At 66.6% G+C, this 53691-nt stretch carries 57 protein-coding genes and 2 pseudogenes; 27 read left to right on the forward strand and 32 right to left on the reverse strand.

Annotated elements, in window-relative coordinates; genetic code table 11:
* Positions 1 to 93, reverse strand: a pseudogene (locus tag ACQKLX_RS16765) (carboxyl transferase domain-containing protein); the annotation flags it as partial.
* Between the two features lie 117 nt (positions 94 to 210).
* Positions 211 to 1590, reverse strand: coding sequence for an aminotransferase-like domain-containing protein (locus tag ACQKLX_RS16770; RefSeq protein WP_427362713.1), 1380 nt, complete (start codon positions 1588 to 1590; stop codon positions 211 to 213).
* 98 nt (positions 1591 to 1688) lie between these two features.
* Here ACQKLX_RS16770 and ACQKLX_RS16775 point away from each other — a divergent pair, with 98 nt between their 5' ends.
* The 4 genes from ACQKLX_RS16775 to ACQKLX_RS16790 are packed head-to-tail and all read left to right on the forward strand — an operon-like array spanning position 1689 to position 3649.
* The gene (locus tag ACQKLX_RS16775) at positions 1689 to 2285 is read left to right on the forward strand and encodes a LysE family translocator (RefSeq protein ID WP_427362714.1); all 597 of its coding nucleotides are present in this window, start codon (positions 1689 to 1691) and stop codon (positions 2283 to 2285) included.
* Positions 2286 to 2341: 56 nt separating this feature from the next.
* A complete protein-coding gene (locus ACQKLX_RS16780) occupies positions 2342 to 2653 on the forward strand; it encodes an ArsR/SmtB family transcription factor (RefSeq protein ID WP_427362878.1) in 312 nt (103 codons plus the stop codon).
* Complete coding sequence (locus ACQKLX_RS16785) at positions 2650 to 2991, forward strand: SRPBCC family protein (RefSeq protein ID WP_427362715.1); 342 nt, start codon at positions 2650 to 2652, stop codon at positions 2989 to 2991. The genes ACQKLX_RS16780 and ACQKLX_RS16785 overlap by 4 nt, the downstream gene beginning before the upstream one ends.
* A gap of 52 nt (positions 2992 to 3043) precedes the next feature.
* On the forward strand, positions 3044 to 3649 hold the full coding sequence (locus ACQKLX_RS16790; RefSeq protein ID WP_427362716.1) for an ATP-dependent Clp protease proteolytic subunit: 606 nt from the start codon (positions 3044 to 3046) through the stop codon (positions 3647 to 3649).
* Here ACQKLX_RS16790 and ACQKLX_RS16795 read toward each other — a convergent pair whose 3' ends face one another.
* Positions 3650 to 4039: a DUF1801 domain-containing protein gene (locus ACQKLX_RS16795; protein WP_427362717.1), complete on the reverse strand. Its 390-nt coding sequence runs from the start codon at positions 4037 to 4039 to the stop codon at positions 3650 to 3652.
* Between the two features lie 5 nt (positions 4040 to 4044).
* Entirely contained in the window at positions 4045 to 4833 is a 789-nt protein-coding gene (locus ACQKLX_RS16800) for an ATP12 family chaperone protein (protein ID WP_427362718.1), read from the reverse strand.
* A 267-nt stretch (positions 4834 to 5100) separates the two neighbouring features.
* Here ACQKLX_RS16800 and ACQKLX_RS16805 point away from each other — a divergent pair, with 267 nt between their 5' ends.
* Positions 5101 to 5358 carry a YjhX family toxin gene (locus ACQKLX_RS16805; protein WP_427362719.1) on the forward strand — a complete coding sequence of 86 codons (258 nt, stop codon included), beginning with the start codon at positions 5101 to 5103 and terminating at the stop codon, positions 5356 to 5358.
* A 60-nt stretch (positions 5359 to 5418) separates the two neighbouring features.
* On the opposite strand, the gene ACQKLX_RS16810 is transcribed toward ACQKLX_RS16805, so the two are convergent.
* Both ACQKLX_RS16810 and ACQKLX_RS16815 read right to left on the reverse strand, forming a co-directional pair.
* Entirely contained in the window at positions 5419 to 5784 is a 366-nt protein-coding gene (locus ACQKLX_RS16810) for a VOC family protein (protein ID WP_427362720.1), read from the reverse strand.
* A gap of 40 nt (positions 5785 to 5824) precedes the next feature.
* Complete coding sequence (locus ACQKLX_RS16815) at positions 5825 to 6823, reverse strand: P1 family peptidase (RefSeq protein WP_427362721.1); 999 nt, start codon at positions 6821 to 6823, stop codon at positions 5825 to 5827.
* A 245-nt stretch (positions 6824 to 7068) separates the two neighbouring features.
* Here ACQKLX_RS16815 and ACQKLX_RS16820 point away from each other — a divergent pair, with 245 nt between their 5' ends.
* A complete protein-coding gene (locus ACQKLX_RS16820) occupies positions 7069 to 7728 on the forward strand; it encodes a Spy/CpxP family protein refolding chaperone (protein WP_427362722.1) in 660 nt (219 codons plus the stop codon).
* A 97-nt stretch (positions 7729 to 7825) separates the two neighbouring features.
* Here ACQKLX_RS16820 and ACQKLX_RS16825 read toward each other — a convergent pair whose 3' ends face one another.
* Positions 7826 to 8071 (reverse strand): hypothetical protein, encoded by a 246-nt coding sequence (locus ACQKLX_RS16825; protein WP_427362723.1) that lies wholly within the window; start codon positions 8069 to 8071, stop codon positions 7826 to 7828.
* Between the two features lie 384 nt (positions 8072 to 8455).
* Here ACQKLX_RS16825 and ACQKLX_RS16830 point away from each other — a divergent pair, with 384 nt between their 5' ends.
* A complete protein-coding gene (locus tag ACQKLX_RS16830; RefSeq protein WP_427362724.1) occupies positions 8456 to 8773 on the forward strand; it encodes a hypothetical protein in 318 nt (105 codons plus the stop codon).
* A gap of 30 nt (positions 8774 to 8803) precedes the next feature.
* On the opposite strand, the gene ACQKLX_RS16835 is transcribed toward ACQKLX_RS16830, so the two are convergent.
* Positions 8804 to 9310, reverse strand: a complete 507-nt coding sequence (locus ACQKLX_RS16835; protein ID WP_427362725.1) for a DUF3060 domain-containing protein — start codon at positions 9308 to 9310, stop codon at positions 8804 to 8806.
* 185 nt (positions 9311 to 9495) lie between these two features.
* Between ACQKLX_RS16835 and ACQKLX_RS16840 the strand changes: the two genes are divergently transcribed.
* Both ACQKLX_RS16840 and ACQKLX_RS16845 read left to right on the forward strand, forming a co-directional pair.
* Positions 9496 to 9645 (forward strand): hypothetical protein, encoded by a 150-nt coding sequence (locus ACQKLX_RS16840; RefSeq protein WP_427362726.1) that lies wholly within the window; start codon positions 9496 to 9498, stop codon positions 9643 to 9645.
* A 39-nt stretch (positions 9646 to 9684) separates the two neighbouring features.
* Positions 9685 to 9993 (forward strand): annotated as a pseudogene (locus ACQKLX_RS16845) (hypothetical protein); the annotation flags it as partial.
* 84 nt (positions 9994 to 10077) lie between these two features.
* Here the strand turns inward: ACQKLX_RS16845 and rpsD are convergent.
* The 3 genes from rpsD to murI form a co-directional block, all read right to left on the reverse strand.
* On the reverse strand, positions 10078 to 10695 hold the full coding sequence (gene rpsD, locus ACQKLX_RS16850; RefSeq protein WP_427362727.1) for a 30S ribosomal protein S4: 618 nt from the start codon (positions 10693 to 10695) through the stop codon (positions 10078 to 10080).
* 184 nt (positions 10696 to 10879) lie between these two features.
* Entirely contained in the window at positions 10880 to 11101 is a 222-nt protein-coding gene (locus ACQKLX_RS16855) for a hypothetical protein (RefSeq protein ID WP_427362728.1), read from the reverse strand.
* A 64-nt stretch (positions 11102 to 11165) separates the two neighbouring features.
* On the reverse strand, positions 11166 to 12035 hold the full coding sequence (gene murI / locus ACQKLX_RS16860) for a glutamate racemase (protein ID WP_427362729.1): 870 nt from the start codon (positions 12033 to 12035) through the stop codon (positions 11166 to 11168).
* A gap of 147 nt (positions 12036 to 12182) precedes the next feature.
* Here murI and ACQKLX_RS16865 point away from each other — a divergent pair, with 147 nt between their 5' ends.
* Positions 12183 to 13109 carry a bifunctional helix-turn-helix transcriptional regulator/GNAT family N-acetyltransferase gene (locus ACQKLX_RS16865; protein WP_427362730.1) on the forward strand — a complete coding sequence of 309 codons (927 nt, stop codon included), beginning with the start codon at positions 12183 to 12185 and terminating at the stop codon, positions 13107 to 13109.
* Here ACQKLX_RS16865 and ACQKLX_RS16870 read toward each other — a convergent pair.
* The 3 genes from ACQKLX_RS16870 to ACQKLX_RS16880 all read right to left on the reverse strand — a co-directional run bounded on the left by ACQKLX_RS16870 (position 13033) and on the right by ACQKLX_RS16880 (position 15942).
* Positions 13033 to 13530, reverse strand: coding sequence for a DUF805 domain-containing protein (locus ACQKLX_RS16870; RefSeq protein ID WP_427362731.1), 498 nt, complete (start codon positions 13528 to 13530; stop codon positions 13033 to 13035). The genes ACQKLX_RS16865 and ACQKLX_RS16870 overlap by 77 nt on opposite strands.
* A gap of 9 nt (positions 13531 to 13539) precedes the next feature.
* A complete protein-coding gene (locus ACQKLX_RS16875; protein WP_427362732.1) occupies positions 13540 to 14550 on the reverse strand; it encodes a hypothetical protein in 1011 nt (336 codons plus the stop codon).
* Positions 14551 to 14652: 102 nt separating this feature from the next.
* Entirely contained in the window at positions 14653 to 15942 is a 1290-nt protein-coding gene (locus tag ACQKLX_RS16880; RefSeq protein ID WP_427362733.1) for a flavin monoamine oxidase family protein, read from the reverse strand.
* Between the two features lie 379 nt (positions 15943 to 16321).
* Between ACQKLX_RS16880 and ACQKLX_RS16885 the strand changes: the two genes are divergently transcribed.
* Together ACQKLX_RS16885 and ACQKLX_RS16890 are read left to right on the forward strand one after the other, a co-directional pair.
* Positions 16322 to 18595 (forward strand): TonB-dependent hemoglobin/transferrin/lactoferrin family receptor, encoded by a 2274-nt coding sequence (locus ACQKLX_RS16885; protein WP_427362734.1) that lies wholly within the window; start codon positions 16322 to 16324, stop codon positions 18593 to 18595.
* 305 nt (positions 18596 to 18900) lie between these two features.
* Positions 18901 to 20349 (forward strand): hypothetical protein, encoded by a 1449-nt coding sequence (locus ACQKLX_RS16890; protein WP_427362735.1) that lies wholly within the window; start codon positions 18901 to 18903, stop codon positions 20347 to 20349.
* A 33-nt stretch (positions 20350 to 20382) separates the two neighbouring features.
* On the opposite strand, the gene ACQKLX_RS16895 is transcribed toward ACQKLX_RS16890, so the two are convergent.
* The 4 genes from ACQKLX_RS16895 to ACQKLX_RS16910 all read right to left on the reverse strand — a co-directional run bounded on the left by ACQKLX_RS16895 (position 20383) and on the right by ACQKLX_RS16910 (position 27360).
* A complete protein-coding gene (locus ACQKLX_RS16895) occupies positions 20383 to 21180 on the reverse strand; it encodes an RNA methyltransferase (RefSeq protein WP_427362736.1) in 798 nt (265 codons plus the stop codon).
* Between the two features lie 76 nt (positions 21181 to 21256).
* A complete protein-coding gene (locus tag ACQKLX_RS16900; protein ID WP_427362737.1) occupies positions 21257 to 23434 on the reverse strand; it encodes a methyl-accepting chemotaxis protein in 2178 nt (725 codons plus the stop codon).
* A gap of 128 nt (positions 23435 to 23562) precedes the next feature.
* Positions 23563 to 26079: a methyl-accepting chemotaxis protein gene (locus ACQKLX_RS16905; RefSeq protein ID WP_427362738.1), complete on the reverse strand. Its 2517-nt coding sequence runs from the start codon at positions 26077 to 26079 to the stop codon at positions 23563 to 23565.
* 138 nt (positions 26080 to 26217) lie between these two features.
* Positions 26218 to 27360, reverse strand: coding sequence for a dipeptidase (locus ACQKLX_RS16910; protein WP_427362739.1), 1143 nt, complete (start codon positions 27358 to 27360; stop codon positions 26218 to 26220).
* 399 nt (positions 27361 to 27759) lie between these two features.
* On the opposite strand from ACQKLX_RS16910, the gene ACQKLX_RS16915 reads away from it, so the two are divergent.
* The 7 genes from ACQKLX_RS16915 to ACQKLX_RS16945 all read left to right on the forward strand — a co-directional run bounded on the left by ACQKLX_RS16915 (position 27760) and on the right by ACQKLX_RS16945 (position 34119).
* Positions 27760 to 28677: a branched-chain amino acid ABC transporter permease gene (locus ACQKLX_RS16915; RefSeq protein ID WP_427362740.1), complete on the forward strand. Its 918-nt coding sequence runs from the start codon at positions 27760 to 27762 to the stop codon at positions 28675 to 28677.
* Between the two features lie 4 nt (positions 28678 to 28681).
* Entirely contained in the window at positions 28682 to 30064 is a 1383-nt protein-coding gene (livM, locus tag ACQKLX_RS16920; protein WP_427362741.1) for a high-affinity branched-chain amino acid ABC transporter permease LivM, read from the forward strand.
* A complete protein-coding gene (locus ACQKLX_RS16925; protein WP_427362742.1) occupies positions 30064 to 30900 on the forward strand; it encodes an ABC transporter ATP-binding protein in 837 nt (278 codons plus the stop codon). Before livM ends, ACQKLX_RS16925 begins: the two co-directional genes overlap by 1 nt.
* On the forward strand, positions 30897 to 31628 hold the full coding sequence (locus ACQKLX_RS16930) for an ABC transporter ATP-binding protein (protein WP_427362743.1): 732 nt from the start codon (positions 30897 to 30899) through the stop codon (positions 31626 to 31628). The genes ACQKLX_RS16925 and ACQKLX_RS16930 overlap by 4 nt, the downstream gene beginning before the upstream one ends.
* Before the next feature lie 29 nt (positions 31629 to 31657).
* Positions 31658 to 32011 carry a DUF6867 family protein gene (locus ACQKLX_RS16935; RefSeq protein ID WP_427362744.1) on the forward strand — a complete coding sequence of 118 codons (354 nt, stop codon included), beginning with the start codon at positions 31658 to 31660 and terminating at the stop codon, positions 32009 to 32011.
* Between the two features lie 146 nt (positions 32012 to 32157).
* Positions 32158 to 33273, forward strand: a complete 1116-nt coding sequence (locus ACQKLX_RS16940; protein WP_427362745.1) for a branched-chain amino acid ABC transporter substrate-binding protein — start codon at positions 32158 to 32160, stop codon at positions 33271 to 33273.
* Positions 33274 to 33468: 195 nt separating this feature from the next.
* On the forward strand, positions 33469 to 34119 hold the full coding sequence (locus tag ACQKLX_RS16945; RefSeq protein WP_427362746.1) for a glutathione S-transferase family protein: 651 nt from the start codon (positions 33469 to 33471) through the stop codon (positions 34117 to 34119).
* A 34-nt stretch (positions 34120 to 34153) separates the two neighbouring features.
* Here the strand turns inward: ACQKLX_RS16945 and ACQKLX_RS16950 are convergent, their stop codons facing one another.
* A complete protein-coding gene (locus ACQKLX_RS16950) occupies positions 34154 to 34714 on the reverse strand; it encodes an RBBP9/YdeN family alpha/beta hydrolase (RefSeq protein ID WP_427362747.1) in 561 nt (186 codons plus the stop codon).
* A 43-nt stretch (positions 34715 to 34757) separates the two neighbouring features.
* On the reverse strand, positions 34758 to 36065 hold the full coding sequence (gene purB / locus ACQKLX_RS16955; protein WP_427362748.1) for an adenylosuccinate lyase: 1308 nt from the start codon (positions 36063 to 36065) through the stop codon (positions 34758 to 34760).
* Between the two features lie 181 nt (positions 36066 to 36246).
* Here purB and ACQKLX_RS16960 point away from each other — a divergent pair, with 181 nt between their 5' ends.
* A complete protein-coding gene (locus ACQKLX_RS16960; protein ID WP_427362749.1) occupies positions 36247 to 36597 on the forward strand; it encodes a DUF1428 domain-containing protein in 351 nt (116 codons plus the stop codon).
* A gap of 4 nt (positions 36598 to 36601) precedes the next feature.
* On the opposite strand, the gene rpe is transcribed toward ACQKLX_RS16960, so the two are convergent.
* From rpe to ACQKLX_RS16975, 3 genes are read right to left on the reverse strand one after another with little or no spacing between them, the layout of a single operon-like run.
* Positions 36602 to 37282 (reverse strand): ribulose-phosphate 3-epimerase, encoded by a 681-nt coding sequence (gene rpe / locus ACQKLX_RS16965; protein ID WP_427362750.1) that lies wholly within the window; start codon positions 37280 to 37282, stop codon positions 36602 to 36604.
* A 52-nt stretch (positions 37283 to 37334) separates the two neighbouring features.
* The gene (locus ACQKLX_RS16970; RefSeq protein WP_427362751.1) at positions 37335 to 38012 is read right to left on the reverse strand and encodes a glutathione S-transferase family protein; all 678 of its coding nucleotides are present in this window, start codon (positions 38010 to 38012) and stop codon (positions 37335 to 37337) included.
* Positions 38013 to 38059: 47 nt separating this feature from the next.
* Positions 38060 to 39058, reverse strand: coding sequence for a hypothetical protein (locus ACQKLX_RS16975; RefSeq protein WP_427362752.1), 999 nt, complete (start codon positions 39056 to 39058; stop codon positions 38060 to 38062).
* 93 nt (positions 39059 to 39151) lie between these two features.
* On the opposite strand from ACQKLX_RS16975, the gene ACQKLX_RS16980 reads away from it, so the two are divergent.
* Complete coding sequence (locus tag ACQKLX_RS16980) at positions 39152 to 40201, forward strand: methyltransferase, TIGR04325 family (protein WP_427362753.1); 1050 nt, start codon at positions 39152 to 39154, stop codon at positions 40199 to 40201.
* Between the two features lie 55 nt (positions 40202 to 40256).
* On the opposite strand, the gene ACQKLX_RS16985 is transcribed toward ACQKLX_RS16980, so the two are convergent.
* Positions 40257 to 40700: an Lrp/AsnC family transcriptional regulator gene (locus ACQKLX_RS16985; protein ID WP_427362754.1), complete on the reverse strand. Its 444-nt coding sequence runs from the start codon at positions 40698 to 40700 to the stop codon at positions 40257 to 40259.
* 139 nt (positions 40701 to 40839) lie between these two features.
* Here ACQKLX_RS16985 and ACQKLX_RS16990 point away from each other — a divergent pair, with 139 nt between their 5' ends.
* From ACQKLX_RS16990 to ACQKLX_RS17000, 3 genes are all read left to right on the forward strand, one after another.
* Positions 40840 to 41892: an ornithine cyclodeaminase gene (locus ACQKLX_RS16990; protein ID WP_427362755.1), complete on the forward strand. Its 1053-nt coding sequence runs from the start codon at positions 40840 to 40842 to the stop codon at positions 41890 to 41892.
* A gap of 18 nt (positions 41893 to 41910) precedes the next feature.
* Positions 41911 to 42858, forward strand: a complete 948-nt coding sequence (ctlX, locus tag ACQKLX_RS16995) for a citrulline utilization hydrolase CtlX (protein ID WP_427362756.1) — start codon at positions 41911 to 41913, stop codon at positions 42856 to 42858.
* A 188-nt stretch (positions 42859 to 43046) separates the two neighbouring features.
* A complete protein-coding gene (locus tag ACQKLX_RS17000; RefSeq protein ID WP_427362757.1) occupies positions 43047 to 44294 on the forward strand; it encodes an NAD(P)/FAD-dependent oxidoreductase in 1248 nt (415 codons plus the stop codon).
* 2 nt (positions 44295 to 44296) lie between these two features.
* On the opposite strand, the gene ACQKLX_RS17005 is transcribed toward ACQKLX_RS17000, so the two are convergent.
* The 4 genes from ACQKLX_RS17005 to ACQKLX_RS17020 form a co-directional block, all read right to left on the reverse strand.
* Positions 44297 to 45169 carry a bile acid:sodium symporter family protein gene (locus ACQKLX_RS17005; RefSeq protein WP_427362758.1) on the reverse strand — a complete coding sequence of 291 codons (873 nt, stop codon included), beginning with the start codon at positions 45167 to 45169 and terminating at the stop codon, positions 44297 to 44299.
* 130 nt (positions 45170 to 45299) lie between these two features.
* Positions 45300 to 45710 carry a DUF3574 domain-containing protein gene (locus ACQKLX_RS17010; RefSeq protein WP_427362759.1) on the reverse strand — a complete coding sequence of 137 codons (411 nt, stop codon included), beginning with the start codon at positions 45708 to 45710 and terminating at the stop codon, positions 45300 to 45302.
* Positions 45711 to 45788: 78 nt separating this feature from the next.
* Positions 45789 to 47021 carry an FAD-binding oxidoreductase gene (locus ACQKLX_RS17015; protein ID WP_427362760.1) on the reverse strand — a complete coding sequence of 411 codons (1233 nt, stop codon included), beginning with the start codon at positions 47019 to 47021 and terminating at the stop codon, positions 45789 to 45791.
* A complete protein-coding gene (locus ACQKLX_RS17020; RefSeq protein ID WP_427362879.1) occupies positions 47018 to 47344 on the reverse strand; it encodes a cupin domain-containing protein in 327 nt (108 codons plus the stop codon). Before ACQKLX_RS17020 ends, ACQKLX_RS17015 begins: the two co-directional genes overlap by 4 nt.
* Positions 47345 to 47462: 118 nt before the next feature.
* Between ACQKLX_RS17020 and ACQKLX_RS17025 the strand changes: the two genes are divergently transcribed.
* On the forward strand, positions 47463 to 48149 hold the full coding sequence (locus tag ACQKLX_RS17025; protein ID WP_427362761.1) for a GntR family transcriptional regulator: 687 nt from the start codon (positions 47463 to 47465) through the stop codon (positions 48147 to 48149).
* Positions 48150 to 48279: 130 nt separating this feature from the next.
* Positions 48280 to 48795: a flavin reductase gene (locus ACQKLX_RS17030; protein ID WP_427362762.1), complete on the forward strand. Its 516-nt coding sequence runs from the start codon at positions 48280 to 48282 to the stop codon at positions 48793 to 48795.
* A gap of 16 nt (positions 48796 to 48811) precedes the next feature.
* Here the strand turns inward: ACQKLX_RS17030 and pcaC are convergent, their stop codons facing one another.
* The 3 genes from pcaC to pcaB all read right to left on the reverse strand — a co-directional run bounded on the left by pcaC (position 48812) and on the right by pcaB (position 51452).
* Positions 48812 to 49207 carry a 4-carboxymuconolactone decarboxylase gene (gene pcaC / locus ACQKLX_RS17035; RefSeq protein ID WP_427362763.1) on the reverse strand — a complete coding sequence of 132 codons (396 nt, stop codon included), beginning with the start codon at positions 49205 to 49207 and terminating at the stop codon, positions 48812 to 48814.
* 11 nt (positions 49208 to 49218) lie between these two features.
* The gene (gene pcaD, locus ACQKLX_RS17040; RefSeq protein ID WP_427362764.1) at positions 49219 to 49998 is read right to left on the reverse strand and encodes a 3-oxoadipate enol-lactonase; all 780 of its coding nucleotides are present in this window, start codon (positions 49996 to 49998) and stop codon (positions 49219 to 49221) included.
* Between the two features lie 83 nt (positions 49999 to 50081).
* Positions 50082 to 51452 (reverse strand): 3-carboxy-cis,cis-muconate cycloisomerase, encoded by a 1371-nt coding sequence (gene pcaB / locus ACQKLX_RS17045; protein WP_427362765.1) that lies wholly within the window; start codon positions 51450 to 51452, stop codon positions 50082 to 50084.
* A gap of 167 nt (positions 51453 to 51619) precedes the next feature.
* Here pcaB and ACQKLX_RS17050 point away from each other — a divergent pair, with 167 nt between their 5' ends.
* On the forward strand, positions 51620 to 52072 hold the full coding sequence (locus tag ACQKLX_RS17050; RefSeq protein ID WP_427362766.1) for an SRPBCC family protein: 453 nt from the start codon (positions 51620 to 51622) through the stop codon (positions 52070 to 52072).
* Between the two features lie 3 nt (positions 52073 to 52075).
* On the opposite strand, the gene ACQKLX_RS17055 is transcribed toward ACQKLX_RS17050, so the two are convergent.
* Complete coding sequence (locus ACQKLX_RS17055; protein WP_427362767.1) at positions 52076 to 53419, reverse strand: methyl-accepting chemotaxis protein; 1344 nt, start codon at positions 53417 to 53419, stop codon at positions 52076 to 52078.
* Between the last annotated feature and the right edge of the window lie 272 nt (positions 53420 to 53691).

Consider the following 53691-nt stretch of genomic DNA (forward strand, 5'->3'; position numbering starts at 1 on the left):
GCCTCTGCTGTGCTGCGCCGTGATGCGCCGCTCGCCGCCGCCCAGACGCGCGCCCGCGCGCCGGTCTTCAAGCTGTTCGAGAATGTCTTTCATCGAGAGCCTCCCGGGCGCGGTCTTTAAAGGTCTTGTTTCCGCTTAAGCGGCGCTGCGGGCGAAGTCCATTGCGGCCTTCGCGGCATGCGGCTGGAGTTTTGTGCACTGCCGCGCCGATCACGGCATCGCTCGGCTCTGCGGAGTGCTGCCGGGGTCAAGAAGCAAGGTGCGTAGGCTGACAAGCGCATCCTGCAGCCTGTCGAGCTTCGGACCGCCGAGGCTGAGCCGCATCCCTAAGGGCGGCTCCTGCGCACCGGCCAAGAAGATCTCGGGATCCGGCAGGATGATGCCCGAAGCAGCGGCGCGAGCCGGCAGGGCCTTCGCTCGCTCCGGCGCCATCGGCAGCCAGACATGGAAGCCATTGCCCGAGCTCATGGCGACCCCGGACGGCAGGAGCTCGCGCGCCATGGTGACGCGGCGGCTGGCCTCCTCGCGGATCGAGCGTGCGACCGAAGCGGCCGTGTCCTCGCTGAGCCAGCGTTCCATGATCAGGCAGGAGAGAAGCGACGCCATGGTGCAGGTGGCGGCGAGCTCGGCGAGGGCAGGCTCCAGCCAGGGCTCGGGGACCAGCAGCGAGCCGATGCGCAGGCCGGGGCTCAGCACCTTCGACAGGCCGGAGACATGCAGCGTCCGCTCCGGCGCGAGCGCGGCGATCGCGATCGTGCCCGGCGCAGCCAGGGCAGCGTGGATATCGTCCTCGACGATCACCGCGTCATGGGCGCGGCAGAGGTTCGCGATCTCGCGGCGTCGCGCTTCGCCCATCGTCGCCGTCGTCGGGTTGTGCAGGGTCGGCGTGATGTAGAGCACGGCGCGCCGCCCGGCTGCGACCGCCTGCTGCAAGGCGCGGTCTAGCGCCTGCGGGACGAGGCCTTCATCGTCAATGGCGAGCCCGGTCAGCCGCAAGCCGCGCCGGCGGGCGAGGGCGATCGCACCGGGATAGCTCAGCGCCTCGGTCAGGAGCTCGGTGTCCGAGCCGCAGGTGATCGCGAATGCGATCGCCAGGGCATGCTGGGCGCCGTTGCAGATCAACAGCTGCTCGGGGGCTGCGGCGAGGCCGGTCGGCGCGAGCCAGCGGGCCAGCAGCGCGCGATGCTCGAGCCGGCCGGCTGGCGCGGCATAGGCGCCGAAGCTGTCGGCGTCGAGCCGCTTTGCGAGATCGCCGAGGTTGGCGGCGAGCAGGCGGTCGCTGAGCTGCTGCGGCGGCACGTTGATGCTGAGATCGATCGTGCGGCTGGCCGCCTGCGACAGACCGGCGACGAACATGCCGCGGCCGCGCACGCTGCGGACGAGGCCGCGGCGTTCGAGCTGGGCATAGGCCTTTGTCACCGTGCCGATACCGATGTCGAGCTGCCAGGCGAGGGGGCGGTGAGCCGGCAGGCGCGCGCCCGGCGGCAGCGAACCATCGGCAATGTCGCGAGCCAGCGCCTCGATCAGCCGTTCGCTGGCCGAGCCGCTGCTACCCGCGAGGCGCGGTTGCCAGGGTGAAGCGAGGAGCATGCTACCTTACAAATTGCGTCACGAGACACTTTTCAGCCTATGCAAGAAGTGTCACATACACAATCACCGGCGCGACGTTTCCCAACGCTGGACCGGACATGACGCCGCAACTCCTCCTTGCCTTTGTCGGCTATGCCTTCGTGACTTCGATCACACCCGGGCCGAACAACACGCTGCTGCTGGCCTCCGGCGCCAATCATGGCTTCCGCGCCAGCCTGCCGCTGCTGTTCGGGATCAATCTCGGCTTCTGCGGGCTCGTGCTCGCGGTCGGGCTCGGGCTTGGCGGCTTGTTCAGCGCCATCCCTGTCCTGCACGACATCCTGCGCTACGCCGGCAGCGCCTATCTGCTCTATCTCGCCTGGAAGATCGCGCGCTCGGCGCCGTTGGAGCCTGGGGCGGAGGCTGCGCCCCCGCTCAGCTTCCCGGCGGCTGCGGCTTTCCAATGGGTCAATCCCAAGGCCTGGATCATGGCGGTCGGGGCCGTCGCGGCCTACACGCCGACCGAGGGCTATTTCCTCAACCTCGCGATCGTCGTGATGGTCTACGCCCTGGTCAACGGACCCTGCATCGCCGTCTGGGCGGTCGGCGGCACGCTGTTGCGCGGCCTGTTGGCCGATCCGGCCCGCCAGCGCGTGTTCAACATCGTCATGGCGCTGCTGCTTGCTGCCTCGCTCTATCCCATTCTGGTAAGCTGACAGGTGATTTCGGGAGCCGCTTGCGAATGAAATAAGTGTATGCTTATGTATATGCCATGGAGCAGGACATCTTCAGGGCGCTGGCCGACCCGACCCGCAGGGCGATCTTCGAGAAGCTCGCTGTCGGAGGCATGAACGCCAGCGCCTTGCGCGAAGGCATGGCGATCAGCCAGCCGGCGATGTCGCAGCACCTTGCCGTGCTGCGGACCGCCGGGCTGGTTCGGGAGGAGCGGCAAGGGCGCTTCGTCAATTACGAGGTCGACCCGGATGGGCTTGCCCTGATCGCGCAATGGCTTGCGAAATACCGGGCCTATTGGCCGGCGCGCATCGATGCCCTCAAGGATCTGCTGCGGGACATGGACCAATGAGCGAGAGCGACACGCAGGATCGCACCAAGCAGCTGGTGTTCGAATACCAGCTCGATGCGCCGCCGGAGAAGGTCTGGCGGGCGCTCAGCATTCCCGCCTTCCGCGAGCGCTGGCTGCCGGCTGAGGTTGAGGCGCTGTCCAGCGTTCCGGGCGAGGAACTGCGCTACCGGCTGAGGGAGGAGGAGCCGCCCTTCCTCGAAAGCGTCGTGACCTTCCAGCTCGCGCCGAACGAGGGCGGGACGGAGCTGCGGATCATTCATAGCCTGACCGATGCGAGGCTGATCGAGACGCCGGCGCCTGCCAACAGCAACCAGCCGCTGATGCTGCGCGCTGCCTGACGGCGAAGCTCGCAAACAGCCGATCAACAATCCGGAATTGAGGAGGTCGTCGATGCACGGCACGATGCAGCTCGTCCCCATGGTCGTCGAACAGTCGACGCGCGGGGAACGCTCCTTCGACATCTATTCGCGCCTGCTGCGCGAGCGGATCGTCTTCCTGAACGGGGAGGTCAACGACGCCAGCGCTGCGCTGGTCTGCGCGCAATTGCTGTTCCTGGAGGCCGAGAATCCGAAACGGCCGGTGCATTTCTACATCAACTCGCCAGGCGGCGTGGTCACCAGCGGCCTCGCGATCTACGACACGATGCAATACATCCGCTCGCCCGTGCACACGCTCTGCATGGGCACGGCCCGCTCGATGGGCTCCTTCCTGCTGATGGCGGGCGAGCCGGGCGAGCGCGCGGCGCTGCCCAATGCCAGCCTGCATGTCCATCAGCCGCTCGGCGGGGCGCAGGGGCAGGCCTCGGACATCCTGATCCATGCCGAGGAGATCCAGAAGACCAAGCGCCGGATGATCCGGCTCTATGCCGAGCATTGCGGGCGCAGCGAGGAGGAGGTCGAGCGCACGCTCGATCGCGACCGCTTCATGACCGCGGAAGAAGGCAAGGAATGGGGGCTGGTCGACCGCGTGCTGACCGAGCCGCCGGCGGCAGCCTGATCAACTGCTCGGCTTGCTGGGATCGCCGATCTCGCGGTTGAGCGCGACCGCGGCGTGCACTAACTCGGTCGCAATGGTAGCATCGACCGCATCGCCCTCGCGCAGGACCATGGTCGCGAGCTCGAACTTGCCGCCCGGCTTCAGGCGCGGCTCGATATGGCGCAGGCGCTTGCCGCGCCAGAAGCCGAAGAGGACGCGCTCGGCTTCGGCCCGGATCAGCAGCACCGGCCCATTCGAGAAATAGACGAGGTGGGTCCACTTGATCCGCTCGTCGAGCGGAGCGGCGTCCTTCACCGCGGCGCGCAGGGCCTCGACAGTGGCGAGCCGCCAGCCGTCGAGTTGGGCGAGATAGTCTTCCGGGGTGTCGGCCTTGGGCGCGCCCGGGATCATCGCCTCTAGCCTTTCACCAGCAGCAGCACGGCGGCGTCGTATTCCTTGCGGCGGAGGACGCGGCGCTCGGCCGCCTCCTCGTCCTGGCCCCAGATCCCGATCTGATAGTCCTCGTCGAGATGGGCGGCGGCCCAGGCGGCCTCGGCGTCGATCAGCCCTTCGGCGAGCGCCAGCATCACAATGGTCGAGCCGGTCAGCGTCATGACGTTGTGGGCACCGGCGAGCGCGACCGGGGAGGGGATCGCGGCGACGCGTTTCGCCACGGCATCGAGCACCGTCTGCGGCTGCTGCGCGAAGATGACGCCCTGCGCCATGACGAAGCGGCCACCGATCCGCTCTTCGAGCGCCGCGATCAGCGGATTCCAGACCGCATCCTGACGCTCGACCAGCGCTTCCGGCTCGCTGGCGCGGTAGCAGAGCGCATCGCTGCCGGCATAGCGGACGATCTCCGCGCGGACCGCCTCGTGCTGATCGGCGACGCCGTCCAGCGCCGAATTGACCAAACGGGTCAGCGGCATGCGCGACGGGTCGATCTCCGCGGTCTGGGCGTCCCATTCGGCTGCCATCGCCTCGGCGACGGGGCGCGAGGCGATGGCGAGGTGCTTGCGGGCCGGCGTGCGGGCGGTGCGGCCGTCGAGCGCGACATGGAACAGTCCGTCGCGTTCGAGCACGCCGACCTTCTCGTAGAAGCGCTTGGGCAGCGGGTTGCGCATCGCCTGCTGGGCGGCGGCGACGGGGTCGGGCTGGTGCTGGCCGGCGGCGCCGAAGCGGGCGAGGAAATCATCGGTCGACATGGCGCGTCCATAGCGCATCCGGGGGCGGGCGTGAAACGGCTTCGCGCGGCGGCACGGCATTGACGCGAGCTGGGCGCTCGCCTAAACGCCTCCTCCCCGGACGCGAGGCGTCCGCGCGATGTCCAAGAGGGCCTTATGTTGGAGACTGTGGGAACCCGGTGAGGTTTCGCTGCGGCGAGACCTGATCCAGCGCCGGGTGATAGAGCGGAGCTAAGGCCCGCCTTCATCTCTGCGCTTGTCATGGTTCCATGCACAGGCTCTACCAACATGAACATTTCGCGGGGCGAGCAGCGCGTGCTGCACGTGCTGGCCCGTGGCGGACAGATCCGCCATCTTCGCGGCGAGGACGGCCGCATCCATCACATCGACTGCTTCACCCATGAGGGCTTCGTCCTGAGCGATTGTACGCTGGCCATCTTCGCCGGTCTCAAGCGAAAACGGCTGATCGAGTCGCGCGAGGGCGGCCCTTATCGGATCTCGCGGCTCGGGCGTCTCGGCGTCCGTTCGCAGGCCGACAACCGGTGACCACAGGCGGGAGGGTGAAAGCCCTCCCGTTTCTATTCGAGGAATGGGAAAGCGAGGCCCTCAGGCCGGCTCGAACAGTTCGATCACATTGCCCGATGGATCCTCGCACAGGATCTGCTTGCCGCCTGGCCCGGTGACGATCTCATTGCGGAAGGGCACGCTCTTGCGGCGCAGGGCCTCGACGAGTTCGGCGAGATTGTCGACCTCGATGACGAAACGGTTCCAGCCGCCGGGGATCGGCTTGCCGCCGCCCGGCATCGCCCGCGAGGCTGAGGCGCCGGGGCCGGCGAGCCAGAGCTTGAGGTCGCCGCGTTCGAGGATCGCCATGGCCGGGCCGAATTGCTGCTTCAGCGCAAAGCCGAGCCGATCGACATAGAACCTTGCCGCCTCGTCGACGTCGGTCACGAAATAGCGGACGGTCGCCATCGCTTCGCTCCCTCGCGTGCGGTGGCTTCGTGCCGACCGCCTATGCGCCGAACCTGTCGCGCCAGGCCGGCTTGGCGCCCGCAAAGGGCAGGGCGCTGGCCGAGTATACTGCCCGCGCCACGGCGCGCGCCAGCACGTCGGCGGCGGTGGCACAGAGTTCGGTCAGGGCATAGGCATCGGACGGAGCGCCGCTATGGCCGGTGGCCGCGGCGAAGACCACGTCGCCGTCGAGCGGGGCATGGACCGGGCGCAACGCGCGGGCGAGCCCGTCATGGGCGCAGAGCGCCATGCGCTTGGCCTGCGCCTTGGTCAGCACCGCATCGGTCGCGACCAGGGCGATCGTGGTGTTGGCGCCGGGGCCGCCCTTGAAGCGCAAGGCCAGGTCTTCCGGAGGGATTGTTGTTGGCCAGCCGCGGCCGCCGAATTCGCCGCCTTGCTCGTAAGGTGCCGCCCAGAAATGCTGGCCGTCGCCGATCGTCGCCAAGCCGACGGCGTTGACCGCGACCAGCGCGCCGACGACCTGGCCGGTCGCGGCCCGCGCGCTGGCCGAGCCGAGCCCGCCCTTGAGATTGGCGGTGGTCGCGCCAAGACCGGCGCCGACGCTGCCGAGCGCGAACTCTGCCGCGGCTGCGGCGCTCGCCGCCTCGGCGAGCACGCGATAGGGCGCCTCGCCGTCGCCGCGGGCGAAGGGCTTGTCGCCGCCATTGGCGAGATCGAACAGGATCGCCTGCGGCACGATCGGCACGCGGTAGCCGCCGATCGGGAAGCCTCGTCCCTCCCTAGCAAGCCAGCTGAGGGCGCCGTCGGCAGCCGACAGCCCCCAGATCGAGCCCCCGGAGAGGACGATGCCGTCGACATGCTCGACCGTCATCCCCGGTTCGAGCAGCGCGGTGTCGCGCGTGCCCGGTGCGCCGCCGAGGACGGCGACGGAGGCGATGCTCGGCCGCTCGAACAGGGCGACGGTGACGCCGGTCGCGGCTACAGCATCCTCGGCATTGCCCACGAGAACGCCACGAACATCGGTGATGAGATTGCGCACGGTGGAACTCGCTGCCGATCGGAAGGAAGCCCTGGGTCTTCGCTGGATCATGCGCCGATTCGGCACTACGCGACGACCCGATCGGAACTTCTCGCTCGCTGGCGCGTCGAGCCGACATTACGATCTTGTCATGCGCGCGCCATGGCCGGGTCAGCCCGGCTCAGGCACCGTGGCGACATCGCGACCCGGCTTCGAGACCCGCAAAGCGACCCGTTGTTGTAGAGACCATAATCCGGAGACCTCGCATGAAACGCATCGCCCTCATCGTCGCCTCCAGCGCCGCGGCTGTCGCGGCGACCTTGGCGATCGCGCAGCCGCAGCCGATCCCGCCCGCACCGGGCAGCACGCCGCCGGCGCAGCAGCAGGCCGAGCCGCGCGGCGACCGTGCCGAGCGCAGCGACCGCTCCGACCGGCGCGAGGAATGGCGCCAGCGCCGGGCCGAACGGGCCACCGCCCGGATGAACGAGCGCCTCGCCCAATTGCGCACCGATCTCAAGCTGAAGCCCGAGCAGGTGCCGGCGTTCGAGCGGCTTGAGACCCTGATCAAGCGCAATGCGCAGGAGCGCCAGGAACGCTTCGGCAAGATGCGCGAGCAGCGCGAACTCTATCGCGATGCCGACATCATGGAACGGCTCGACATGAGGGCGAACCGCCAGGCCGAGCGCGCCACCCGCAGCAAGGAGATGGCTGACGCGGTTCGTCCGCTCTGGTCGACCTTCAGCGACGAGCAGAAGACCGTGGCGCGCCGGGCCGTGCGCCAGGCGATGTCGGAAGGCCGCGAGCGCATGCGCGAGATGCATGGCGGGCGCGGATGGTACGGCCGCGATCGCGACCATGACCGCTATGGCGACGACGACAGCGGCCCGCGCCGCTGGCGCGATCGGGACGACGACGACCGCGGCTGATTTCAAGATTCCGAAAGAGAGAAGGGCGGTCCGGCAGGGCCGCCCTTTTTCGTTTGGCCGACCCTCAAGGAGGAGGGCGGGTGACTGCTCGGACTCGTCAGGTCCCCACGGCGTCCTTGACGCATTTCGTCGTGAAGCTGGTCTTGGCGGCGCCCGCCAGCTTCTTGTCGGCCGCCTGCTTGTCGCAGGCCGCGCCGGCGTCCTTCTCGCATTTGGTGACGAAGCTGGTCTTGGCCGCGCCGGCGAGCTTCTTCTCGGTGGCCTGGGCGCTGCAGCTTTGGCTCTGGGCGAAGGCGGGGCCGGCGAGGCCGATGGCGAGGACTGCGAGGATGAGCGTCTTCATGGCACGTTTGATCCCTGTGGCGGGAAAAGGACGCTAACCTGAGTCTCGACGCGACGTCATGCCCCGCAGGGACGGTGCGGACTGGTTGCCGGAGAGGCCTGTTCACGAGTCCGATCAAGGTATTGGCGTATCCGGCTGAGGCACTGAATCAACGCTCTTGGTGGAGGGATGAGGGCGGTCTCGTCTCCTCTGCGAATCGTTCGAATCCCGCTGGCGGTCGAGCGCATAGGCCAGCGTCACCCATGCAGCCTGGGAAAGAAACACGGGCGATTGAGCGTCCTGCGTGCGGGATGGCTTGGTAAAGGCTTTGTAAAGGCCAGCGCCGTATTCGTGACCTATTCTTGGGTGAAGCGGGGCCCACCTTCCTAGGACGGAGACGCTTGCATGCGTGACGTAAAATCGATCTGCGGTCTGTTGATCGCCGGCTGCATGGTAGCCACCACTCTGGTTGCGGCCCCGACGGCGGCCGAAGCGCGCGATGGCCGCAAGGCGGCGATCTTCGGCGGGCTCGCCGCTGGCGCGATCCTGGGCGGCGCGCTTGCCGCCGGCGCCGGCAGCCGGGCCTATGCCGCGCCGGCTCCGGTCTATGTCGAGGATGACGAGCCGGTGGTGGTTCGCCGCCGCTGCTGGCGCGAGCGCCAGGCGGTCTATGACGACTGGGGCGATTTCGCCGGCTATCGCCCGGTGCGCGTCTGCAACTGACGTAACGCAGTGGGGGATCGAGGGCCGCGCTCAGCGTTTGACGATGCGGTTCTCGATGCCCGAGGTCGAGATGCTCGGCGCCCTGACCTCGGCTGCGGCCGTCCAGTTCAGGGTGTTCTTGGCGCCTCCGACCTCGATCTTCGCCGGTCCGGTCAACTCCAGCTCGATCATGTGATCGGCACCGGAGACGTCGATCTCCGCCGGGGTCTCACCGGCATGGACCTTGGCCGAGATGCTGTTCTCGGCGGTCTCGACCGTGACATTGCCGGTGGTGCCGCCATTCGCCTTGTTCTGCGCGCCGCTCACCGCGAGCGAGGTCGCCTCCTCGAAGGTGACGGTGTGGCCGCTGCCGTGGACGGCGATCGCGCCGCAGCTGCCCTTGAGCGCGACCGTATGGCCCTGGCCGGAGATCGCGACATCCTCGCCATTGCAGGTGAAGTCGCGCGACTGGCCGATGCCCGCGATGGCGATGTCCTCGGCATGGGCCAGTGTCGGCGCGAGGAGTATGGCGAGAAGGACTGGAAGAGTCGGTTTCAAGGCGCTTCTCCGTGATCGACTGCCACCACAGCCCAAGGTGGCTGCGACCAGCCTGCCTGACCGTGAACTATGGCGGTGATGAGGAGGCATCCCGGCGGGTGGGCGGCTGCGCTGGCACAATCGTAGATTGATCGGCGCAAGAACGAAGGTAACGTTCGTCTCGCATTTCGAGAGGCGGGGACGGAATGAAGCCCATCGCGCAGGACCGCAACCTGACCGCTGCGGCACTCCTTTTCGGGCTGGCTCTCGCCGGCAACCCGCTGTTCAAGATCGAGGTCGATTCCGACAACGGTAAGCCGGTCTTCCGGGCCAAGACGGCGGGGACCGAGACCTGAGGGGACAGCGTCGGTCAGGCTCAGTTCTGCGGCGACTGGCCGGTAGAGCCGGATCGCTGGCACCGCGTCAACGTGATGATCCGGCCGAGCCAGCAGGCCGGCGAGAGCCGCCTCAGGCTCTGGCTCGACGGTCGCGCCTGCCCGGAATTCCGCGGCGTGCTCGGCTATCCGCGCTATGGCACGATGAAGGACGGCAAGCCGTTCATCGACACGCAGCCGCGCTTCGGCATCTATCGCGACGCCTTGCCCGGTGTCAGCCAGACGATCCTGTTCGACGATATCGCCTTCTGGTCGCAGGACCCCGCCGGTCACCCGGCCTGGGACAGGGTTGCGAGCCAGAGACAATAGGATCGGCAATAAAAAAGGAGAGGGCGAGAAGCCCTCTCCTGAAACAGACCGGAAGCGGGATGGAAGCCACCCCGCAGGCCGTGATCAGCGCGAGTAGAACTCGATGACCAGGTTCGGCTCCATCTGCACCGCGTAGGGCACGTCCGTCAGGGTCGGGGTGCGAGTGTAGGTGGCCGAGAACTTGGTGTGGTCGGCGTCGATGTAGTCAGGCACGTCGCGCTCGGCGAGAGAAGCCGACTCGATGACGATGGCGAGCTGGCGCGAGCTCTCCTTGACCGCGATCACGTCGCCCGGCTTGACCTGGTACGAGGCGATGTTGACGCGCTTGCCGTTCACGGTGATGTGGCCGTGGTTGATGAACTGGCGGGCGGCGAAGACGGTCGGGACGAACTTGGCGCGGTAGATCACCGCGTCGAGACGACGCTCGAGCAGGCCGACCAGGTTCTCGCCCGAGTCGCCCTTGAGGCGGATCGCCTCGGCGTAGTAGCGGCGGAACTGCTTCTCGGAGATCGAGCCGTAATAGCCCTTCAGCTTCTGCTTGGCGCGCAACTGGGTGCCGAAGTCGGACGGCTTGCCCTTGCGGCGCTGGCCGTGCTGGCCGGGGCCGTATTCGCGGCGGTTGACCGGGGACTTCGGACGGCCCCAGATGTTCTGACCGAGACGGCGGTCAATCTTGTACTTCGCCTCATGGCGCTTCGACATGTCGCGTGTCCTCTATGGTTCGCGAGTTGAGGACCGCGCCCTCCTGTCCCCGTCTCCGGGGCGACAGATCCGGCCTCCGAAGAGAAGCGGATCACGGGTGCGGAAAAAGCCACGCGGCCCCGTGAGGAGCCGCGCGACGGAGGTGCCTATGAGGGAAACGGCAGGCGATGTCAATGAGCCGGCATCAATAGCGCCAATAGGCGCGGCGATGATGCGGATGCTTGTACCAGCCCAGATGCCGGCCGCGATTCCAGCCATGATGCCGGCGCGGGCCGTAGCCATGGCCGTAATGATGGCCCTTGTGCCCGTGCCAGCCCTTCGGCTTGGCCTGGGCTTCGCCGGTGAGGCCGGGGCCGAGCAGCAGGGCACCGCCGGCCAGGGCGATGGCGAAGATCAGCTTTCTCATCCTGTCCTCCCATGTGGAGACGGTGGTGGCGTCGGTAACGCCTCCAGATCAGAACAGTTCCAAATTATGGCTGGAGTGCGAGTGGAAGCGACTCGGTCTCGATCCGCGCCAGGCCAAAGCCGGCGAGCGCGATGTGTGCGGGTCCGGAGAGGCGGGCACCATCAGTGAAGACGGCGACGGTCGAGGCCGGCTCCAGGCGGGGCAGGGCTGGGCCGAGCAATTGCGCCGTGCGCCGTGCGATCGCCGGGGCAGGGTCGATCCAGTCGACAGGCCAGGGCGCGAGCCGCTGCAGGCGCGGCAGCAGCAGCGGGTAATGCGTGCAGGCCAACGTCACCACGTCGGTGCGCCGGCCGTCTTTGGCGACGAAGCAGGGCGCGATCTCGGCCGCGATCTGCGCATCGTCGACTGGCTCGCCCTTCAGCGCCGCTTCGGCCAGTCCGGCGAGGCGGGTCGCCCCGACCAGGGTGACCTCGCTACCGGCGGCGTAGCGCTCGATCAGATCGTGCGTGTAGTCGCGCGCGACAGTGCCTGGCGTTGCCAACACCGAGATCAGCCCGCTGCGAGTGCGCTCGGCTGCGGGCTTCACCGCGGGCACGGTGCCGACGAAGGGGATGGCGAAGCGGGCCCGCAGTGCCGGCAGAACCAGGGTCGAGGCGGTGTTGCAGGCGATGACGACGAGATCGGGATGAAAGCGCTCGACGAGGCGCTCCATCACCTCCAGCACGCGCGCGACCAGGGCCTGCTCGTCGAGGCGGCCATAGGGGAAGGCGGCATCGTCGGCGGCATAGACGATGTCGGCATCCGGGCGCTGGCGCATGACCTCGCGCAGCACGGTCAAGCCGCCGAGGCCGGAATCGAAGGCGAGGATAGTCGGGATTCGCAAGGGTAGCACCGGCGCGGCATAGCCGGCTCCGGCGAGAAGATCGACCCGCATCGCACTTATTCCATCGTGTCCGCCAAGCCCTCGATTGGGCGCCTGCCCGGTTAAGGCAGGGTGAATCAATGACGTCCGACGGCGGGATAATTTAGTTGACTCTGTCTATTAATTGATGATTCTCGCGACCAGTTGAGGAGTTCGGCCATGTCCGCCGTCGATGCGCCCGCCATTGCAACGATCCGCCGTTTTGGCCGATTCCATACGCGCTTCATCGGGGCGCTGGGCGGCGATCTGCACGGCTCCGGCTTCGGCCTGACCGAAGGGCGCGTGCTCTACGAACTGGCGCAGCGCGACGGCTGGCGCGCCAGCGAGCTGGCGCGCGAGCTCGGCCTCGACCCGGCCTATCTCTCGCGCCTGCTCAAGCGCTTCGTCGACCTGGGCTGGCTGGAGCGGGCGAGGGCGGATGGCGATGGCCGCGCCTATGATCTCAGGCTGACGCCAGCAGGGCGCGAAGCCTTCGCCCCGCTCGACGAGGCCTCGCGCCGGCAGGCCGACGCAATCCTCTCGCGTCTCGGAGCGGGCGAGCAGGCGGTGCTCGTCACCGCGCTCGATCGCGCGCAGACGCTCTTGTCGGGCGCCGCCAGCCCGCAGCCTGCGGTGACGATCCGCGAGCATCGTCCGGGTGACATCGGCTGGGTGATCTCGGCCCATGCGAAGCTCTATGCCGAGGTCTATGGCTGGGACATCAGCTTCGAGGCGCTGGTCGCCGAGATCGCGGCGAAGTTCCTGCGCGAGTTCAAGCCGGGTCAGGAGCGCTGCTTCATCGCCGAACTCGATGGCGCGCCGGTCGGCTCGGCCTTCGTGGTGCGCGAGAGCGACGAGGCGGCCAAGCTTCGGCTCGTGCTGGTCGAGACGCGGGCACAGGGGCTCGGCCTCGGCAAGCGCCTGGTGCAGGATGCGATCGCTTTCGCCCGCGCCGCCGGCTATCGCCGCATGGTGCTATGGACCAACGACATCCTGCATGCGGCCCGCGCGATCTACATCGCCGAGGGCTTCAGGCTGGTGGCGGAGGAGAAGCATCACTCGTTCGGGAAGGATCTGGTCGGGCAGAACTGGGAGCGGGATCTCTAGCGCTCGGCCAGACCAGCAGCCAGAGGTAGGCGATGATCGAGAGGATGCCGCCGACCGGGGTCATCATCTCAAGTGGCTCCGGTAGGCGCGATTCGGTCAGGCGAGGCAGTACGAAGTTCTCGAGCACTTCGAGCGTGATCAGCGCCGCGATGATCGGCAGGACCGCGAAACCCATGTCCCGCACGCGTTGTGCCGAGAGTGCGATGACCGCCCAGTAGAACAGCAGTGTGAAAACGAGGTTGGGGATCGGCTCGACGAAGAAGAGCGGGCCGGAGCTCTCGGCCGGCGTCAGGCCGAAAATCTCCATGCCCAAGATCAGCAGCGCCAGGAAGAAGACGATGACCACGACACATCGCAGGAGATAGCCGAGCCGGGCGAGGCGTCCGTCGAAGCGCCAGAAGCTGGCGAGGAAAGCCCTCATCGGATGCCGTTACTGCACCGAGGTCAGCGCTGCGCGCTGGAAGTCGGTGCGGCGTTGCTGGTGCAGCGAGCCATCTCCCGTGGTCACGACCGAGAACATCACGAAGCCGCCCTGCTTGCGCGGCAGCACATAGAATTCGGAATAGCGGGCATCGCCGCCATTCTCGCAGGAGGAGAAGCCGCGCAGCACGCTGGCGCCCTCGACCGTGTCGGTGGTCCGGCCGGATGCGAACCGGCCCTGGCAGCCGCGGGCATCGGCAGCGGAAACCATGGCGGCGACGTCGACATCCTTCTGGTTCGGATTCGCCAGCACGCGCACGAGGCCGGTCGCGCCCTTGGCACGCCATCCGGCGCCGTTGTTGCCAATGCCGGACGGCGCTTCCGGGCCGCTCAGCACCTTCGGTTCGGGCAGTTGCGTCTTGAGCAGGAAATTGGTCGCGAGCGTCACCGCCTCGAGCTGGATCGCCGGGTCGGTCGCGGCGGCGGCGGTGGTGCCGCCGCCTTGCGCCGGCGCCGGCGTGCCGGGGGCGACCTTGAGATTGGCGTTGGTCTTCACGCAGTCGAGCAGCGCCGGCATGATCTCGGCGGTCGACGTCAGGCGGAAGGTGTAGCGCGCGCCGAGCATGTTGGCTTCGAGGAACTCGGCGCCGCGGAAAGCGCGGACGATGTTGGAGTTCGCCGGCATGGTCACGACGACGAGCTGCGGCTGCACCGCCTTGGCGTTGATGCGGACGATGTCGTTGCGGTCGAAAGCCAGCTCCATTGGCACGCTGTCGCCCGGCTTCAACCCCCAGGCCCGGTTGGAGAAGCCGAGATTCCAGCCATAACTGCTGTTGAGCGAGGCGTGCATGGTGACGCCGCTCTTGTAGCTGGCCGAGACGGCGCAATGCGAGAAGTCGCCGGTCTGGTTGTTGGTGAAGGCGCCGCCGGCCCAGTTGCCGACCGAGAATTTCGCATAGGGTCCGGCGGCGAGCGCCGGCGAGGCCAGCAGGACGCCGGCGAGAATGAGCGTCGGGCGCATCATCAGGCTCCGCATCGATCCCCAGCGTCGCCATGGTGGCAAAGGCTGGGCGGGTCGGGCAAGCCTTGTGCGGGATTGAGCCGATCTCGGCTCCTCCGGTGCCTAGACTTTGAGCCGAGCCACGGCTGCAGCGGCCGTCCGGCCGGCAAGTGTCGCGCCGCCGGCAGTCATGGCGCCGCCGCCGGCGGTGGCCTCGCCGGCGAGCCAGAGCTTGCCGCCGACCGGCTCGGCGAGGATGTCCCGCGCACCTGCGTGGCCCGGCATGCAGACCGAATAGGAGCCGTGCGAGAACGGGTCGGTCCACCAGGCGGGAAAGGAGACCGGGCCGGCCGCCTTGCGGAACTCGCCGCCGATCATCGCGGCGAGCAAGTCGACGATCTGTTCGCGGGCGACGTCGGGTCCGGCGGTCGAGAGATCGCGGGCGAAATCGCCGCCGCAATAGCCGATGACGATGCCCTGATCGCCGGGAAAAAGATCGAAGCTGATCAGCCTCGTCGCCGCTCCGGCTTCGAAATAGGTCGTGCCTGGCGCGATGCCGAAGCGTTCATCGACCTTGAGCGCGATCTTGGTGAGCGCGCCCATGCCGATGCCGGCGAGCGCGTCGCGAGTGCGGGCGGGGAGCTGCGGCGTGAAGCGGATCGCGCCGGCCTTCAGCACGCCGACCGGCACGGTGACGATGCAGGCGCGGGCTCTCAACGTTCCCGCGGCGGTGGTGACGGCGACGCGCGAGCCACTCCAGTCGATCGCCGTCACCGGCTGGTTCAGGCGGATGTCGAGGCCTTCGGCGTAGCGGGCGACGAGATTGCCGTAGCCGCTCGGCACGACATAGTCCTCGCCCGCCCAGAGCCGCTGATAGTCCCGCGCCGAGATGCGTGCCGATTCCTCGCCGATCGAGAGCAGCATGCCGGAGGCCGCGACGGGCGCGAGATCGGGACCGAGATCGCTCAGCACCTCGGCGACCGAGAGGTCGCGTGCCTCGAGATCGGCATTGTCGAGCCGGCGGTCGATCTCGCCGAAGGCGCCGCGCCGGCGAGCGCGATCGCCGGCGGGCATGGGATTGCCGCTCTGGAAGAGCTGGAAGCTGCTGCCCCAGCTTTCATTCGGAGTTGCCACGGAAAGCTCGCGGGCGATCTCGGTCCAGGGATTGCGTTCGGCCCAGTGGATGAACATCGCCCCGGCGTCATAGGGGGGACCCAGCGAGGAATCGGTGAAGGTCCGGCCGCCGAGCCGGCCGCGCGCTTCGAGCACGATCACTGAGCGGCCCGCCGCCCGGAGCTGCTTTGCCGCGGCGATGCCGGCGGCGCCGGCGCCGATCACGATCACGTCGGGCTCGGCGGCGCGCGCGGGGAGAAGGTCGCCGGCAAGGTTTGCTGCCAGCGCGCCTGATCCCATCAGCCATCTCCGGCGGTCGAGCATGAAGAGCGGTCCGTATCTGCGGCGGGCTCAGGATGCCAGCCGCTTTTCGCGCTGCAATACACGACTGCGAGTGCGGCGGGAGCAGGGCCATCACAGCTTTGCGAGGCTGGGGGCGCACCTGCGGTGCGGGTGGTTCGCGGATCAGTTTAGACGAATGAAAAGCTTAGTTTGAAATTCCAATAATTAAGTAATTTATCTCACAACTCGGAGTCTATTGACAGTTAAATTGAGCTTTAATAACCGCTGATGATGAAAGTAAGGCATAAGGCCTAGTTTTCAGGCATTATAAAAAGCAATTCGACTTGGCAAGTCACTTTGGCAGGGCGAATTGCTTCTCAGCGACGGGATATGGGCGATGGGGACGAATTGCAGCGGGCTACGCCATGGCGTAGCGCTTGGGGCCTTGATACTGGCGGTCACGCCGGCGCTGGCACAGCAGCAACGCACCCCCGCACCGACCGTCGCCACCGACCAGGTGCAGCTCGACCAGATCACGGTTCAAGGCGAGCGGCAGGCGGCTCCGCTGCTGCAGGGGCCGACGACCACGACCACCACACGCGCGGAACTCGATCGCGAGCAGGTCCAGAACCTGACGGACCTGTCGAACAGGGTCGAGGCGGGCATCACCTTCAATCGCCAGAACGGATCGCTCAACATCCGCGGCCTCGATGGCGCGCGCGTGCTGACGACGGTCGACGGCATCCGGCAGCCATTCATCATCGACACTCGAATTGGCCGCGCCGGCACCACCGCCTTCGACTTCGATTCGCTGTCTTCGCTCGACCTGCTGCGCGGCGGCAGCGGTGGCGCCACGCTCGGCGGCGGGGCGCTCGGCGGCGCGCTCGCGGTTCGCACGCTGGACCCCGAGGATCTGATCCGTAATGGCCGCTCTTATGGCGCGCTCGCCAAGACCGGCTATGACAGCACCGACCAGGCTTGGTTCGGCAGCGCGGCAGCGGCGGCGCGCATGGGCGGTACCTCCGTCCTGCTGCAGGGCAGCTTCCGCAACGGCAACGAGATCGACAACCGGGGTAGCCTCAAGTCGATCGGCGCGACCCGCACGGCGCCGAACCCGGCGGATTTCAACCAGTACAGCTTCCTCGGCAAGGTCTACCAGCAGGTCGGCGAGGCGCATCGTTTCGGCATCACCGGCGAGTTTTTCAAGCGCGCCGACCGCATCCAGACCAGGACAAGCACGGTTTCCCTGACCGGCAACTTCCGGCCGGGTTCTTACGAGCAGGGCGAGGATGTCGAGCGTAACCGCGTTTCGCTGACTTATGACTACAAGCAGCCCGGCGGCTTCCTCGACGAGGCGCATGCCAACCTCTACTGGCAACGGCTGAAGCGCAACGATCTCGTCAATGCCTGGCGCTACACCAGCATTGTCGGGCCCTATACCCGCGACAACGAGAGCGAGGAAAACGCCTATGGCTTCAATGCCTATGGCGTGAAGAACTTCCAGACGGGGCTGGCCTCGCACCGTCTGACCTTCGGCACCGAGCTGCGCATGTCGACGCTGAAGCAGTACTCAGCCGGTGTCGACAACTGCCCGCCGCGGCCGGCATCCGGACGCTTCACGGGCGCTTTCGCGACCTGCAACAACCTGTTCACCAACCAGGCCGACCAGCCCAAGGTCGACGGACGGCTCGTCGGTCTCTACGTGCAGGACGAAATCGGCCTGCTCGACAACCGCCTGCGTGTCACGCCGGGCGTGCGCTTCGACTGGTATGAGGAGAAGCCGCAGCCGACGCTGGCCTATTCGCTGGGCGGCTCGCGTCCGGTCGGCCTGCCGCCATCCTCGAGCGAATCCGGCTGGTCGCCGCGCATCAGGCTGGAATACGACATCCTGAAGAACGCCCCTGTCGTGAAGGACGTCACCGTCTTCGCGCAATGGGCCAAGAGCTTCCGGGCGCCGACGGCCGACGAGCTCTATGGCCGCTTCGGCGGTCCGAGCACCTATCTTCGCACCGGCAATCCGCTGCTGCGTCCGGAGGAGGGCAACGGCATCGATGTCGGCTTCCGCTTCGGCGACAAGCAGTTCGGTGGTTCGGTCACCTATTTCTACACGAAGTATCGCGATTTCATCGAGCAGCTGCAGGTTCAGGCCCCGGGTGTCGGCGGCCTGTATCCGCAGGGCGGCATCACCAGCTACCGGAACATCCCGCGCGCCGAGATCTCCGGTGTCGAGGCGAACATGCAATACGCCTTCGCGCCGAACTGGCTTGTGCGTGGCTCCTTCGCCTATACGCGCGGCAAGAACACGAGCGACCACGTCTATCTCAACTCGATCCCGCCGATGCAGGGCATCGTCGCGATCGCCTATGGCACCGACGTTTGGGGCGCCGAGGTTTCGACCAAGCTCGCCGGACGGCGCGACAATGTCGGCGTGACCCCCGCTGGTGTCGCCACCGGCTTCAAGGCGCCGGGCTACGCGATCTTCAATGCCACGGCCTGGTGGCGGCCGCTGCCGCAGGTGGCGGATCTCGAGCTGCAGATCGGCCTCTACAACATCTTCGACCGCAAGTATTTTGATGCGGCCAACGTGCCGACCGGCGTGCTGGCGCAGGCCCGCGACTATTACAGCGAGCCCGGCCGCACGGTGAAGGCGACGCTCAAGTACCAGTTCTGAGCGCTTCGAGTTTCGAGACTTGACTTCAGCCGGCCCTCACGGGCCGGCTTTTTTGTTGGCGCGTTGGCTGTTTTAGCTCGGAAGAAGAGACTGTGAAGCGTCGCGAGGCGGCTGGGTATGAAAATGCGCCGGTCCCGAACGTGGCGGTACGAGCATGGCTGAGCTGGAGGCGTCCGCAGCGCTTTGTTCAAAGACGACTTGAGACCTGCAGGCCGGACACGTCGACCGGTTCCTTCAAATGAAGGACGCCTTCTCGAAACGATGATGGCAGATGTCTCATTTCTCCCGCCGAGAAAGGTCGTCCCATGGCCAATCAGGATATTATCGGGACTTGGATGGTGAAGTTCCGGAACTGGACGTGGGAGTACATCTTCACGGACGACAGAAAGGTTACGTGGCGCGACCCGTTGAATCAGATGTCGGGAAAGGGGCGCTGGTCCGAGACGCCGAAGCTGATCAATATCATATGGGAATCGAAGACAGCTGAAAGCTGGCATCTTCCCATCAACCCGGCCAAGCAAACAGGATGGTACAGGGCGAGTTACGGCGAAGGCCCGCTCTCAGCACAAAAGGAGGCAAAGCGAGCCGCCAACGAGAGCGTTGGACCTCGCGACGCGACAAAGTACTTCGCAAAGCCGTCATTCGCCAGCAGTGATGGCGCCATTCTCAGCGATGATGGCCGCTTGAGCCTTCAGGAGATCGACCACGGCGGACGAGCGCTCGTCGGGGTCGCGGGAGTGGCAGGCTGGGGGGACGTTACGCTGACCGTCGCCGACCCAATGATCGTGGGCATCGAGAATGAAGCTGCGGTCAACGAATGGATTTCCGACATCCGCGTGACGTTCAAAGTGATCGGCTTCAAGCCGGGGGAGACGGAGGTCGCAGCGAGTTCAAACGGCAATACGTTTGCCGTCATGAAAGTCAGGGTTACCTCTCAGGGGGCGAAGCAACTCGTTTTCGTCGATAGCTTTACTCAGGGTTATTACGACCCGGATTTTCGATCTAAAAACGGTGACTGGTCCAAATTTATCATAGTAAAATACCTCGACGATGTCGTCCTTGCTCTGAATATCGATGACATTAGCAGCGAGACGCTCGATCTCGATTCGAAGGCGTCATATGTCAAACAGGGTAGTATCGGGAGTAAAGGCCGATTGTTTCCGCTCAAGATGAACGCATCGACGACACCGAATTTGTATGCGTTGAAGAAACAGGCCATCAACAAGATGTCTATCGACCTGATAGACCTGATGCGTGTTTCGAAAGAGGCCATCATCTTCGTATTGTCCGTCTCTGAGGCTGCAAGGTCCATGCTCGGCAATGCGTTCAAGCAGATGGCGCGCAAGAACGCTCCTCCTCCGGTCCGGCAGTTGCTTCAGGAAGGCGAGGCTGTTGCCGAGGGCGCTGTCGCCCGCACGCTCAGATCCAGAGCCACGGCACAGCAACTAAGACAAATCGCAGCGAACAAGGACGAATGGTGGGTTTGGCGAACGCCCGATAAGGAGGTCGCGTCGAACCAGGCGATCAGGCATACGGGCCTCAATACGCCCAATACAGCCAATGCGCCGAAATCGATCTATGTCAGCCGTGGTTTCAAAGGACCGAATTACGGCAAATACGGTGTTGCCGTCAGATCATCGCAGTTTCGAGGGCGGGCAACTAGCGACGCCCTCGAATTCCTCATAGATGGCGAGATACCGGCTGGCGAAGGCGTGTGGTTCACCATGGATGACGTTATGGCCGCTGGCTTGTAGCCACTACGCGGCGGTGCAGGCATGTCGTTTCCTTCAGGCCTTCGGCTCGCGGCCGGCCTTCGGCCCCTCGGCCAGCGACTTGAAGACGCCGCGCAGGGTGCGCGCTTCCTGTTCGGTCATGTCGAGCCGGTGCAGGATGTCGCGCAGGTTGGCGGTCATGATCGGCTTCTTGCCGGGCGGGAAGAAGCCGCAGCGATCGAGTTCGCCTTCGAGATAGTCGAACATCGAGAGCACGGTGGCGCGGCTCGCCGGCGGGGAGGGGTTGTTCTCGCGGAAGGCCGGCTCGCCGCCATTGCTCTTCAGCCATTCATAGCCGCAGAGCAGCACCGCCTGCGCCAAATTGAGCGAGGCGAAGGCGGGGTTGACCGGGAAGGTCAGGATCGCGTCGGCGAAGCTGATCTCCTCATTGGTCAGGCCGATGCGCTCGCGCCCGAACAGGATGCCGACACGCTCGCCCGTCGTGATGCGTTCGGAGAGATCCGGCATCGCCTCGGCCGGGGTGAAGACGCGCTTCATCTGGCCGCGCTCGCGCGCCGTCGTCGCCAGCACATGGTTGAGATCGGCGATCGCCGCGGCGGCATCGGGGAAGAGCCGGGCATTGTCGAGGATATGGGTGGCGCCGGAGGCGGCCGCCGTCGCGCCCTTCTTCAGGCCGCCGCCGCTCGGCCAGCCATCGCGCGGGGCGACGAGGCGCAGTTCCGTCAGGCCGAAATTTGCCATGGCCCGCGCGCACATGCCGATATTCTCGGCGAGCTGCGGCTCGACGAGGATGACGATGGGGGCCTGTCCCGCGATGGACGGGCGGGTGCGGTCGGTGCCGGAACCGGTCATGTGATGAAAACTGCGTCCTGAAAGAGGGCGCAGCCATGCGCCGGCTGTGCGGCTTCCGTCAACCGCCCAGCGATGATCAGGCGCGGCGGCGCTCGCGGGAGAGGTCGGCCGCATGGCCGGTGCGCCCGGCGTCATCCGTCCGGAACGCCGAGACCAGGCCGTTCAGCCGTTCGATCTGCTGGGCCAGCGCCGTGGCCGAGGCCGCGCTCTGCTCGGCGAGCGCGGCATTCTGCTGGGTCATCTCGTCCATATGGGCGATGGTCTGGCTCATCTCGTCGATGCCGCTGGCCTGCTCGGACGAGGCCGAGGAGACCTCGGTGACCGTCGTCGCGACGCGTTGCGAGGCCTCGACGATCTGGCCGAGCACCGCGCCGGCCGAGCGCACCAATTCGACGCCATCGCCGACCAGCGCATTCGAAGCCTTGATCAACGCCGAGATGCCCTTGGCCGCCTCTGCCGAGCGCTGGGCGAGGGTGCGGACCTCCGAGGCGACGACGGCGAAGCCCTTGCCGGCATCGCCGGCGCGGGCCGCCTCGACCGCAGCGTTCAGTGCCAGCAGGTTTGTCTGGAAGGCGATCTCGTCGATCACCGAGGTGATGTCGGAGATCTTCTTCGAGGCATCCTCGATGCGGGTCATTGCCTGGATTGCGTCTTCGACGGTGGCGCCGCCCTTGCGGGCGATGCCGCTCGCTTCCTGGGAGAGCCTGGCGGCTTGGCGCGAGGCATCGGCCGCGGCCTTGACGGAGGCGGCGAGCTCTTCGGTGGTAGCAGCGCTCTCCTCCAGCGATGAGGCCTGTTCCTCGGTGCGCTTGGAGAGATCGTCGGCGCCGCTGGTGATCTCGCGGCCGGCGGTCGCGACCTCGACGGAGGTCGCCTTGATCGCGTCGACGGTGGCGGCGAGGCGCTCGATCGCCGTGTTGAAGTCCTGCTTCAGCGTCTCGTAGTCGAGTGCGACCGCATCCTCAATCCGGACGGTGAGGTCGCCCTGCGAGAGGCGGGCAAGCGCTTCGGCCAGGAGGGCGACGACCTCGCGCTGCTCGGCGAGCCGCGCGCCCTGCATAGCGGCGGCCTCCTCGCGCTGCCTGACGATGGCGAGGTTCTGACGCTCGGCCTCGGCCCGGCCTTCGCTGGTCTCGGCCTCCAGCCTCAGCACCGCGAGGCCGTTTTCCTTGAAGACCTGCACGGCCTGCGCCATCTGGCCGATCTCGTCGCGACGAGACAGGCCGGCGACGGCAATCTCATAGTCGCCGCCAGCGAGCTTCAGCATGGCGTCGCGCAGGCGGCGCAAGGGCAAAGCGGTAGTGCGGCCGACGATGAAGGCGGCGATCAGGCCGAGCACGAGCGCGGCCGCGATCGTTCCCAAGATGATCCCTTGCGTCCAGCTCTGCGCCTCGGCAAGGCGGGCGCCAGCCTGCGCCTCCTCGGTCGAGAGCCGGGTTTCGAGCTCCCGCAGCGGCGGGGCGATCAGGTCGAACTCGCCCGAGAGCTTCTCGCCGGCGAGCATGAAGTCCTTCTCGGCCTTGCTCCAGGCCGGAACGATCTCGGCATAGGCCTTGAAGGCCGGTTCGATCTCGGTCTTGGTTTCGGCCGGGACGCCCGGGCGGGCGAGCGCGCGCTCGAAGCGGCCCTGCTCGACCTCCCATTGGCCGAGCAGGCTCTCGTCGAGGGAGAGGCGATAGGCGGCGTCGATCCGGCGCAAGGCCGCAAGGATGCCGGGGAGGCGCGCGAGGTCGGGCGAGTCGGAGCCCATGCTGTTGGAGCGGACCTTGGTCTCCAGCGCTTCGGCTGCGTCTTCGAGCCTGGCGGCTAGACCGTCCGGCGCAGCCGCGCGCAAGGCGAGCTGCATCGCCCCGATGGCGGTGAAGTCTGCCTCGATCGCCTTCAGCGGCGCGTCGAGCGCGGCGATGCTGTCGCGCACCCGCTCGGCTCCGCTCGCCGCGCCGAGGCGGGCAACTGCTTGCTTGAGTGATTCAAGACCGGCCTTGAAGTCGTTGATATCAGTCGTTTCCTGCCGGAATCGGACATCGCGGCTCTGCGCCTTCAAGGCGAAGCTCGCGGCGCGCACCTCGCGCGAGCGGGCGGCCAGCGCGGAATAGGCCTTGTGGTCCTCGAAGGCCGCGGTGAGGCGGCTGCTGCCGGTCCAGGACGCTGCGCCGATCAAGACGAGACCGAGAACGAAGACGACGCTGACCAGCGCGATCCGGAGCTGGATCGTCAGGCGCGATGCGGCCGAGCGTGACACTACGATAGACAACGCCCTGGCCCTCCCGCCCGACGAAGATCGGGCGAAAGCCTGCCAAATCATGCTTAATGTTCCGCTAAACGCAGAGCGGGCGCGGCTTGAGCCGCGCCCGCTTTTTTGTCGGAGACGATCGATGCGTCCTAGAACTCTTCCCAGCCGGCATCGTCCGAGCGGGCATTGGCGCGCTTGCGGGCGGGGGCCTGATGCGGCGCCGCCTTCTGCTGGTCCGCGATCGCTGCAGCGAGCTTGCGCAGACGCTCTGGTTCCGCCCCCCGGCCGGTGGCGATCGCCGCCAGATCGGAGGTACGCAGAGGCGGGGGAGCATAGGGCGCAGCAGTGGCCGGCGCCCGAGCGATCGGCGCCAGTTCGTCACCGGTCTTGAAGGCGGCGACCAGGGCGTTGAGCTCGGCGATCTTGCCGGCGAGGGCGTTGGCGCTGGCGGCGCTTTGCTCGGCGAGCGCTGCGTTCGCCTGGGTCATCTCATCCATATGGGCGACGGTCTGGCTCATCTCCTCGATGCCGTTGGCCTGCTCGGCCGAGGCGGTCGCGACCTCCGAGATGGTGGTCTGCACGCCGCGCGAGGCATCGACGATGCGGGTCAGCGCATCGCCGGCCTGACGGACCAGCTTCACGCCGGACTCGATTTCGCTGTTCGAGGAGGAGATCAGCCCCGAAATGTCCTTGGCCGCTTCGCCCGAACGCTGCGCCAGGGTGCGGACTTCGCTGGCGACGACGGCGAAGCCCTTGCCGGCATCGCCGGCGCGGGCGGCTTCCACGGCGGCGTTGAGCGCCAGCAGGTTGGTCTGGAAGGCGATGCCGTCGATCACCGAGACGATCTCGGAGATCTTCTTCGAGGCGTCCTCGATCCTGGCCATGGCCGCGACCGCCTCGCCGGCGATGGTGCCACCGTCCTGCGCAACCTGCATCGCCTGGCCGGCCTGGCGTACCGCTTGCTGGGACGCCTGGGCGGAAGCCTTGACCGAGGCCGCGAGCTCTTCGGTCGTCGCCGCGCTCTCCTCCAGGGAGGAGGCCTGCTCCTCGGTGCGCTTGGAGAGGTCGTCGGCGCCGGTCGAGATCTCGCGGGCCGAGAGGCCGACATCCGAGGCGTTGGCCTGGATCGTCCGCATCGTCGTCGAGAGCCGTTCGGCGGTCTGGTTGATCGCCTCCTGCAGCGCGGCGAAGCGGCCGCGATAGCCGGTCGTCACGCGGTGGGTGAGGTCGCCGGCAGCGAGCGACTGCATCGCATCGGCGAATTCGGTGGTCGCGGCATCGACGACGGCATTGATCTCGTTGACGCCCTCGACCAGTTCGCGCAGCGGGCCGTCGACATCGCCGGCCTCAGCCTGGCCGGAGAAGTCGCCGGCGCGGGCCGCCGCGACGATCCCAGCGACCTCGCCGACGAGCGTGCGGACCTTGGCGGCCTGTTCGGCATCGGCCAGCATCGCGACCTCGCGGTCGCGCCGGTTTGTCTCCAGTGCAAGCGCGTTCTGGCGGTAATCCTCCAGCGCGCCGCTCAGCGTGCCAATCTCGTCGGGGCAGGGCGGAGCCGGGATCTTCTGGGCAAAGTCACCGGCCTGCATGCCGGCGAGCGAGGTCTGCAGCTGGACCAGGGGCCGGGTGATGCGGCGCTGCACGCCGCGCCAGCTCACGACGCAGATGGCGAGCAGAGCGAGGAACAGGCCGCCGGTGACGGCAAGTCGGGTCCAGGCTCGCGCCAGCGTCGCCTGTGTCACGTTCTCCATCTCGTCGAAGGACTGGCCGACGGCAGCAAGGATCGTATTGAACGGGCCGTTGCACTGCTTGGTCCATTCCTCGGCGCCGACGACTGGGCTGCTGCCCTGGCCGACGCGGCCGATCTGCTCGTCCATCAGCCGGTTGGCGGCCGTGACCTCGGCGTTCATCGCGCCGACCTTGCGCGCCAGCTCGGGGCTGACGCCGGGGCGCGCCGCCAGCTGGGTCAACTGGGCGACGCTCGAGTCGGAGGCGCCGCGCATCTCGCCGAGCCGGCGCAGCTGCGCCGCATCCATCGGCTTGTTGCTGCCGAAGACCGGGCGCAGCACCGAGCACTGCGTGCCGTAGCTCGAGCGCACACGCCAGCCGGCGGCCTTGAAATTCTGGAGATCGGCGAGCGCCGGATCGGACATGCGGACCGCGGTCGAGGTCGCATCGGACGCAGTGGTCATCGCGGTCTCGATGTCGCCGACGCCATTGTACCAAGGCATGGTGGCGGCGAGGCTGCGCTGTGGCTTGGGCTTGCCGGCCTCGGCGTAGATGTCCGCCAGCTTTGCCGCGGTCGCCTTCTCCTTCTGGTCGATCGCGTCGGCGAGCGCCTTGCGGTCGGCGAGGTCCGTGCCCCGCAGGAGGACCATGGCGCTGCCGAGCGCGTCGCGATTGGCCTGCTCGATCTTCTTCAGCGTCGGTGTCGGGTCATCCGCGACCTGGATCGCAGTCTGGGCCTGGCCGCGGTTGGAGCGGATCGTGTTGCCGGCGTTGAGGAGGGCCTCGTCGGCGGCGACCAGCTCGACCAGCCGGCGGCTAGTCAGCACGTCCTCGACGGATTGTTCGGCGAGAAAGGCGAGCGCACCGAGGCCGGGCACGCACAGGCATGCCATGGTGGCGACGAGATAGGTTCTGATCGAAGCGGGAAAGAGATTCACGGGTGCTGTCCGGGCTGTTCTGGCGCGGGACAGGGGACTCGCTAGCGCTCCGCCCCCGCTCGCAATGTCGGGCCCGGCAGTTCTGGCATCACACCCTTAAAATTTTGCCTCAATTTCGCCTTGCCGTCGCAGCCGCACTCAGCGCGCGGCGACGCTCGCGACCGAGCGCATCACCCGCAGCATGTTGCCGCCGGCGAGCTTGGCGAGATTCCCGTCCGACCAGCCGCGGCGGATCAGCTCGGCGATCACGGCCGGGAAGGTCGAGGCGTCCTCGATGCCTTCCGGGGTAAGGCCGCCGAAGAAGTCGGAGCCGATGCCGATATGATCGTGGCCGATCCGCTTGGCGAGATAGTCGACATGGTCGCAATACTGCGCCAGCGTCGACTTCGGCCGGGGGCCGGTGGTGCGGACGATCTCGGCCTCGGCCTTCTTGTAGTCGAGCCCCTCCGGCGTCTTGCCGTACTGGTCTTTTGCCGGCCGGTGCCAGTCGCGCGAGGCCTGGCTGATGAAATCCGGCACGAAGGTCGCCATCACCAGCCCGTCCTTGCCGGCGATGCGGTCGAGCACGTCGTCCGGGACATTGCGCGGATGGTCGCAGAGCGAGAAGGCGTTGGAGTGAGACCAGACCACCGGCGCCTCGCTGATGTCGAGCACGTCATGCATCACCTTGGGCGCGACATGGGCGAGGTCGACGATCATGCCGAGCCGGTTCATCCGGCCGATCACCTCCTTGCCGAAGGCTGAAAGGCCATTGTGACGCGGCGCATCGGTCGCCGAATCGCACCAGTCGTGGGTGTCGTTGTGGCAGAGCGTCATCAGGCGGACGCCGAGATCCCAATAGGCGTCGAGCGCGTCGAGCTCGTTGTCGAGCGCCGAGCCGTTCTCGATCGTCATGAACAGCGCGATGCGCCCTTCCTTCTTGGCGGTCTCGACATCGTCAGCCGAGAGGCCCGGCCGGAAGACGTCGGCATGACGCTCCCAGATCCGGCGCATCAGCGCGATCTGCGCCAGCGCGAAGCCGGCGGGCTTGGGATGGTTCGGCGGGACATAAGCCGCGAAGAACTGGCCGGCGAGCTTGCCGGCGCGCATGCGCGGGATGTCGGTGTCGGTCTCGGGATGGACCTTGCCGAGATCATAGACCTCGAGATCGCCTTTCGCGCTCCGGTCGAGCCGCACGACATAGGGCAGGTCGTTATGGCCGTCGATCAGCGGGACGCGGTCGAGCAGGGCAAGCGCCTTGTCATAGGCGGCGTCGGCGAGAGGAGGGGTGGCGAGGACCATGGCGCACCTGGGAAGCGGGATTCGCGGGAGGGTGATGGTGGCAGCGCTCGGCGCCGTGCGCGAGGCCAAATGCGCATGCCTTGAACGCGATCGAAGCCGCCATTCCGGTATCTCGCGCCCTGGTGGTGCGACATCAGCGACGCCAGGGTCCGATATCGCAGGATCGTGTACTGCATGCCGAGCAATCATCTTGCGCCGAATGCGCGCAGGGCCGCAGCATCGGCTGCCTATTGCATATGCAATGTCACGCAGATTGCTTTTGACAGAAATGTGGCGCGGAGTGATTGTCGAGCGCGCAGACGGTTGGTAGCTCTGCGCCGAAATCGCATCCCGCATGCGCCGGTGTCATGCCACGCAGAAAAGAACGGGTAACTGATTCGAGGGGTTAGGCGTCGTTCCATGGAAGTATTCGTCCAGCAGCTCATCAATGGGCTGACCCTGGGGTCGATCTACGGCCTCATCGCCATCGGTTACACGATGGTCTTCGGCATCATCGGCATGGTGAATTTCGCCCATGGCGACGTGTTCATGCTGTCGGCCTTCATCGCGCTGATCTTCTTCATGCTGATTTCGGCCTGGCTCGGCGCCGGTCTGATCGTGCTGTCACTGTTCTTCGTTCTGATCCTGGCGATGTTCTTCACCTCGCTGTGGAACTGGACGATCGAGCGGGTGGCCTACCGGCCGTTGCGCGGCTCGTTCCGTCTCGCGCCGCTGATCTCGGCGATCGGCATGTCGATCTTCCTGATGAATTTCGTCCAGGTCGTGCAGGGGCCGCGCAACAAGCCGATCCCGCCGATGCTGAACAAGTCGATCCTGCTGATCGACAGCGCGACCTACCCGGTTTCGATCTCCTACAAGCAGATCGTCATCATCGTGACGACGATCGTGCTGCTCGCCGCCTTCTGGTACCTGGTGCAGAAGACCCCGCTCGGCAGGGCCCAGCGTGCCTGCGAGCAGGATCGCAAGATGGCCTCGCTCCTCGGCATCGACGTCGACCGCACCATCTCGATCACCTTCGTGATGGGCGCGGCGCTCGCGGCGGTCGCCGGCGTCATGTACCTCGTGCTCTACGGCGTCGTGAACTTCGCTGACGGCTTCACGCCGGGCGTCAAGGCCTTCACCGCGGCGGTCCTCGGCGGCATCGGCTCGCTGCCGGGCGCCGTGCTTGGCGGACTGCTGATCGGCCTGATCGAGGTGATGTGGTCGGCCTATTTCACCATCGACTACAAGGACGTCGCCGCCTTCTGCATCCTCGCGGTCGTCCTCGTGTTCATGCCCTCCGGCATTCTCGGCCGGCCGGAAGTCGAGAAGGTCTGAGCCCATGGCAGGAGAGGCATCGATTCCCGCCAAGCGCCAGGCGGACATGACGAGGGCGCTGAAGGAGGCCGCCTTCGCGGCGCTGATCACCTTCGGCCTGTGCATCCCGATCATCGCCTGGGGCACGCGCCAGAACCTCGACAACCAGCTCGTGCTCGATCCGCGCTGGGACGCAGTGGCCTGGGCGGTTGCGATCGTCTTCGTCGGCCGCTTCCTGATGGCGCTGCGCCAGCAGAAGCGCGGTGAGGGCAAGTCGATCGTGCGGCTGCTGCCGCATGGCACGGTCGGCTTCTTCCAGCGCCATTCGCGGATCTTCTCGCTGTTCGGCCTCGGCTTCCTGCTGACCTTCCCGATCATCGCGATCAACCTCGCGGGCTGGGGCGGGGCGCTGAAATGGATCGACAACTTCGGCGTCCAGATCCTGATCTACGTCATGCTCGGCTGGGGGCTGAACATCGTCGTCGGCCTCGCCGGCCTGCTCGACCTCGGCTATGTCGCCTTCTATGCGGTCGGCGCCTATTCCTATGCGCTGCTGGCCAAGAATTTCGGCCTGTCCTTCTGGGTGCTGCTGCCGCTCGCCGGCATCCTCGCCGCCTTCTGGGGGATCATCCTCGGCTTCCCGGTGCTGCGGCTGCGCGGCGACTACCTCGCCATCGTGACGCTGGCCTTCGGCGAGATCATCCGCCTCGTCCTGGTCAACTGGACGGATTTCTCGAACGGCTATGCCGGCATCTCCGGTATCCCAAGGCCGACCTTCTTCGGGATACCGTTCACGGCGGCCGATGACGGCTTCGCTGCGGTGTTCGGTCTGGAATTCTCACCGCTCTACCGAACCATCTTCCTCTATTACGTCATCCTGATGCTGGCCCTGCTGACCGCCTATGTCAGCCTGCGTTTGCGGCGCCTGCCGGTCGGGCGCGCCTGGGAGGCGCTGCGCGAGGACGAGATCGCCTGCCGCTCGCTCGGCATCAACACCACCAACACCAAGCTGACCGCCTTCTCGCTCGGCGCGATGTTCGGCGGCTTCGCCGGTTCGTTCTTCGCGGCACGGCAAGGCTTCATCTCGCCTGAATCCTTCGTGTTCATGGAATCGGCGGTGATCCTCGCCATCGTCGTGCTCGGCGGCATGGGCTCGCTCTGGGGCTGCGCCATCGCCGCGATCGCGATGATCGGCGGCACCGAGCTGCTGCGCGAGCTCGACTGGATGAAGCAGATCTTCGGTCCGGATTTCGACCCGACCAAGTATCGGATGCTGATCTTCGGCTTCGCCATGGTGGTGATCATGATCTGGAAGCCGCGCGGGCTGATCTCGACGCGAGAGCCGACCGCCTTCCTCAAGGAGAAGAAGGCCATCTCGGCCGATATGGTCCAGGAGGGGCACGGCTGATGACGACCAAGCCGCTTCTCCAGGTCGAGCATCTCACCATGCGCTTCGGCGGCCTGACCGCCGTCAACGACCTCTCCTTCGAGGCCCGCAAGGGCGACATCACGGCGCTGATCGGCCCCAACGGCGCCGGCAAGACCACGGTGTTCAACTGCATCACAGGCTTCTACAAGCCGACTGAGGGCATGATCACGCTGACCCAGGACAGCGGCGACAGCTACCTTCTGGAGCGCATGCCGGATTTCCGCATCGCCTGGAAGGCCAAGGTCGCCCGCACCTTCCAGAACATCCGCCTGTTCGGCGGCATGACGGTGCTGGAGAATCTTCTGGTCGCGCAGCACAATCCGCTGATGATCGCCTCGGGCTTCACCTTCCTCGGTGTGCTCGGGATCGGCGGCTACAAGGCGCGCGAGAAGGAGGCGATCGAAAAGGCGAAGTCCTGGCTCGAGAAGATCAACCTGATCCATCGCGCCGACGACCCCGCCGCCGATCTGCCCTATGGCGACCAGCGCCGCCTCGAGATCGCCCGCGCGATGTGCACCGACCCGGTGCTGCTCTGCCTCGACGAGCCGGCCGCGGGCCTCAATCCGCGCGAGAGCCTCGACCTCAACAACCTGCTCCTGTCGATCCGCAAGGATCACGGCACGGCGCTGCTGCTCATCGAGCACGACATGTCGGTGGTGATGGAAATCTCGGACCATGTCGTGGTGCTCGACTACGGCACCAAGATCGCGGATGGCACGCCGGCCGAGGTGCAGGCCGACCCGAAGGTGATCGCGGCCTATCTCGGCGTCGATGACGAAGAGGTCGAAGCTGTGGAAGCGGAGGTCGGCCTATGAGCGAAGCAGGGGCGCTTCTCTCCGTCCGCGGCGTCAAGACCTATTACGGCAAGATCATCGCGCTGAAGGGCGTCGACGTCGATGTCCGTGCGGGCGAGATCGTGACGATGATCGGCGCCAACGGTGCCGGCAAGTCGACGCTGATGATGACGATCTTCGGCAACCCGCAGGCCCGCGAAGGCACGATCACCTATGAAGGGCGCGACATCACCAGGATGCCGAGCCATGAGATCGCGCGCCTCGGCATCGCGCAATCGCCGGAAGGCCGGCGCATCTTCCCGCGCATGACCGTCTTCGAGAACCTGCAGATGGGCGCCGCCGTCGCCGGCATGCAGCATTTCGACGAGGACCTCGAGAGGATCTGCAAGCTCTTCCCGCGCGTGAAGGAGCGCCTGCAGCAGCGCGGCGGCACGCTCTCGGGCGGCGAGCAGCAGATGGTGGCGATCGCGCGCGCCCTGATGGCGCGGCCGAAGCTGCTGATGCTCGACGAGCCCTCGCTCGGCCTCGCGCCGCTGATCGTCAAGCAGATATTCGAGGCGATCAAGGAGCTCAACCGCAGCCAGGGGCTGACCGTGTTCCTGGTCGAGCAGAACGCCTTCCATGCGCTCAAGCTCGCCCATCGCGGCTATGTCATGGTCAACGGCGTCATCACCATGAGCGGCACCGGCAAGGAGCTGCTCGCCAATCCGCAGGTGCGGGCCGCATATCTTGAAGGCGGCCGGCATTGAGCGCCGCAGCTTTTCGACGGAGCTGATCGATGCAGGGCATTCTCTATGAGGAGCCGACCATCTGGCTCTTCCTGCTGGTGACCGTGGTGATGGGCGGCTGGGCCGCTTGGATGACGGGAAGGGCGGTGGCGATCACCTGGCGCCCGCCGATCCAGCTCGTCTTTTACACGCTGATCCTCGGGCTGGTGATCCGCTTCATCCACTTCGCCCTGTTCGAGGCGACGCTGCTGTCGCCGCACTACTATATCGTCGACACGCTGGTGCTGCTCGCCTTCAGCCTTGCCGGCTGGCGCTACAACCGGGCGCGTCAGATGACGACGCAATATCGCTGGCTTTACGAGCGCACCGGCCCGTTCAGCTGGAGGCCTCGAGAGAGTTCTTAAGGCGCCGAAAACGCAACCAAAGTTCACGGGGCTTGCCGCGTGACAGCACCGCGAAAAAGCGCAAGACTGCGTTTCACGGTGGCACCACGCGCCGAGACGGGACGGCCAAGCCGGCCCGTAATATACTCACAGGGGAGTCACAACGCATGAAGAAGCTGCTCTTGGGCGGTATTGCCCTTGGCGCGGTCCTCGCCTTTTCGGGCGTAGCGAACGCACAGATCAAGCTCGGCGTCGGCGGCCCGATCACGGGTCCGAATGCGGCGTTCGGCGCGCAGCTGAAGAACGGGGCGGAACAGGCTGCGGAAGACATCAACGCTGCCGGCGGCATCCTGGGCCAGAAGATCCAGATCCTCGTCGGCGACGACGTCTCGGATCCGAAGCAGGGCGTCTCGGTTGCCAACAAGTTCGTCGGCGACGGCGTCAAGATGGTGCTCGGCCACTTCAACTCCGGCGTCACCATGCCGGCGTCGGAAGTCTATGCCGAGAACGGCATCCTGATGATCAGCCCCTCGGCGACCAACCCGAAGATCACCGAGCGTGGTCTCTGGAACGTGTTCCGCACCTGCGGCCGCGATGACCAGCAGGGCTCGGTGGCGGCGGAATACATCGCCAAGAACCTCAAGGGCAAGAAGATCGCCATCGTCCACGACAAGACGACCTATGGCCAGGGCCTCGCCGACGAGACCCGCAAGGGCCTGACCAAGGCCGGCATCAAGGACGTGCTCTATGAAGGCGTCAACGCCGGCGAGAAGGACTTCTCGGCGCTGATCTCGAAGCTGAAGTCGACGGGTGCCGACTACCTCTACTGGGGTGGTCTGCACACCGAAGGCGGCCTGATCGTGCGCCAGATGCGCGACCAGGGCCTGAAGACCGTGCTGATCTCCGGCGACGGCATCACCACCGACGAGTTCGCCACGATCGGCGGCCCCGGCGTCGAAGGCACGCTGATGACCTTCCCGCCGGATCCGCAGAAGCGTCCGGAGGCCGCTGCAGTCCTGAAGAAGTTCGAGGCCCGCAAGTTCAAGCCGGAAGCCTACACGCTCTACAGCTATGCCGCGGTCCAGATCATGGCCGAAGGCGCCAAGCGCGCGAACTCGGTCGACCCCAAGAAGATCGCCGCGGCGCTGCATGGCGGCCAGCCGGTCGACACGGTCATCGGCAAGATCGGCTTCGACAAGAAGGGCGACATCACCCGTCCCGACTACACCGTCTACACCTGGAAGAAGGGTGCCGACGGCAAGATCGGCTATGTCGAGAACTGATCGTCTCTGATTGCCGCAAGGCATGAGACAGGGCCCGCTCCGGAGCGATCCGGGGCGGGTTTTTCTTTAGCCGTGTGTCTTGGCCGAGCGCGGTCGAGAGCCCCTGCGGTCATGAAAAACGACGCGTGCTGTCGGGCGGCGCGACCGCCATTCGTCCTCGGCAAGCACAGCGCGACATAATCACGGGAGCTGCCGATGACCGCCACCATCACCGCCTTCGAACGCTCACCCGACCGCGGCAACGGCCTGGCGCGCGATATGCGCCTGCGCTGGGCGTTCGAGGAGGTCGGTCAGCCCTACGATGTCCGCCTGCTGTCGTTCAAGACGATGAAGGAGCCGGCGCATCTCGCGCTGCAGCCCTTCGGGCAGATTCCGACCTATGAGGACGGCGATCTCGCCCTGTTCGAGTCGGGAGCGATCGTGCTCCATATCGCCGAGTGCCATGCCGGCTTGCTGCCTGACGACGCGAATGCCCGGGCGCGCGCGACCATGTGGATGTTCGCGGCGCTCAACACGCTGGAGCCGCCGATCTTCGACCGCAGCCTGGTCAGGATCCTGGAGCGCGACAAACCCTGGTACGAAGAGCGTCTCGCCGCCCTGGACCAGATCATCCGCAAACGGCTCGAAGGTCTCTCCAACCATCTCGGCGATGCCGAGTGGCTCGACGGCGCGTTCAGCGCAGGAGACCTGCTGATGGTGACGGTGCTGCGCCGACTGCAAGGTTCGGGCATGCTGGAAGAGCACCCGAACCTCGCTGCCTATGTCGCCCGCGCCGAAGCACGGCCGGCCTATCAGCGTGCTTTCGAGGCGCAGCTTGCGGTGTTCACCGCCGCATCGGCGGGCTGACCGAATCTGCTTGGAGGAGCGCTGTACGCCTCGCTCACGCCGCCGTCAGGCTCTTCATGAAGCCGGCGAAGCGCAGCAGCCCGTCAGGCCAGGGGCCGTGCCCGGATTCGGTGTTGAGATGGCCGCTGTCGCCGGCATCGACGAATTCCGAGCCCCAGGCCTGCGCCAGGGCCTTGGCCTCGTCCGGCGTGCAATAGGGGTCGGTCGCACTGGCGATCAGCACCGAGCGGAAGGGCAGGGGCTTTCGCGGGATCGCGGTGAAATCATCGGCCATGCCTGGGATGGCACGCTTGGCCCGCTCGGAGGCCGGAGCCACCAGGAAGGCGCCGGTGACCTCATGCGGCTTCAGATGCTCGGCCGCATGCGCGACCGCGCTGCAGCCGGCCGAATGGGCGACAATGACGACCGGTCTGGTCGCGGCGCGCACCGCGGCGACGATACGATCAGCCCAGCCATCGCGGGTCGGCTTGTACCAGTCCTCCTGCTCGACGCGGCGGGCCGTCGGGAGCTTGGCTTCCCAGCGGCTCTGCCAATGGTCGGGGCCGGAGCCCGACCAGCCGGGGACGATCAGGATGTCGGTGTCTGAAGTTTTCATAGCCGCTAGATAGCGTTCGGTTCCGTGAAATCCAGCTGGCGCCTCACGCTTCCCCGAACACCCGGCGGAAGATCGTGTCGACGTGCTTGAAGTGGTAGCCCTCGTCGAACATCGCCTCGAGCTCAGCCACCGAGAGCTTCGTCGTGACGTCCTTGTCAGCCTTGAGATTGGTGAGGAAGTCCTCGCCATGCTCCCAGGTGCGCATCGCATTGCGCTGGACCATGGAATAGCTGTCCTCGCGGCTGGCGCCGGCCTGGGTCAAAGCGAGCAGGACGCGCTGCGAATTGTGCAGACCGCCGAGCTTGTCGAGATTCTTCCTCATGTTCTGCGGATAGATCAGCAGCTTGTCGACGACGCCAGTGAGGCGCGCCAGCGCGAAATCGAGCGTCACCGTCGCGTCGGGGCCGATCATGCGCTCGACCGAGGAGTGCGAGATGTCGCGCTCATGCCAGAGCGCGACGTTCTCCAGCGCCGGGGTGACCATGCCGCGCACCAGCCGGGCGAGGCCGGTCAGGTTCTCTGTCAGCACCGGGTTGCGCTTGTGCGGCATCGCCGAGGAGCCCTTCTGGCCCGGCGAGAAATACTCCTCGGCCTCATAGACCTCGGTGCGCTGGAGATGGCGGATCTCGGTGGCGAGGCGCTCGACTGATGAGGCGACGACGCCGAGCGTCGCGAAGAACATGGCGTGGCGGTCGCGCGGGATGACCTGGGTCGAGACCGGCTCCGGCGTCAGGCCCATCTTCTGCGCGACATATTCCTCCACCTGCGGGTCGATATTGGCGAAGGTGCCGACGGCGCCGGAGATGGCACAGGTCGCGATCTCGGCGCGCGCCGCGACGAGGCGGGCGCGGCAGCGGTCGAACTCGGCATAGGCCTGGGCGAGCTTGAGGCCGAAGGTCACCGGCTCGGCATGGATGCCGTGCGAGCGGCCGATGGTCGGGGTCAGCTTGTGCTCGAAGGCGCGGCGCCTGATCGCGGCGAGCAGGGCGTCGACATCGGCGATCAGGATGTCGGCGGCGCGGGCGAGCTGCACGGCGAGGGTGGTGTCGAGCACGTCCGAGGAGGTCATGCCCTGGTGGACGAAGCGCGCCTCGGGACCGACGATCTCGGCGAGATGGGTCAGGAAGGCGATGACGTCATGCTTGGTGACGCGCTCGATCTCGTCGATGCGGGCGACGTCGAAGGTCGCGTCCTTGGCCTTGGCCCAGATCGTCGCCGCTGCTTCCTTCGGCACGACGCCGAGCTCGGCGAGCTTGTCGGTGGCGTGCGCCTCGATCTCGAACCAGATGCGGAAGCGCGTCTGCGGCTCCCAGATCGCGACCATCTCGGGGCGGGAATAACGAGGGATCATAGCGGGCTCGCGAGGTGACGATGAAAGGCTCGCCGGCTCGCTAGCACGGACGGGCCGCTGACGGAATGCCGGAGGGCCACTGCTGACAGCTTCGGACCCATGCCCTGCCTAGCGTCCGCGCCGGCTGGGCGGGGTGCTCCTCGCTTCTGGAGCGCCGACAGACCCAAGGAGGAAAAGACTGATGTCCTATGTCGATGGTTTCGTCGCGGCCGTGCCGGCCGCCAATCGCGAGGCTTATACCGAGCACGCCCGCAAGGCAGCGCCGCTGTTCAAGGAGTACGGCGCGACGCGCGTCTTCGAATCCTGGGGCGACGACGTTCCGCGTGGCAAGCAGACCGATTTCTACCGCGCCGTGGCCGCCAAGGACGACGAGGTCGTCGTCTTCTCCTGGGTCGAGTGGCCGAGCAAGGAGGCGCGCGATGCCGGCTGGCAGAAGATCATGGCCGATCCGCGCATGCAGCCGGCCGCCAACCCCATGCCTTTCGACGGGACGCGCCTGATCTATGGCGGCTTCGCCGCGATCGATCTCTGAGTCCTCAGACCCAATCGCCGCGGGCGGTCTCGGCCGCCTTGCGGATGGCGGCGATGTTGCCGGCATAGGCCGACGGCCCGCCCTTGAACACGGCCGAGCCGGCGACCAGCACATCGGCGCCGGCCTTGACGCAGAGTGGCGCCGTCTCAGGCGTGACGCCGCCATCGATCTCGAGCGCGATCGGCCGCTCGCCGATCAACGCCCGCACCTGGGCGATCTTCTCGACCACCGAATGGATGAAGCTCTGGCCGCCGAAGCCGGGGTTGACCGTCATCAAGAGGATGAGATCGACATCGCCGATCAGCGGCTCGGCCGCGCTCGCCGGCGTGCCGGGGTTGAGCACGATGCCGGCCTGCTTGCCCTGCGCCTTGATCGCCTGCAGCGTCCGGTGCGGATGTGCGCCGGCTTCGACATGGAAGGAGATCAGGTCGGCGCCGGCCTTGGCGAAGGCCTCGATGTAGGGATCGACCGGCGCGATCATCAGATGGACGTCGAAGAACTTCTTCGTGTGCGGACGGATCGCCTTCAGCACATCGGGGCCGAAGGTGATGTTGGGCACGAAATGCCCGTCCATCACGTCGCAATGGATCCAGTCGGCACCGGCCTCGTCAATGGCGCGGACCTCCTCGCCGAGCTTGGCGAAATCGGCGGAGAGGATGGAGGGGGCGATGCGGATCGTGCTCATGCGGCGTGGTCTAGCGCCGCGTTGCCGCTCTCGCAATCGCGAAAGGCGGCCCTCACGCTCGCTTCAACGGGAACGAGAGGCGCCGGTCGGCCTCGGCGATCTCGACGGCGGCCTGGGTGAAGGCGGGCCGCAGCTTCAGCCGCTCGAACCAGCGCGACAGGCCGTCGAACGGCGCGAGCGAGGGGCCGCCGAGGCGAAGCGAGAACAGCACGCTCATGAACAGGGCGATATCGGCGACCGAGACGGCGTCGCCGAAGAACTCGCGGCCGGCGAGCCGATCTTCAAGCTCGGCGTAGTGCTTCTCCAGTGCGCGCTCGGCGATCAGCGCGTCGGCCTCCAGCGCGAAGCGCCTGGTCTGGTCGGTGCTCGGCGGGCTGGTGCGATGCATCAGCGGCTTCAGCGCCTGCAGCATGATTTCGTCAGCATAGAGCTCGTCGAGCCGGCAGCGGGCGCGGGCACCGGGGCAAAGCGGAAAGAGCGGTGGCTCAGGATAGGCGTCTTCGAGATATTCTAGGATCACGGTCGAGTCGTAGAGCACGATGCCGTCATCGTTCAGCACCGGGACCTGCCGCTTGGGGTTGATGGCGACGACTTCGGGATGCTTGGGGTCGTAGCCGGTCGTCTGGTTGAACGGCACCATGATGCGCTCGAAGGCGAGATTTTTTTCCCGCAGTGCGATCTCGACCTTGCGCGAGAACAGGCTGAGCGGCCCCGAATAGAGCGTGATCATAACAGGAACTCCGGCTTTGCTTGCCGGAACACTGACAAAGCTTGCAGTCAGCTCGCGTCAGCAGAGATCTCTTTGCGCCTGATGCGGGCCGCGACGCCGCGCAGCAGCCAGGGCAGCAGATAGATCGGGAACTGGGCCAGCGCGAAATAGAGATAGGTGGTCGGCGGCACGCCCGCGCCGAGCGCGGCGACGAGCAGGCCCATATTCCGCTGACCGGTGCCGTAACCGATCATGAAGCGCTCGGAGACCGGGAAACGGCGCAAGGCCAGCCAGGCGGTCGCGAGGCCGACCGTGGAGACGAGGAAGGCGACGGCGAGGAAGAGCGCAACCTGGCCAGGCCGCTCCATCGCCGCCCTGGTGACACCGTCCATCGCCGCGATGGCGAAGACGAAATACATCAGCACGCCGAAGCCATCGAGATTGGGTTTCAGCTCGCGAATGCGCGCAGGGCCGAGCCAGCGCCGGATCGCGAAGGCGACGACCATGCCGCCGCCGATGAACATCACAAGCCGCAAGGCCAGCGCCAGCCGGTCGAGCGGGACGGCGGCCCCCGCCAGCCAGTCGACCAGCAGCGGCGCAATGACCGGGCTCACGATGGTGGTGACGATGACGCCGGCGATGATCAGCGAGGGCTCGAATCCGTAGAGGATCGCGACGGCGGGCGAGGACATGATCGGCGGCGCCGCGCCCATGATCGCGATTCCGAGCAGCAGGCCGGGGTCGAGCGCCTCGCGCCCGAGCACAGCGAGGGCAGCGGCGATCAGCAGCGCGGGGACGAACAGCAGCCACAGGCAGGTCACGATGAGCTTCAGCGGCCGGCGCACCAGCCCGGCGATGACGGTGAGATCGGCGCGCATGAACACGACGGTGGTGAAGCAGAAGATCGTGATCGGCAGGAGCGGGCGCGCCGCCGCCGAGAACTGCGGCAGAGCGAGGCCGAGGAAGATCGAGAGCGCGAAGCCCTGCGTGCCGTAGCGGCCGAGCAGAGCGAGGGCGGAGGCGAGGGCGGCGAGCATCGAGACCGGAGAAGCGAAACGGGGTGCCACACTGGCCGATCCGAAGGGCGGCGTCATCTGGTGCCGGCGCAGGGCGGTACGTCGCCACGATGGGACGAGCGGCGCGGCGGAGCAATCCGGGGCGTGATCGTCGCCGTCACGATATCGACCCCCGGCGCACGCGCTACGGCCGTGGAGGTACCGCCGGTGGCCTTTTCCTCTCGCCCTTTGCGCGCTTGTCTGCGGAAACGCCCGAAATTCCAATGCAGGAGGGGATCAGGGCCGGCGGCTCGCGCCGGGCCCGAGGGGGAAGCTCGCATGAGGGAACTCAGGCGCAGGCACACGCCGCTCAGCGTCGCCCGATGGGCGAGCCGCAAGGCCGCCCGCGCGATGAGCGCCTGGCCCGGCATCAGGCATGTCCACTACGCTTTCCATCGCTGGGAATTCCTGGCGGGGCGAAACGACAGCGGCTACAGCGGCCTGTTCTCGAGCGTCGAGGATGCCGCTCGCTCCGCCCCGATCGCCGTCACCGGATATGATCAGGCGGGCATGGCCGACCTCGACGTCTACAGTCATGCCAGCGGCGAGTTCAGGCCGATGCCGCCGACCGAGTATCCTGCCTTGTTCTGGCTGCGGCCGGCTATCGAAGGCGGCGCCCGCCATCTGTTCGATCTCGGCGGCTATGTCGGGCATGTCTACTACCAGTATTGCGGCTATCTCGATTTTCCCGACGGGTTTTCATGGACGATCTACGACGTGCCGAACATCACGCAGGCCGGCGAACGCATCGCCCGGGAGCGGGGGGACAGGCACCTCAATTTCACCAACGATATCGGCGCGATCGGGGAGGCCGACATCGTCTTCGCCGCCGGCTCGCTCCAGTATCTGAAAGAAGGCTTCCTGCACGAGGCCCTGCGCGGGGCAAGCAGGCTTCCGCCGCACCTGATCATCCACCGGACCGCACTGCATCCGACCCGCTCTTTCGTGACCTTGCAGTCGATCAATCAGAGGTCGGGGCGGATCGCCTTCTGCCCCTATACGGTCGCGCATCGCGAACGCTTTATCAAAGACCTGGAAGCGCTGGGCTACGAGCAGGTCGACGCCTGGACCAAGCAGAGGGCCATCGACGTTCCCCTGCATCCGGAATGCCATGCCGACACTTATTCCGGGCTTTACTTCAGGCTTCGGAATTGAGGCTTGCAACGAGCGCGTCGCCGGCCTGACCAAAGGCGTGCTCTGTCTTCCGTCTCTAGACGCTGCTCAGCAGCAGGCTGGTTTCGCTGTTCGCGACACCGTCGATCATGCGCACCTCGCGGAGGACACGGTCGAATTCGGCGAGGCTGCCGGCGCGGATATTGGCGACCAGGTCCCAATTGCCGTTGGTGGTGTGCAGCGTGTGGACCTCCGGCAGCCCGCGCAGCTTGCGGATGACCTGCGTCGTCGACTTGCCGACGACCTCGATCATCATCACCGCATGCACCGCATTCTCATCGTAATCGTCGCGGACGCGGGCGGTGAAGCCGAGCAGCGTTCCGGTCTCGATCAGCCGCTCCAGCCGGTTCTGGACGGTGCCGCGGGCGACCCCCAGCACCGTCGCGAGCTTGGAGAGCGAAGCGCGGCCATCGCCCCGCAGATGCGTGATCAGCGCCCGGTCGAGCGTGTCGGGAACATATTTGGCGATCTCGGCGACCATCAGGCCTCTGACTGATTTTGCAATCGGTGTAGGCAATCTGTTCAATTCGATGACGGAAATAACACAGTTCTGATATTTCGGCCAACAGCCTGCCCACGTTAGAATCCTCGCTTGAACAGCTTGGGACCTGGCGCCTCCGATGACCGCACTTCCTCCCTCCGCGAAGGCGATGGTGCCTTTCGTCAGCGTCGACAACATGATGCGCCTCGTCCACCGGGTCGGCATCGAGACGATGCTGCGCGAGCTCACCGACCGTATCGAGGAGGATTTCCGGCGCTGGGAGAGCTTCGACAAGACGCCGCGCGTCGCCAGCCATTCGCGCGACGGCGTGATCGAATTGATGCCGACCTCGGACGGCACGATCTACGGCTTCAAATACGTCAACGGCCATCCCAAGAACGTCGCCTCCGGCCTGCAGACGGTCACTGCCTTCGGGCTGCTCGCCGAGGTTGCGAGCGGCTACCCCGTCCTGCTCACCGAGATGACGCTGCTGACCGCGCTGCGCACCGCCGCGACCTCGGCGGTGGCGGCGCGGCATCTGGCGCCGAAGGGCGCGCGCACGATGGCGATGATCGGCAATGGCGCTCAGGCCGAGTTCCAGGCGCTGGCGATGAAGGCCGTCATCGGCATCGAGGCGGTCAGGCTCTACGATATCGACCCCGCCGCCACCGAGAAGACGCTGCGCAATCTGCAGGGGAGTGGTCTCTCGGTCACCGCCTGCAGCACGGCGCAGGCTGCGGTCGAGGGCGCCGAGATCATCACCACCTGCACTGCGGACAAGCAGCTCGCGACGATCCTGACCGACAACATGGTCGGGCGCGGCGTCCATCTCAATGCCATCGGCGGCGACTGCCCGGGCAAGACCGAGCTGCACCGCGACATCCTGCTGCGCGCCGACACCTTCGTCGAATACCCGCCGCAGACCTGGATCGAGGGCGAGATCCAGCAGATGGACAAGGACTATCCGATCACCGAGCTCTGGCGCGTCGTCACCGGCCAGGTCCCGGGCCGACGCGACGCCGGCCAGATCACGCTGTTCGACAGCGTCGGCTTCGCGATCGAGGACTTTTCGGCTCTGCGCTATCTGCGCGAGCGCATTGCCGGCACGGATCTCTACCAGAATCTCGACATGATCGCCGATCCCGACGAGCCGCGCGACCTCTTCGGCATGCTGCAGCGAGCCGCTGACTGACGCTTCAAGGATAGTTCAATGGCACGCCAGCCAGCCTTCTCCGTCCAGGCGCCTGCCGCCGTAGTCATGGTCCGGCCTCATCATTTCACGGTCAACACCGAGACTGCCGCCGACAACCATTTCCAGCGCCGGCAGGAGGAGGGGGACGATCTCGCTGAGCTCGCCTTCCGGGAGATCACCGATGCGGCTGCGCTGCTGGAGCAGCATGGCGTCACCGTACATCTGTTCGAGGACGAAGGCACGCTGACGCCGGATTCCGTCTTCCCGAACAACTGGTTCTCCACCCATGCCGGAGGCCATGTCGCGATCTATCCGATGAAGGCGATCAGCCGCCGGCGCGAGCGCCGCAGCGACGTCATCGAGATGCTGAAGCGCCGCTACCGGGTGCAGGAGGTGATCGATTATTCCGGCCTCGAGCCCGATGGGCTCTTCCTCGAAGGCACCGGCGCCATGGTGCTCGACCATATCGACCGCATCGCCTACGCCGCCAAATCCGAGCGCACCGATCCGATCATCCTCGAGCGCTTCTGCACCCAGTTCAATTTCGAGCCGATGGTGTTCTCGGCGAAGGACGGCAACGGCGCCGACATCTACCACACCAATGTGCTGATGTGCGTCGCGACCGATTTTGCCATGATCGGCCTCGACATGATCACCGATGCGGCGCGGCGCAGCGAGATCGTCGAGCGCTTCGAGCGCGCCGGCCGCCAGGTGATCGCGCTCAGCAATGCGCAGATCGAGCAATTCGCCGGCAATGCGATCGAGCTGCAGGGGCGGAACGGGCGCATCCTCGCCCTTTCGACGACGGCCTTCGCCGCGCTGACGCCCGAACAGCTCGGCATCATCGGCGAGAGCGCACAGCCGCTGCCGCTGGCGATCCCGACGATCGAGCGTGCCGGTGGCTCGACCCGCTGCACCATCGCCGGCGTGCACCTGACGCCGCGCCCCTCACTCCCACCGCAATGATGTGCACATGCCTACGCAGAAAATTGCGCAGGATGAGCCCCTTTGCCCAGCGAAGATATTGCATTGCGGCAAGGCTGGCAGAAGCTGCGAAACTTTGCCGGATATCTCGCAACATTCGACGAAGCGGCTGACAGCGTCGCCGCTGGCGCTATTCTTGCTGGCGGGAAAGGCTGGCGGAGGCAGGTCGGATGCGCACGGACGCGATCGTTGTTGGGGCAGGCATCGTCGGGATTTCGGTGGCGCTGCATCTGCAGAAGGCGGGCCGCTCGGTGCTGCTGGTCGATCGCGGCCAGCCCGGGGGCGAAACCAGCTACGGCAATGCCGGTCTGATCCAGCGCGAGGGCGTCTACCCCTACGGCTTCCCGCACGATTTCGGCGCGCTCATCCGCTATGCGATGAACAACACCATCGACGCGCATTACCATTGGAACGCGATCCCCAAGCTCGCGCCCTTCCTGTGGTCGTACTGGATGCATTCGCGCGCCTCGCAGCACGAGGCGATCGCGCATAAATACGCGACCCTGATCGAGCATTGCGTGACCGAGCACGATGCGTTGGCGCAGGAAGCCGGCGCTACCGATCTGCTGCGCCGCAAGGGCTGGATGAAGGTGTTCCGGACGCCCGTCGAGCAGGAGACCCGCCTGGCCGAGGCCGAGCGCTGGAAGCGTGATTTCGGCCTGAACCATCGCGCGCTCGACGCCGCCGAATTGCGGGCCGAGGAACCGCATCTCGACCAGAGCCTGATCGGCGGCCTGCACTGGACCGATCCGGTGACGGTGATCGACCCGCTCGGCCTGTCCAAGGCCTATCTCGCCTTGTTCGAGAAGCTTGGCGGGCGTTTCGCCCAGGGCGATGCCGGAACGCTCACGCAGGACGGCGACCGTTGGAGCGTGACGCTGGCTGATGGCACGAAGGCGCTCGGTACGGATGCGATCGTCGCACTCGGGCCCTGGGCCGACGTGCTGACGAACCGGCTCGGCTATCGCCTGCCGCTGGCGGTCAAGCGCGGCTACCACATGCACTACAAGCCGCTCGGCAATGCCGTGCTGAACCATCCGGTGCTCGACACCGAGCGCGGCTATTTCCTGGCGCCGATGCGCCAGGGCGTGCGCCTCACCACGGGCGCCGAGTTCGCCAATCGCGGTGCGCCGAAGACACCGGTGCAGCTCGCCCGTGCCGAGCCGATCGCCAAGACCCTGTTTCCGCTGGGCGAGCGGCTCGACGCCGAGCCCTGGCTCGGCAACCGGCCGTGCACGCCCGACATGATGCCGATCATCGGTCCTGCGCCGAAGCACCGGAATCTGTGGTTCTCCTTCGGCCACGCCCATCACGGTTTGACGCTGGCGGCGGTGACCGGCCGCATGGTCGCCGAGATGGTCAGCGGGCAGAAGGTCTTCGTCGATCCGGCGCCGTTCGCGCCGGCGCGGTTCGCCTGAGTTCAGGCGGGACGCAGCGCCGCGTTCCGCCGCACCAGCCAGACGGCGAAGGCCGAGGCGGTGACGTACATGACCAGGCTGTAGATGCCGGGCACCACGGCCGCGGCCGGGTTGCGCAGCACGTTGAGCGCGATGAAGATCGCCAGCGCCGCGTTGTGGATGCCGATCTCCATGGCGATCGCCACTGCCTGGCCCTTAGGCAGGCGCAGCGCCAGCGGCGCGAGATAGCCGGTGAGCATGCTGACCAGGTTGAAGGCGAGGCAGGCGCCGCCAACCGCGATCAGGCTCGGCAGCAGCGCCTTGCGCTCGATGTAGATCGCGCCGGCGATCAGGACGACGAGGACGAGGATCGAGAAGATCTTGATCGGTGTCTCGGCGCGGCTGGCGAAGCTTTCGGCCCGCGCCCGCATCAGCATGCCGAGCGCGACCGGGATCAGGATGATCGCGCCGACCTCGATCACCTTGCGGTGCGGCGGCGGAACGTACTGGTCGGCCCCGAGGAAATAGGCGAGCGAGAGGTCGAGCACGATCGGCAAGGTCAGCAGGCAGAGCAGGCTGTTGACCGCAGTCAGCGTGATGTTGAGCGCGACATCGCCGCGGGCGAGGTGGCTGTAGATATTGGCCGTCGCGCCGCCGGGCGCAGCTGCGAGCAGCATCAGGCCGACGGCGTGATCGGGCGAGAGCTTCAGGCCGATCGCGATCGCGAAGGCGGCGAGCGGCAGCAGCAGGACCTGGAGAAACAGCCCGAAGCCGACGGCGAGCGGATAGCGTACGACGCGGCGGAAGTCCTCGATCGTCAGGCTGAGGCCCAGGCCGAGCATGACGATGCCGATGGCGAGCGGCAGCAGCAGATCGGTCAGGATCGAACCCTGCATTGCACGTTTCCCCTTGTCGGCATTTTCTATGCCGTTGCGTCAGGCTAGTTGAGGGCCCTTGGCTACGCCACTGATCGTATGGACTCTTTTGGCGGTAAGGTTTCCATTTTCCTCGATCGTCAAACAAACGTCAGAACGAGGCGCAGGCTGGCTTCAGGATCAGGCCGACCGATTGTTGATTGAAGCGGCGTTTGTAGGCCTCGGCGATCCCAGCGAGCTTCTCACGATTCGCGGTCTCGTCCGAGGTCACGATCAGGACGAGCTTGCTCGGTTCGCGGATCAGCGTGCCGCGCTTGCTGTCACGATATTGCCCGCGGGCATCGAGGATGGTGAGTCCGTCGGGGAAGCGCGGCGTCACCTCTTCATCGACGAAGCGGCGGAAGGCGCCTTCGCTGACGCCGATGCGGTCGCCGATCTTGCGGCCGAAGAGCAGTTCGGCCGTGAGCATCGCCTGCTGGCCCGGTGCACAGGCTTGCGGCGCAAGGCTGGTACAGCCGGCGAGCGCGCCGGTGAGAAGAAGCGCAAAGCCGAATCGGATCATGGCGTTGCCTTTGTCGGCTGAGGCATTGATTCAGCTGCTTCAGCAGCCGATTCAAAGCCTAGCGCGGGCGCGATTCCTTCAGAAGCGCTGCGGGCTGAAATGGCCGAGGTCGATCGCGGGTTCGCGCCCGGCGATCAGTGCAGCAACCAGGTCGGCCGTCGCGGTCGACTGGGTCATGCCGTAATGGCCGTGGCCGAAGGCATAGACGACATTGGAGTTGCGGCGCGCCTTGCCGATGACGGGCAGGGAATCCGGCAACGAGGGCCGGAATCCCATCCAGAGCTTGCCGCTGTCGAAGGCCGGCAGACCCTCCACCAGCTTCGCCGCCTTGTCGTAGAGCGCTTTGGTGCGGGCGTGGTTCGGCGGCGCCTGCAGCCCGCCGAACTCGACTGCGCCGCCAATGCGCAGGCCGCTTTCGAGTGGGGTCATGACGAAGCCGTCATCCTTGAAGCCGATCGGACGGCTGGTCAGCCCGGTCACGCCGGGGAAGCTGACATTGTAGCCGCGCTCGGTGTCGAGCGGGATGTCGTCGCCCATCGCAGCAGCCAAGGGCTTCGACCAGGCGCCGGCCGCGACGACGACGCGATCGACGACGCGCTGCCAGCCATCGGGACCGACGAGGGCAGGGCGCTCGCCCATGGAGATGTTGGTGACCTCGGCCTTCTCGAAGGTGGCGCCGCGCGCCAATGCGCTCTCGAACAGCGCCATGGTGAGGGCGAGCGGGTCGCTGATATGGGCACAGTCGGGGTGGAAGGCGGCGCCGGCGAAGCGATCCTTGAGCGCCGGCTCCAACTGGCGCAGTTCCTGCGGCTGCAGCATGTCGACGGCGATGCCGGCGGCGCGCTGGCGCTTGGCGAGCTCTTGGAGGCCGGCGGTGTCGCCGGGATTCCGATAAGTGTAGAGCGCGCCGCGGCGGTGGATATGTCCGCCGAGCCTGGCCTTTTCGGCACGCGCCAGCCAGGCCGGTAGCGCCAGTTGCTGGATGGCGATGATGCCGGCGATCGAGCGCTCATAGGCAGCGGGGCGCGCCGCGAGCAGGAAGCGCGCCAGCCAGGGCAGCAATTGCGGGAGATAGCCGAGGCGGATCGCCAGGGGGCCGAGCGGGTCGAGCAGGAAGCCCGGCACCTTGCGCAGCATGTTCGGGCTGGCGATCGGCAGCACGTCGGTATGGGCGATGATGCCGGCATTGCCGCGGGAGGGGCCGAAGGCCGGTCCTTCCTTGTCGAGGATCAGGACCTCGTGGCCCTCATCGAGCAAGGCATGGGCGGTGGCCGTGCCGACGATGCCGGCGCCGATGATCGCGATCTTCATGCGGCGGGCAGGAGCTTGAGCGCGGCCGGCTGCTTCACCTCGATCTCGACGAAGGCGATCGGGTGGGGCGAGCCGTTCATCACGTCGTGCTGGATGCCGGCCTGGCGCACATAGGCCTGGCCCTGCGCCAACGGCACGTCGGTCTCCTTGGAGCCGTCATGGATGCGCAAGGTGCCGGCGACCAGCATGATCACGAAATAGGGCCAGCCATGAGTGTGCCAGCCCGTCACCGCGCCGGGCTCGAAGTCCCAGCGCGTGATCCTGACCGTGTCGTCGTCCTGCTGGAGCGTGGCAACGGCGGGGATCGTGCAGGCGAACGCCATCTCGGCCTCCATGCGTGGGATGCCCGCCTTGGGCGGCTGGATCATCCGCCTTGCGGTTTCATTGAAAGTTCTGATATATCAATGGTATCCGAAGCGTCAAGCACCGTTGGTATCGCCCATGACCGAGGATACCAATGTTTCCGGCGAAGGCGGTGTCGGCGTTCGCGCCTCCGCCAGCCTGTCCGACCTGGCCTATCGCCGCCTCGAGGAGGCGATCGTGACCCTGTCACTGCGGCCGGGCGCGGTGCTGACCGAGGCGCAGATGATCGAGCTCGTCGCGGTCGGTCGCACACCGGTGCGCGAGGCGTTGATCCGGCTGGCGCAGCAGGGGCTGGTCGAGATCCTGCCGCGCAAGGGCGTCGCCGTCACCGCCATCGACGCGATCGACGTGATGGCGGCGCTCGATGCCCGCGAGGTACTGGAGCGCCTGATCGCGGCCGAGGCGGCAAAGCGCGCCGGGCCGGGCGAGCGCAGCGCCATCCTCGCCAAGGCGCGGGCGATGCGCGAGGCGGCGCAGGCGGACGACGTCAACGCCTATATGCGCCTCGACAAGGAGCTCGATACGCTGGTCGCTACGGCGGCGCGCAGCCCCTATGCGAGCCGGGCTGTCGAGCCGCTGCAGGCGCTGATCCGCCGGGCCTGGTACTTTTTCGATCGGCAGGTCGACCTCGTGCCGGCGGCGCATTACCATGTGGTCCTCGCCCAGGCGCTGGTTGCGGGCGAGCCAGGCGTTGCGGCAGAGGCGAGTGATGAGCTCATGAACCATCTGCGCGCCGGGCTCCTGGCGGCGCTGCGGCGGGAGTGAGTTGCCGGCAGAGTTCTGATATATCTGAATCCTGCGGCGGGACGCGGCCCGTAGGCCTACGATTGCTGCGACTGGCCTTTTACCCCTGCGCGCTTAGATAGGAGGCAGTATCCACGCGCTGAGTTGGGCGATGAACAACATGGTCGATGCCGCCCTACGCGCGTCGCGCCCCGAAGCGCAGGCCTTCCGCGAGGCGATGGCGCAGGTCGCGAGCGCGGCTCATATCGTGACGACGCTCGGCCCGGCCGGTCGTGCCGGGCTCACTGCGACCGCGGTCGCTTCGGTGTCCGATGCGCCGCCGACCGTGCTCGTCTGCATCGAGGCTGCGAGCCGGACTCTGGCCGCGATCGAGGAGAGCGGCATCTTCTGCGTGAACACGCTGATGGCGGCCGACCATGAGATCGCGACCGTGTTCTCCGGCCAGAGAGGCTTGGCCGGGGAGGATCGCTTCGGCCTCGGCGAGTGGGGGGAATTGTCGACCGGCGCGCCCGTGCTGGCGAGTGCGCTCGCCAGCTTCGACTGCCGGGTGGCAGCGGTCCACCGGGTCGCGACCCACCGCATCCTGATCGGCCAGGTGGTGGCGCTCGGCGGCGGCGGCTCCGGACCGGGCCTGGTTTACCGCCACCGGCGCTTCGGCGGCTTTTGAGCCGCGGGTCTCGGCGTCAGCCCTTGCCGGCTTCCGCGTCGATCTCGGCGAAGACCGACGATGCTTCCTTGAAGGCGTGATTGGCTGCCGGCACGCCGGCATAGATCGCGGTCTGGATCAGCACCTCCTTGATGTCGTCGCGCGACAGGCCGTTGTTGAGCGCGCCACGAACATGGATGCGGAATTCGCCCCAGGCCCCGAGCGAAGCTGCAATCGAGAGCACGATGATCGAGCGCTCGCGCCGCGGCAGGCCCGGACGGTTCCAGACGTCGTTCCACGCCGTGCGGGTGATGAACTCCTGCCAGTCGCTGGTGAAGTCGGTGACCCCTGCGCTGGCCTTGTCGACATAGGCTTCGCCGAGCACGGCCCGGCGGGTCTTCATGCCCGCATCGTAGCGACTCTTCTCGTCCATTGCGTTGATTCCTAGCTCTTGAGGAAATCGAGCACGGCTTTGGTAAAGGCGGCCGGCTGCTCGAGATTGGAGAGGTGTGCCGCGTCGAGTTCGACGCGCTGCGCGCCCGGCACCGCATCGGCGATGAAATGCCCGGCTTCCGGCGGCGTCGCCGGATCGACCTTGCCGATGACGACGAGGATGGGATTGCGGATCGCCTGGATCGTTCCGCGCTGGTCCATGTCGCGGATCGCGGCGCAGCAATTGGCGTAGCCGAGCGGCGGGGTGGTCGCGAGCATCTCGCTGACCTTGGCGATCGTTTCCGTGGCGCGCTCGCGGAAGGCCGGGCTGAACCAGCGCTCCAGCGTCGGCTGCACCATCACCGCCATGCCGTTCTCGCGGACATTGCGGATGCGTGCCTCCCAGCTTTCGGGCGGACCCATATAGGCGCCGGTGTTGGCGAGCACGACCCTGTCGAAGCGCCCGCCATGGTGGGTGGCGAGCCATTGCCCGACCATGCCGCCTTTCGAGAGACCGCACCAATGCGCCTTCTCGATGCCGAGCGCGTCGAGGATGGCGAGTGCGTCGTCGGCCAGCATGGCGATCGAATAGGGCGTGTCCGGAGCGGCCGAGCGGCCGTGGCCGCGGCTGTCATAGCGCACGATGCGGAAATGCCTGGCCCATTCGGCGACCTGCGGATCCCACATCGACAGGTTGGTGCCGAGCGAGTTCGATAGCAGCAGCGCCGGTGCGCCGGCCTCGCCGTCGATCCGGACATGGAAGGGCTCGCCCCGGATCGTCATCATCGTCATGGTGGTCTCCTTAGGCGGTGGAAACGCCGTGTTCGGCAAATGGATACATCGGCGCAGCGAGCCGGAGCGGTTTGGCGGAGAGTTCAGGCATTACCGCTCATGTATTCCCGCTCCTCCTCGTAGAGCACGAGGATGCGGTCGATGATGGCATCGGTCGCGCCACGGTAGGTCGTGGGATCGAACAGGTCGTCGAGCTCATCATTGGAAAGCTTGCCGGCCAGCTTCGGATGGTCCGCGAGGACGTCCTTGAGATGGCGGCCGCTGGCGAGGCAGTCGCGGCTGGCCTCCTCGAGCAGGTGATGTGCCTCGCCGCGGCCGATCGTCGTCGCAAGCGCAAGCGAGACGCGCTCGGCCATGACCAGCCCGTTGGTGAGGTCGAGATTGTACTGCATCTGCTCAGGGAAGACCTGGAGCCCTTCGACCAGCGCGACCGCATGGTTCAGTGCCCCGCCGGCGATCAGGAAGAGCTCGCGCAGCGTCGGCCATTCGGCATGCCAGCCACCCATGGCGCGCTCGTGCTCCTGCGGCATCGCCGCGAGCATGGTCGCGACCAGCCCCGGAGCGCGCTTGGCCGCCGTGAGGATCAGCGTGCACAGCACCGGGTTGCGCTTGTGCGGCATGGCCGAGGAGCCGCCCTTGCCGGGCGCTTCCGGCTCGGCGAGCTCACCGATCTCGGTCTGCGCCATCAGGGCGATGTCGCCGGCCATCTTGCCGAGATGGCCGAGGAGGAGCCCAAGCTCGGTCGCGATCCGGGCGGGGCGCCGACGCTCGCTGTGCCAGGGCACGCGCACGGCGCCGATCGAGGGCATGATGCGGGCGAAGGCTTCCGAAACCGCGTCGGCCCTGTCGCCGAGCGAGGCGAGGCTGCCTGCGGCGCCGCCGAGCTGATGCGCGGACTCGCCCCAGATCATGAAGTCGTCATGGAAGGAGACGATCGGGTTCAGCCAGTTGGCGGCCTTGAGCCCGAAGGAGATCGGCACCGCGTGCTGCAGGAAAGTGCGGCCGATCATCGGCGTGCGCCGGTGTTCCCGGGCCAGCTCGGCCAGCGCATGGGCGAGGCGGGCCGAGCGAACGAGGATCAGGTCGTAGGCGGCGCGATATTGCTGCGCCTGGCCGGAATCGATCACGTCCTGGCTGGTCGCGCCGTAATGCACCCATTTTGCCGCCTCGGCATCGATGGTGGCGACGCGGGCGGTCAGCGCCTTGACCAGTGGGATCGCCGGATTGCCGGCGAGCGTCGCGGCCTTGCCGATGGCGGCAATGTCGTAGAGCTCGGCCTTGCACTGTAGGGCGATGATGTCCGCTGCCGCGGCGGGGATGACCCCGGTCTCGGCCTCGGCCCGGGCGAGGGCGGCTTCGAAATCGAGCATGCCCTGCAGAGCGGCGCGGTCGTCGAGGACGGCTGCCATCTCCAGATCGGCGAAGAGTTCGCCATAGAGCCCGCTGTCAGCCATGCCCGGACGCGCCTTCCTGCGGAGCGGTCGTTGCAACCCACATCCCAGCTTCGTCCTCTTGTGCGCGCCGGTGCTTTCCGGCCATGGATTATGCGGACTTGGATAGACCCGAGGCGGGCCGGCCTGCAACATGGCAGAGGCCCGGGAGAACGGTGAGGAGCGACGCCATGGCGATGACGATGAACGGCGAGGCGACGCTGCCCGCGGCCAAGCGGGTGGTCTGGGAGAAGCTCAACGACGCCGATGTGCTGAAGGCCTGCATCCCCGGCTGCGAGCAGCTCACCAAGGATGACGACACGCATTTCTCGGCGGTGGTGAAGGTCAAGCTCGGCCCGGTGAAGGCGACATTCAAGGGCAAGGTCGAGTTGCAGGATCTCGATCCGCCGAACGGCTACCGCATCGTCGGTGAAGGCGAGGGCGGCATCGCCGGCTTCGCCAAGGGCGGCGCCAAGGTCATGCTCAGCGACGCGGACGGCGGGCAGACACTGCTGCGCTACGAAGTCGAGGCTCAGGTCGGCGGCAAGCTGATGCAGCTCGGCGCGCGCCTGATCGATTCGGTCTCCAAGAAGCTGGCCGACGAGTTCTTCGCCAATTTCGCCAAGGCGGTGAGCGAGGGCTGAGGCTCACGACGCTCGCCGTAGCGCGGCGAGCGCCTCGCTCACGGTCGTCTCCGCCGCGCCGACCTGAAGGGCGATGTCGGCCGCCGCGGCATTGGCGCGCTCCAGCGCCTTCTCGGTCTTGCCGATGCTGTCGTTGACGCGGGTCGCGCTGTCGATCGCCTCGTCCGAGCCGTGCGCGACCTCGGCGGCGTGCCGGGCGATGCCGCCAGTGACGCTGCTCTGCTGGGCGACCGCGTCCGAGATCGCTTCCGAATCTGCCTTGATCTCGCCAATGGTCGCGCCGATCGAGGCGGCGCGCACGCCGCAAGCCTCCGCACTTGCCGAAAGCTCGGCGATCTGCGCCGCGATCTCCTGCGTCGCCGAGGCGGTCTGCGTCGCCAGCGACTTCACTTCGGCCGCGACCACGGCGAAGCCGCGGCCGGATTCGCCCGCACGCGCGGCCTCGATGGTGGCGTTGAGGGCGAGCAGATTGGTCTGCGCCGCGATGTCCGCGATCATGCCGACCACGGTGCCGATACTGCTGGTGACATGGCGCAATTGGGCGATCGCCTCGTCCATCGCCTGCGCATCGGCGACGGCGCGATTGGCGATGTCGAGGCTCTGGCGGGCGCGCTGGCCGATTTCGGCGATGTTCGCCGACATCTCCTCGGTCGCGGCGGCGGTTTGCATCGCCTTCTCGCGCACCAGCAGGGAGGTCTGGGCGACCGAGCCGACCTGATCCTTGATGAAGCTGCTGGCCGCCGAGGTCTCGCCGGCGGTTTCGACGAACAGATCGACCGCGTTGCTGATCGTCGAGTCGAGCTGGCCGATGCGCGAGGTCAGCGTCGCCGCGACCTCGTCGAGCGCGACGCCGCGGCGGCGGGCTTCCGCCGCCTCGAATTCGCGGTCGAGCGACATGGCGGTGTTGACGTCATAGGTCAGCACCCGCTCGATGATGAAGAGATCATGCGGGATGTCGCGCCGCGAGAAGACCAGTCGCGTGCGGCTCTCTTCCAGGAAGATGCGGAACAGGGTGAAGGCGATCGAGGCGCGGGCGCGGGCGCCGACCTGGCCGTGCCGTTCGAGCACGGTCAGCCGTTCGAGCGAATCGCAATAGCGCTGGTCGAAATCGCCGTCGAAGAGCAAGCGGAAATGATCGGCCTCGGCAGCGAAAAGCTCGGCCGCGACCGGATCGACCGCCAGCTTCAGCATCGGGTGGATGGCAAAGGCGCGGGCGAAATCCTGTTCGACGACCTCGACGATGACGCGCTCGACGATGCCACGGTAGCGACGCAGGCGCCGGCGCTGGCGCTCGTCATAGCCGATCGCCGTGAGGCGACGCTGGACGTGTTCGAGGATCGAGGCCAACCGCGCCATCCGTGAGCGGGACGATCGGAGATCGTCATTCCGACCAGCGATGCTGCCGATATGTGGTTAAGATTCCGCAAAGGGTTCGCTCGCCGGTTGCGAGCGGTGGAATGTCGCCTTCCAGTGTCGGTGTTCAAAACCATGCAAAAACGCCGCCAAACGAGGCCGGTTGCGGAATGGCCTTCCGCTTGACCGCGGAAAATCCCGGGTCCACATTGTTTTTTGAAGTTGTTCCAAGGAAATTCTCCGCTGGCTCGTGACGGGCCGGCGCA

Origin of the sequence: Allobosea sp. NPDC003192, assembly GCF_050275675.1 — a bacterium.
GTDB lineage: Bacteria > Pseudomonadota > Alphaproteobacteria > Rhizobiales > Beijerinckiaceae > Allobosea.

Bases quoted from the DNA above. Each gene is read 5' to 3' on its own strand.
- ACQKLX_RS16960 (WP_427362749.1), top strand. From the start codon at position 36,247: ATGTCCTATGTCGATGGTTTCGTCGCGGCCGTGCCGGCCGCCAATCGC.
- ACQKLX_RS16925 (WP_427362742.1), top strand. From the start codon at position 30,064: ATGACGACCAAGCCGCTTCTCCAGGTCGAGCATCTCACCATGCGCTTC.
- rpsD (WP_427362727.1), bottom strand. From the start codon at position 10,695: ATGTCGAAGCGCCATGAGGCGAAGTACAAGATTGACCGCCGTCTCGGT.
- ACQKLX_RS16950 (WP_427362747.1), bottom strand. From the start codon at position 34,714: ATGAAAACTTCAGACACCGACATCCTGATCGTCCCCGGCTGGTCGGGC.
- ACQKLX_RS16795 (WP_427362717.1), bottom strand. From the start codon at position 4,039: ATGATCCCGGGCGCGCCCAAGGCCGACACCCCGGAAGACTATCTCGCC.
- ACQKLX_RS17000 (WP_427362757.1), top strand. From the start codon at position 43,047: ATGCGCACGGACGCGATCGTTGTTGGGGCAGGCATCGTCGGGATTTCG.
- ACQKLX_RS16895 (WP_427362736.1), bottom strand. From the start codon at position 21,180: ATGACCGGTTCCGGCACCGACCGCACCCGCCCGTCCATCGCGGGACAG.
- ACQKLX_RS16945 (WP_427362746.1), top strand. From the start codon at position 33,469: ATGACCGCCACCATCACCGCCTTCGAACGCTCACCCGACCGCGGCAAC.
- pcaC (WP_427362763.1), bottom strand. From the start codon at position 49,207: ATGGACGAGAAGAGTCGCTACGATGCGGGCATGAAGACCCGCCGGGCC.
- ACQKLX_RS17050 (WP_427362766.1), top strand. From the start codon at position 51,620: ATGGCGATGACGATGAACGGCGAGGCGACGCTGCCCGCGGCCAAGCGG.
- pcaD (WP_427362764.1), bottom strand. From the start codon at position 49,998: ATGACGATGATGACGATCCGGGGCGAGCCCTTCCATGTCCGGATCGAC.
- pcaB (WP_427362765.1), bottom strand. From the start codon at position 51,452: ATGGCTGACAGCGGGCTCTATGGCGAACTCTTCGCCGATCTGGAGATG.
- ACQKLX_RS16880 (WP_427362733.1), bottom strand. From the start codon at position 15,942: ATGGGATCAGGCGCGCTGGCAGCAAACCTTGCCGGCGACCTTCTCCCC.
- ACQKLX_RS16935 (WP_427362744.1), top strand. From the start codon at position 31,658: ATGCAGGGCATTCTCTATGAGGAGCCGACCATCTGGCTCTTCCTGCTG.
- ctlX (WP_427362756.1), top strand. From the start codon at position 41,911: ATGGCACGCCAGCCAGCCTTCTCCGTCCAGGCGCCTGCCGCCGTAGTC.
- ACQKLX_RS16855 (WP_427362728.1), bottom strand. From the start codon at position 11,101: ATGAGAAAGCTGATCTTCGCCATCGCCCTGGCCGGCGGTGCCCTGCTG.
- ACQKLX_RS16825 (WP_427362723.1), bottom strand. From the start codon at position 8,071: ATGAAGACGCTCATCCTCGCAGTCCTCGCCATCGGCCTCGCCGGCCCC.
- ACQKLX_RS16800 (WP_427362718.1), bottom strand. From the start codon at position 4,833: ATGTCGACCGATGATTTCCTCGCCCGCTTCGGCGCCGCCGGCCAGCAC.
- purB (WP_427362748.1), bottom strand. From the start codon at position 36,065: ATGATCCCTCGTTATTCCCGCCCCGAGATGGTCGCGATCTGGGAGCCG.
- ACQKLX_RS16775 (WP_427362714.1), top strand. From the start codon at position 1,689: ATGACGCCGCAACTCCTCCTTGCCTTTGTCGGCTATGCCTTCGTGACT.
- ACQKLX_RS16790 (WP_427362716.1), top strand. From the start codon at position 3,044: ATGCACGGCACGATGCAGCTCGTCCCCATGGTCGTCGAACAGTCGACG.
- ACQKLX_RS16780 (WP_427362878.1), top strand. From the start codon at position 2,342: ATGGAGCAGGACATCTTCAGGGCGCTGGCCGACCCGACCCGCAGGGCG.
- ACQKLX_RS17010 (WP_427362759.1), bottom strand. From the start codon at position 45,710: ATGATCCGATTCGGCTTTGCGCTTCTTCTCACCGGCGCGCTCGCCGGC.
- ACQKLX_RS16810 (WP_427362720.1), bottom strand. From the start codon at position 5,784: ATGGCGACCGTCCGCTATTTCGTGACCGACGTCGACGAGGCGGCAAGG.
- ACQKLX_RS16785 (WP_427362715.1), top strand. From the start codon at position 2,650: ATGAGCGAGAGCGACACGCAGGATCGCACCAAGCAGCTGGTGTTCGAA.
- ACQKLX_RS16910 (WP_427362739.1), bottom strand. From the start codon at position 27,360: ATGGTCCTCGCCACCCCTCCTCTCGCCGACGCCGCCTATGACAAGGCG.
- ACQKLX_RS16820 (WP_427362722.1), top strand. From the start codon at position 7,069: ATGAAACGCATCGCCCTCATCGTCGCCTCCAGCGCCGCGGCTGTCGCG.
- ACQKLX_RS16940 (WP_427362745.1), top strand. From the start codon at position 32,158: ATGAAGAAGCTGCTCTTGGGCGGTATTGCCCTTGGCGCGGTCCTCGCC.
- ACQKLX_RS16875 (WP_427362732.1), bottom strand. From the start codon at position 14,550: ATGCGCCCGACGCTCATTCTCGCCGGCGTCCTGCTGGCCTCGCCGGCG.
- livM (WP_427362741.1), top strand. From the start codon at position 28,682: ATGGCAGGAGAGGCATCGATTCCCGCCAAGCGCCAGGCGGACATGACG.
- ACQKLX_RS16840 (WP_427362726.1), top strand. From the start codon at position 9,496: ATGAAGCCCATCGCGCAGGACCGCAACCTGACCGCTGCGGCACTCCTT.
- ACQKLX_RS17005 (WP_427362758.1), bottom strand. From the start codon at position 45,169: ATGCAGGGTTCGATCCTGACCGATCTGCTGCTGCCGCTCGCCATCGGC.
- ACQKLX_RS17020 (WP_427362879.1), bottom strand. From the start codon at position 47,344: ATGGCGTTCGCCTGCACGATCCCCGCCGTTGCCACGCTCCAGCAGGAC.
- ACQKLX_RS16890 (WP_427362735.1), top strand. From the start codon at position 18,901: ATGGCCAATCAGGATATTATCGGGACTTGGATGGTGAAGTTCCGGAAC.
- ACQKLX_RS17030 (WP_427362762.1), top strand. From the start codon at position 48,280: ATGAACAACATGGTCGATGCCGCCCTACGCGCGTCGCGCCCCGAAGCG.
- ACQKLX_RS16870 (WP_427362731.1), bottom strand. From the start codon at position 13,530: ATGAGGGCTTTCCTCGCCAGCTTCTGGCGCTTCGACGGACGCCTCGCC.
- rpe (WP_427362750.1), bottom strand. From the start codon at position 37,282: ATGAGCACGATCCGCATCGCCCCCTCCATCCTCTCCGCCGATTTCGCC.
- ACQKLX_RS16985 (WP_427362754.1), bottom strand. From the start codon at position 40,700: ATGGTCGCCGAGATCGCCAAATATGTTCCCGACACGCTCGACCGGGCG.
- ACQKLX_RS16770 (WP_427362713.1), bottom strand. From the start codon at position 1,590: ATGCTCCTCGCTTCACCCTGGCAACCGCGCCTCGCGGGTAGCAGCGGC.
- ACQKLX_RS17015 (WP_427362760.1), bottom strand. From the start codon at position 47,021: ATGAAGATCGCGATCATCGGCGCCGGCATCGTCGGCACGGCCACCGCC.
- ACQKLX_RS16830 (WP_427362724.1), top strand. From the start codon at position 8,456: ATGCGTGACGTAAAATCGATCTGCGGTCTGTTGATCGCCGGCTGCATG.
- ACQKLX_RS16865 (WP_427362730.1), top strand. From the start codon at position 12,183: ATGTCCGCCGTCGATGCGCCCGCCATTGCAACGATCCGCCGTTTTGGC.
- ACQKLX_RS16915 (WP_427362740.1), top strand. From the start codon at position 27,760: ATGGAAGTATTCGTCCAGCAGCTCATCAATGGGCTGACCCTGGGGTCG.
- ACQKLX_RS16970 (WP_427362751.1), bottom strand. From the start codon at position 38,012: ATGATCACGCTCTATTCGGGGCCGCTCAGCCTGTTCTCGCGCAAGGTC.
- murI (WP_427362729.1), bottom strand. From the start codon at position 12,035: ATGCGGGTCGATCTTCTCGCCGGAGCCGGCTATGCCGCGCCGGTGCTA.
- ACQKLX_RS16990 (WP_427362755.1), top strand. From the start codon at position 40,840: ATGACCGCACTTCCTCCCTCCGCGAAGGCGATGGTGCCTTTCGTCAGC.
- ACQKLX_RS16805 (WP_427362719.1), top strand. From the start codon at position 5,101: ATGAACATTTCGCGGGGCGAGCAGCGCGTGCTGCACGTGCTGGCCCGT.
- ACQKLX_RS16885 (WP_427362734.1), top strand. From the start codon at position 16,322: ATGGGGACGAATTGCAGCGGGCTACGCCATGGCGTAGCGCTTGGGGCC.
- ACQKLX_RS16930 (WP_427362743.1), top strand. From the start codon at position 30,897: ATGAGCGAAGCAGGGGCGCTTCTCTCCGTCCGCGGCGTCAAGACCTAT.
- ACQKLX_RS17025 (WP_427362761.1), top strand. From the start codon at position 47,463: ATGACCGAGGATACCAATGTTTCCGGCGAAGGCGGTGTCGGCGTTCGC.